Source organism: Bradyrhizobium sp. McL0615, assembly GCF_049993905.1.
Taxonomy (GTDB): Bacteria; Pseudomonadota; Alphaproteobacteria; order Rhizobiales; family Xanthobacteraceae; genus Bradyrhizobium.
In genome coordinates, this window is record NZ_CP188254.1 from 4789746 (window position 1) to 4847416 (window position 57671).

The 57671-nt window shown below is 63.1% G+C and carries 48 protein-coding genes and 1 tRNA gene (2 of these 49 cut by a window edge); 26 read left to right on the forward strand and 23 right to left on the reverse strand.

The window, feature by feature from the left end:
• Together ACPPVP_RS22675 and ACPPVP_RS22680 are read left to right on the forward strand one after the other, a co-directional pair.
• Positions 1-182, forward strand: partial view of a glycosyltransferase family 2 protein gene (locus tag ACPPVP_RS22675; RefSeq protein ID WP_426524584.1) — the final stretch only. The gene continues 562 nt to the left of window position 1, outside the view; only the last 182 of its 744 coding nucleotides appear in the window; its start codon lies beyond the left edge, outside the window; its stop codon occupies positions 180-182.
• Positions 182-520, forward strand: a complete 339-nt coding sequence (locus ACPPVP_RS22680) for a lipid-A-disaccharide synthase N-terminal domain-containing protein (RefSeq protein WP_426524586.1) — start codon at positions 182-184, stop codon at positions 518-520. The genes ACPPVP_RS22675 and ACPPVP_RS22680 overlap by 1 nt, the downstream gene beginning before the upstream one ends.
• Here ACPPVP_RS22680 and ACPPVP_RS22685 read toward each other — a convergent pair whose 3' ends face one another.
• Positions 521-2209, reverse strand: a complete 1689-nt coding sequence (locus tag ACPPVP_RS22685; RefSeq protein WP_426524588.1) for a Na/Pi cotransporter family protein — start codon at positions 2207-2209, stop codon at positions 521-523. It abuts the gene before it with no gap.
• A 281-nt stretch (positions 2210-2490) separates the two neighbouring features.
• Between ACPPVP_RS22685 and ACPPVP_RS22690 the strand changes: the two genes are divergently transcribed.
• Positions 2491-2736, forward strand: a complete 246-nt coding sequence (locus ACPPVP_RS22690; protein ID WP_334387572.1) for a PilZ domain-containing protein — start codon at positions 2491-2493, stop codon at positions 2734-2736.
• A gap of 167 nt (positions 2737-2903) precedes the next feature.
• On the forward strand, positions 2904-3731 hold the full coding sequence (locus ACPPVP_RS22695; protein ID WP_426524590.1) for a tetratricopeptide repeat protein: 828 nt from the start codon (positions 2904-2906) through the stop codon (positions 3729-3731).
• Positions 3732-3878: 147 nt separating this feature from the next.
• On the opposite strand, the gene ACPPVP_RS22700 is transcribed toward ACPPVP_RS22695, so the two are convergent.
• From ACPPVP_RS22700 to cpaB, 4 genes are read right to left on the reverse strand one after another with little or no spacing between them, the layout of a single operon-like run.
• Entirely contained in the window at positions 3879-5162 is a 1284-nt protein-coding gene (locus ACPPVP_RS22700) for an AAA family ATPase (RefSeq protein WP_426524592.1), read from the reverse strand.
• Positions 5159-5893 (reverse strand): CpaD family pilus assembly protein, encoded by a 735-nt coding sequence (locus ACPPVP_RS22705; RefSeq protein WP_426524594.1) that lies wholly within the window; start codon positions 5891-5893, stop codon positions 5159-5161. The genes ACPPVP_RS22700 and ACPPVP_RS22705 overlap by 4 nt, the downstream gene beginning before the upstream one ends.
• 40 nt (positions 5894-5933) lie before the next feature.
• Entirely contained in the window at positions 5934-7403 is a 1470-nt protein-coding gene (locus ACPPVP_RS22710) for a type II and III secretion system protein family protein (RefSeq protein ID WP_426524596.1), read from the reverse strand.
• Positions 7404-7420: 17 nt separating this feature from the next.
• Complete coding sequence (gene cpaB / locus ACPPVP_RS22715; RefSeq protein WP_426524598.1) at positions 7421-8218, reverse strand: Flp pilus assembly protein CpaB; 798 nt, start codon at positions 8216-8218, stop codon at positions 7421-7423.
• A 693-nt stretch (positions 8219-8911) separates the two neighbouring features.
• Between cpaB and ACPPVP_RS22720 the strand changes: the two genes are divergently transcribed.
• Genes ACPPVP_RS22720 through ACPPVP_RS22735 form a run of 4 tightly spaced genes read left to right on the forward strand, consistent with a single transcriptional unit; the run spans position 8912 to position 13429 of the window.
• Positions 8912-9928, forward strand: a complete 1017-nt coding sequence (locus tag ACPPVP_RS22720; protein ID WP_426524600.1) for an amino acid ABC transporter substrate-binding protein — start codon at positions 8912-8914, stop codon at positions 9926-9928.
• A 24-nt stretch (positions 9929-9952) separates the two neighbouring features.
• On the forward strand, positions 9953-11158 hold the full coding sequence (locus tag ACPPVP_RS22725; protein WP_426524602.1) for an amino acid ABC transporter permease: 1206 nt from the start codon (positions 9953-9955) through the stop codon (positions 11156-11158).
• Positions 11155-12675: an amino acid ABC transporter permease gene (locus ACPPVP_RS22730; RefSeq protein ID WP_426524604.1), complete on the forward strand. Its 1521-nt coding sequence runs from the start codon at positions 11155-11157 to the stop codon at positions 12673-12675. Before ACPPVP_RS22725 ends, ACPPVP_RS22730 begins: the two co-directional genes overlap by 4 nt.
• A 10-nt stretch (positions 12676-12685) precedes the next feature.
• Positions 12686-13429 (forward strand): amino acid ABC transporter ATP-binding protein, encoded by a 744-nt coding sequence (locus ACPPVP_RS22735; RefSeq protein ID WP_426524606.1) that lies wholly within the window; start codon positions 12686-12688, stop codon positions 13427-13429.
• Positions 13430-13592: 163 nt separating this feature from the next.
• On the opposite strand, the gene ACPPVP_RS22740 is transcribed toward ACPPVP_RS22735, so the two are convergent.
• From ACPPVP_RS22740 to ACPPVP_RS22755, 4 genes are all read right to left on the reverse strand, one after another.
• On the reverse strand, positions 13593-14633 hold the full coding sequence (locus tag ACPPVP_RS22740) for a cysteine synthase A (RefSeq protein WP_426524608.1): 1041 nt from the start codon (positions 14631-14633) through the stop codon (positions 13593-13595).
• 90 nt (positions 14634-14723) lie between these two features.
• Positions 14724-15953 carry a class I SAM-dependent methyltransferase gene (locus ACPPVP_RS22745; protein WP_426524610.1) on the reverse strand — a complete coding sequence of 410 codons (1230 nt, stop codon included), beginning with the start codon at positions 15951-15953 and terminating at the stop codon, positions 14724-14726.
• Positions 15954-16005: 52 nt separating this feature from the next.
• Positions 16006-16869, reverse strand: a complete 864-nt coding sequence (locus ACPPVP_RS22750; protein ID WP_426524612.1) for a DUF1365 domain-containing protein — start codon at positions 16867-16869, stop codon at positions 16006-16008.
• A 2-nt stretch (positions 16870-16871) separates the two neighbouring features.
• Positions 16872-18197, reverse strand: coding sequence for an NAD(P)/FAD-dependent oxidoreductase (locus ACPPVP_RS22755; protein ID WP_426524614.1), 1326 nt, complete (start codon positions 18195-18197; stop codon positions 16872-16874).
• 439 nt (positions 18198-18636) lie between these two features.
• On the opposite strand from ACPPVP_RS22755, the gene ACPPVP_RS22760 reads away from it, so the two are divergent.
• The 8 genes from ACPPVP_RS22760 (at position 18637) to ACPPVP_RS22795 (ending at position 31360) form a co-directional block, all read left to right on the forward strand.
• Positions 18637-20076: an efflux transporter outer membrane subunit gene (locus tag ACPPVP_RS22760; RefSeq protein WP_426538007.1), complete on the forward strand. Its 1440-nt coding sequence runs from the start codon at positions 18637-18639 to the stop codon at positions 20074-20076.
• The gene (locus ACPPVP_RS22765; RefSeq protein WP_426524616.1) at positions 20066-21481 is read left to right on the forward strand and encodes an efflux RND transporter periplasmic adaptor subunit; all 1416 of its coding nucleotides are present in this window, start codon (positions 20066-20068) and stop codon (positions 21479-21481) included. Before ACPPVP_RS22760 ends, ACPPVP_RS22765 begins: the two co-directional genes overlap by 11 nt.
• A 49-nt stretch (positions 21482-21530) precedes the next feature.
• Entirely contained in the window at positions 21531-24680 is a 3150-nt protein-coding gene (locus ACPPVP_RS22770) for an efflux RND transporter permease subunit (RefSeq protein WP_426524618.1), read from the forward strand.
• The gene (locus ACPPVP_RS22775; RefSeq protein WP_426524620.1) at positions 24681-27785 is read left to right on the forward strand and encodes an efflux RND transporter permease subunit; all 3105 of its coding nucleotides are present in this window, start codon (positions 24681-24683) and stop codon (positions 27783-27785) included.
• Positions 27786-27939: 154 nt separating this feature from the next.
• Positions 27940-28671 carry a tRNA-uridine aminocarboxypropyltransferase gene (locus tag ACPPVP_RS22780; protein WP_426524622.1) on the forward strand — a complete coding sequence of 244 codons (732 nt, stop codon included), beginning with the start codon at positions 27940-27942 and terminating at the stop codon, positions 28669-28671.
• A 206-nt stretch (positions 28672-28877) separates the two neighbouring features.
• Positions 28878-29354 (forward strand): hypothetical protein, encoded by a 477-nt coding sequence (locus ACPPVP_RS22785; protein WP_426524624.1) that lies wholly within the window; start codon positions 28878-28880, stop codon positions 29352-29354.
• Between the two features lie 958 nt (positions 29355-30312).
• A complete protein-coding gene (locus tag ACPPVP_RS22790) occupies positions 30313-31026 on the forward strand; it encodes a YkgJ family cysteine cluster protein (RefSeq protein ID WP_426524626.1) in 714 nt (237 codons plus the stop codon).
• Between the two features lie 260 nt (positions 31027-31286).
• Positions 31287-31360, forward strand: a tRNA-Cys gene (locus ACPPVP_RS22795).
• Positions 31361-31419: 59 nt separating this feature from the next.
• On the opposite strand, the gene ACPPVP_RS22800 is transcribed toward ACPPVP_RS22795, so the two are convergent.
• The 7 genes from ACPPVP_RS22800 to ACPPVP_RS22830 form a co-directional block, all read right to left on the reverse strand.
• A complete protein-coding gene (locus tag ACPPVP_RS22800) occupies positions 31420-31599 on the reverse strand; it encodes a hypothetical protein (protein WP_426524628.1) in 180 nt (59 codons plus the stop codon).
• A gap of 1859 nt (positions 31600-33458) precedes the next feature.
• The gene (locus tag ACPPVP_RS22805) at positions 33459-34490 is read right to left on the reverse strand and encodes a 4-hydroxythreonine-4-phosphate dehydrogenase PdxA (RefSeq protein ID WP_426524630.1); all 1032 of its coding nucleotides are present in this window, start codon (positions 34488-34490) and stop codon (positions 33459-33461) included.
• 46 nt (positions 34491-34536) lie between these two features.
• Complete coding sequence (locus ACPPVP_RS22810; protein WP_426524632.1) at positions 34537-36045, reverse strand: tripartite tricarboxylate transporter permease; 1509 nt, start codon at positions 36043-36045, stop codon at positions 34537-34539.
• Between the two features lie 11 nt (positions 36046-36056).
• Complete coding sequence (locus ACPPVP_RS22815; protein WP_426524634.1) at positions 36057-36524, reverse strand: tripartite tricarboxylate transporter TctB family protein; 468 nt, start codon at positions 36522-36524, stop codon at positions 36057-36059.
• A gap of 10 nt (positions 36525-36534) precedes the next feature.
• A complete protein-coding gene (locus ACPPVP_RS22820; protein WP_426524636.1) occupies positions 36535-37539 on the reverse strand; it encodes a Bug family tripartite tricarboxylate transporter substrate binding protein in 1005 nt (334 codons plus the stop codon).
• Between the two features lie 74 nt (positions 37540-37613).
• Positions 37614-38834 (reverse strand): CaiB/BaiF CoA transferase family protein, encoded by a 1221-nt coding sequence (locus tag ACPPVP_RS22825; RefSeq protein WP_426524638.1) that lies wholly within the window; start codon positions 38832-38834, stop codon positions 37614-37616.
• A gap of 33 nt (positions 38835-38867) precedes the next feature.
• Positions 38868-39659 carry an enoyl-CoA hydratase/isomerase family protein gene (locus tag ACPPVP_RS22830; protein WP_426524640.1) on the reverse strand — a complete coding sequence of 264 codons (792 nt, stop codon included), beginning with the start codon at positions 39657-39659 and terminating at the stop codon, positions 38868-38870.
• A 158-nt stretch (positions 39660-39817) separates the two neighbouring features.
• On the opposite strand from ACPPVP_RS22830, the gene ACPPVP_RS22835 reads away from it, so the two are divergent.
• The 3 genes from ACPPVP_RS22835 (at position 39818) to ACPPVP_RS22845 (ending at position 41945) form a co-directional block, all read left to right on the forward strand.
• Complete coding sequence (locus ACPPVP_RS22835; RefSeq protein ID WP_426524642.1) at positions 39818-40456, forward strand: GntR family transcriptional regulator; 639 nt, start codon at positions 39818-39820, stop codon at positions 40454-40456.
• A 90-nt stretch (positions 40457-40546) separates the two neighbouring features.
• A complete protein-coding gene (locus ACPPVP_RS22840) occupies positions 40547-41008 on the forward strand; it encodes a nitroreductase family deazaflavin-dependent oxidoreductase (RefSeq protein WP_426524644.1) in 462 nt (153 codons plus the stop codon).
• A gap of 79 nt (positions 41009-41087) precedes the next feature.
• Positions 41088-41945: a TIGR03620 family F420-dependent LLM class oxidoreductase gene (locus tag ACPPVP_RS22845; protein ID WP_426524646.1), complete on the forward strand. Its 858-nt coding sequence runs from the start codon at positions 41088-41090 to the stop codon at positions 41943-41945.
• A gap of 13 nt (positions 41946-41958) precedes the next feature.
• Here the strand turns inward: ACPPVP_RS22845 and ACPPVP_RS22850 are convergent, their stop codons facing one another.
• Entirely contained in the window at positions 41959-42849 is an 891-nt protein-coding gene (locus tag ACPPVP_RS22850) for an LLM class F420-dependent oxidoreductase (RefSeq protein ID WP_426524648.1), read from the reverse strand.
• Between the two features lie 107 nt (positions 42850-42956).
• On the opposite strand from ACPPVP_RS22850, the gene fgd reads away from it, so the two are divergent.
• Genes fgd through cofC form a run of 4 tightly spaced genes read left to right on the forward strand, consistent with a single transcriptional unit; the run spans position 42957 to position 46373 of the window.
• Positions 42957-43961 carry a glucose-6-phosphate dehydrogenase (coenzyme-F420) gene (fgd, locus tag ACPPVP_RS22855; protein ID WP_426524650.1) on the forward strand — a complete coding sequence of 335 codons (1005 nt, stop codon included), beginning with the start codon at positions 42957-42959 and terminating at the stop codon, positions 43959-43961.
• Positions 43962-43978: 17 nt separating this feature from the next.
• Positions 43979-44752, forward strand: coding sequence for a coenzyme F420-0:L-glutamate ligase (gene cofE / locus ACPPVP_RS22860; RefSeq protein WP_426524652.1), 774 nt, complete (start codon positions 43979-43981; stop codon positions 44750-44752).
• Entirely contained in the window at positions 44749-45699 is a 951-nt protein-coding gene (gene cofD, locus ACPPVP_RS22865) for a 2-phospho-L-lactate transferase (protein ID WP_426524654.1), read from the forward strand. The genes cofE and cofD overlap by 4 nt, the downstream gene beginning before the upstream one ends.
• A complete protein-coding gene (gene cofC / locus ACPPVP_RS22870) occupies positions 45696-46373 on the forward strand; it encodes a 2-phospho-L-lactate guanylyltransferase (protein ID WP_426524656.1) in 678 nt (225 codons plus the stop codon). The genes cofD and cofC overlap by 4 nt, the downstream gene beginning before the upstream one ends.
• 104 nt (positions 46374-46477) lie before the next feature.
• Here cofC and ACPPVP_RS22875 read toward each other — a convergent pair whose 3' ends face one another.
• Positions 46478-47830 carry an aspartate aminotransferase family protein gene (locus tag ACPPVP_RS22875; protein ID WP_426524658.1) on the reverse strand — a complete coding sequence of 451 codons (1353 nt, stop codon included), beginning with the start codon at positions 47828-47830 and terminating at the stop codon, positions 46478-46480.
• Positions 47831-48031: 201 nt separating this feature from the next.
• A complete protein-coding gene (cofH, locus tag ACPPVP_RS22880; protein ID WP_426524660.1) occupies positions 48032-50398 on the reverse strand; it encodes a 5-amino-6-(D-ribitylamino)uracil--L-tyrosine 4-hydroxyphenyl transferase CofH in 2367 nt (788 codons plus the stop codon).
• 122 nt (positions 50399-50520) lie between these two features.
• On the opposite strand from cofH, the gene ACPPVP_RS22885 reads away from it, so the two are divergent.
• A complete protein-coding gene (locus tag ACPPVP_RS22885; protein WP_426524662.1) occupies positions 50521-51474 on the forward strand; it encodes a TIGR03619 family F420-dependent LLM class oxidoreductase in 954 nt (317 codons plus the stop codon).
• Here ACPPVP_RS22885 and ACPPVP_RS22890 read toward each other — a convergent pair.
• The 4 genes from ACPPVP_RS22890 to ACPPVP_RS22905 all read right to left on the reverse strand — a co-directional run bounded on the left by ACPPVP_RS22890 (position 51471) and on the right by ACPPVP_RS22905 (position 55392).
• Positions 51471-52325: an LLM class F420-dependent oxidoreductase gene (locus ACPPVP_RS22890; protein WP_426524664.1), complete on the reverse strand. Its 855-nt coding sequence runs from the start codon at positions 52323-52325 to the stop codon at positions 51471-51473. The genes ACPPVP_RS22885 and ACPPVP_RS22890 overlap by 4 nt on opposite strands.
• An 18-nt stretch (positions 52326-52343) precedes the next feature.
• A complete protein-coding gene (locus ACPPVP_RS22895; RefSeq protein WP_426524666.1) occupies positions 52344-53198 on the reverse strand; it encodes an LLM class flavin-dependent oxidoreductase in 855 nt (284 codons plus the stop codon).
• Positions 53199-53302: 104 nt separating this feature from the next.
• Positions 53303-54328 carry an LLM class flavin-dependent oxidoreductase gene (locus ACPPVP_RS22900; RefSeq protein ID WP_426524668.1) on the reverse strand — a complete coding sequence of 342 codons (1026 nt, stop codon included), beginning with the start codon at positions 54326-54328 and terminating at the stop codon, positions 53303-53305.
• Positions 54329-54354: 26 nt separating this feature from the next.
• Positions 54355-55392, reverse strand: coding sequence for an LLM class F420-dependent oxidoreductase (locus ACPPVP_RS22905; protein WP_426524670.1), 1038 nt, complete (start codon positions 55390-55392; stop codon positions 54355-54357).
• Between the two features lie 173 nt (positions 55393-55565).
• On the opposite strand from ACPPVP_RS22905, the gene ACPPVP_RS22910 reads away from it, so the two are divergent.
• Together ACPPVP_RS22910 and ACPPVP_RS22915 are read left to right on the forward strand one after the other, a co-directional pair.
• Positions 55566-56522 (forward strand): LLM class F420-dependent oxidoreductase, encoded by a 957-nt coding sequence (locus ACPPVP_RS22910; protein WP_426524672.1) that lies wholly within the window; start codon positions 55566-55568, stop codon positions 56520-56522.
• 23 nt (positions 56523-56545) lie between these two features.
• Positions 56546-57671 carry the 5' portion of a thiolase C-terminal domain-containing protein gene (locus tag ACPPVP_RS22915; protein WP_426524674.1) on the forward strand. The gene runs 134 nt beyond the window's last position, so the window shows 1126 of its 1260 coding nt (coding positions 1-1126); its start codon is at positions 56546-56548; the stop codon falls past the right edge of the window.

The following is a 57671-nucleotide window of genomic DNA, read 5'->3' on the forward strand; positions in this document are numbered from 1 at the left end:
CGCTGGTACGCCGCGAAGGTTTCGATATCGCTTATGTCGACGTGATCGATCGCCCACGCCATTCCGGCGTGTCCAATTATGGCTTCTTTGACCGGCTATGGATCGGGATCATGGATCTTGCCGGCGTGTGGTGGCTGATCCGCCGCAAGAAGCCGACGCCCACTGTGACCGAGGTTCTCTGATGCTGATTCAATACGGCCAGGCGCTGGGCGATTATCTCTACGACGTCTTCGTCGCCAAGTTCGATTTCTGGCTGGCCTTCGGGCTGATCGCGCAATTGTTTTTCACCGCACGCTTCCTGGTGCAGTGGATCTCGAGCGAACGCGCCGGACGAAGCGTGATTCCGATCGCGTTCTGGTTCTTCTCCATGGGGGGCGGGCTGATGACGCTGGTCTACGGTGTCGCCAAGCGCGAGCCGGTGATCATTCTCGGCCAGTCGCTGGCCACGATCATCTATATCAGGAACATCATGCTGATCGTCAGGCATCGCGGCAAGGCGTCGAAGACGCTGGATCGCTGATCAGGGGCGGCTGGCTATCGGCGCCGGCAGCGCCGTCAGATCGCTCTCCGTCGAACGATAGGCGGCCAGTTCGCCCGCGGCATCCAGCACCGGATAGGCGACCGAGCAGATGTGCGAATGGATGCGCCTGAGGTCGCGCAGCACGTCGAGATGAAGCGAGGTGGTCTCGATGGTCTCGGGGCGGCCCTCGCGCAGGCGATCGAGATGCCGTTCGGTCGCGGCCAGTTCGGCATTGCGCAATGCGGACTTCTCGGCCAGCAGCTTTCGCGCCTCGTTGACGTCGCCGGACATGAAGACGCCGAACGCGATCCGCAGCGAATCCATGGTGCGCTTGTGGAACGCGGACAGCTCCTCGGCGCCCTCGGGCGAGAACTGGAAGCGGCGCTTGATCTTCTTGGTGGCGAGTTCGCTCAAATTCTTGTCGATGATGTCGCCGATATGCTCGAGGTTGATGGCAAAGGAGACGATCTCCATCGCCCGCTGGCCCTCGCGCTCGTCGAGGCTGCCGCGAGTGAGCTTTGTGACGTAGAGCTTGATCGCCTCGTCGAGGCTGTCGACGGAATTGTCCATCTGCGAGACCTGGTCGACCAGCGCCCGGTCGTTGGTCATCATCGCTGCCATCACCTTGCGCAGCATGATCTCGACGTGGTCGCCCATATGCAGGGTCTCGCGGGCGGCATCGGCCAGCGCGAGCGAGGGCGTCTCCAGAGCGCTCTCGTCGAGATAGCGCGGCCCTGACGCGTCGGCCTCCTTGACGCGCTCGGGCAGCAACCTCTTCAGCAGCCGCGCCATGCCGTCGAGCAGGCCGATGAAGAGAGCTGCGGTCCCGACGTTGAAGGCGATGTGGAACAGCGCGGTCGCCTTGGCGAGATCCGGCTGCCACGCGATCAGAAGGTCCGCAATCGGCTGCAGGAACGGCGCCACCAGCAGGATTCCGGCCAGCCGGTTGACGAGATTGCCGAGCGGCAGGCGGTAGCTGGCAGGATTGTCGCGGCGCGCGCCCTCGACGAGCGGGTTGATGGCGCTGCCGAGATTGGCGCCGAGCACCAGCGCCAGCGCCGCGTAAGGCGTGATGAAATGCGCATAGGCCAGCGACATGATCAGCAGTACGCTGGCGACGCTGGAATGCACCAGCCAGGTCACGATCGCGGCGAACAGGATGCAGAGCACGGGATCGCCGGTGATGGCGTTCATGAACACGCGCACGCCCGGCGCGTTCTCCGCCGGCGCCAGCGTGTTGAGCAGGATATGGAGCGCCAGCAGCATTAGGCCGAGCCCGATAAAGACACGGCCGATGTCCTTGACGCGCGAGCGCGGCCCGGTGCGGAAGGCAACCAGGCCGATGATGAATAGCACCGGCGCGACGGCGGAAATGTTGAAAGACAGGATCTGCACGATCAGCGTGGTGCCGACATTGGCGCCGAGCATGATGGCGAGCGCGGGGACGAGGCTGACGAGCCCCTCCGAAGTAAACGAACTGGTGATCAGCCCCGTCGCGGTGCTGCTCTGGAGCAGGGCAGTGAGACCAAGGCCGGCGCCGAAGGCGGTGAAGCGGTTGCTCAGCGCCCTGGCCAGCAGCAGGCGCAGATCGGCGCCGAACGCGCGCAGAATCCCGCTGTGGACCATATGCAGGCCCCACAGCAGCAGCGCGACGCCGCCCATCAGGTCGAGAAGAACCAGACTTCCCATGCGTTTTCGTTTCCGCCAAATCGAGTCGAGGGGTCAGGCTATCGCCTAACGAGGGGGGATCAACCCTTTAATCTGCCGAAAATTGCGCCGCGAAGCGCCGCCGCAGCGCAATTGTCGACTGTTCGGGAGCCTCGCCCCTCAGCCAGGCCAGCAGGTTCGGTAAACGGATTTCGAACACAACCGGTACATTGCGAGCCGTTCCGATAGGCCAATTCCAACAATTCTTCGGTAAGACTGATCCATCATCGGATGAATCACATCGAGCAGGGTCAGGGATCGATATGTATGCGAATCGTCGCAGCAGCGAACGTCGGGCGTGCAGAAGCTTTGCAAAAATACAGTTCGCGACCGGGGGGCTGCCGCGCGACTGCATGATTTCCGACATGTCGGATGGCGGCGTGAAGATCATCGCCGAATATCCGGAAATTCCTTCCGAATTTACGGTGATCTTCTCGGAGGGCAGGCCGCGTCAGTGCCGGCTGGCCTGGCGAATCGGCTGCGAGCTCGGCGCGCAATTCCTCGACTAATCTGTGCGGTTGCGCCGTTACGGGACGGCTCGGGCAGATCGTAAGCGCCCGACCGGCGCGTGGCGGGCTTCAAAGGTCACTGATTACCGCAAGAGTGGGGGAACTTAACCCGAACTTAGGGTTAAGCTGTGAAGGTTCTGGACAGTTCCCGCCGTGAGTCCAGCTACATGCGACAGAAGTTGCTCTATTCGTCCCGCGTTACGCGAGTACTTGCGTGTACGTCGACCCTGATTCTGGCGCTGGGGCTCGGTAGTTGCACGAGCTCGGGACTGTCGGACATTACCGGTTCGATCGATGAGAAGGCCGATGTCGGCCGCGCCGGCGATCCGCGCCGCGACGCCGAAGCCTATCAGGAACGCTATCGCGCCAATCCGAAGGATGCCGACGCTGCGCTGAGATACGGCAAGGCGCTGCGCGCCTCGGGACAGCGGGCGCAGGCGGTTGCGGTGCTCGAACAGGGCACCATCGCCCATCCCGGCAACAAGCTGTTGCTGGCCGCCTATGGCCGCGCGCTGGCCGACAACGGCAATTTCCAGCAGGCCTTCGACGTGCTCGGCCGCGCCCATAGCCCCGACGATCCCGATTGGCGCCTGCTTTCGGCGCAGGGAGCGACACTGGACCAGCTCGGCCGCTACGAGGAGGCGCGGCAATATTATGCGAGCGCGCTGAAGATCGTACCCGACCATCCCCTGGTGCTGTCCAATCTCGGATTGTCCTACGTGCTTTCGAAGGAGCTGCCCAGGGCCGAGGAAACGCTGCGCCGCGCCTACGGCCTTGCGCCGGCCGATCCGCGCGTGCGCGCCAATCTGGCACTGGTGGTTGGCTTGCAGGGCCGCTTCGCCGATGCCGAAAAGATCGCGAGGGCCGACCTGCCGCCCGGAGAGGCTGCAGCCAACGTCACGCAGTTGAAACAGCTGCTGTCGCGCAAGGAAAAAGACAGTGCGCGGCCTGAAGTAGAAAAGATGCCGATCGCAGCCGCGGGACGCACCGACTAGTTGTCTGCAGCGACGCAAGCGATCCGGTGGCACCGGATCGCACCAGGCAAACGCGTGTCAGATCAGAAAGCCTAAAACCCGTTCCGAACCAATCGGAACGCGAAGGCGTTGGCGGGAGGACGCCTGGCCGCCACCGTTGGCGTTTGCTCAGGCCCTGCGCGCCTTCGTGCCCTGCAGTTTCTTGATGATCGGTTCCAGGAACGAGACGCGGGACCGCTTGGTCACCGCGTGGCCGGTCAGGCGCTGCGCCATCTGCAGGAACATCTGGGTGGTGCGATGCTTGGCTGAGATCTGCGCGATCATCTGGCCGTTATTGGCGGCGGTGCCGAACATCTTTGAATCGAACGGAATGGCCGCGATCGGCTGGCTCTCGATCGCCTTGGCGAATTCACGCGTCGATATCTCCGGACGCTTGTGCATGCCGACCTGGTTGAGGCAATAGAGCGGCGGGCGGTCGTTCGGCCGCGCCGCCTTCAACACGTTCAGCATGTTCTTGGTGTTGCGCATGTTGGCGAGGTCAGGCTCGGCGACGATCAGAATGTCGTCCGCGCCGACCAGCGTACGCTTGGTCCAGGCCGACCATTGATGGGGGACGTCGAGCACGATGCAGGGGGTCGTCATGCGCATCGTATCGAAAATCGCATCGAACGCATCGGCGCCGAAATCATAGACCTGGTCCAATGTTGCCGGCGCCGCCAGCAGATCGAGGCGGTCGGTGCATTTCGACAGCAGGCGCTCCATGAAGGCGGAGTCCGGCCGTTCCGGCTGGAACACCGCATTGGCGATGCCTTGAACCGGATCCTGGTTGTAATCGAGGCTGGCGGTGCCGAAGGCGAGATCGAGATCGATCACGACGGAATCGAGCGCGAGATCGCGCGCGATCGCCCAGGCCACGTTGTGGGCGACGGTAGAGGCGCCGACGCCGCCCTTGGCGCCGACCACGGCGACGATGCGGCCGACGGCGGCGGCCTCGGAGGCCGCGTAGAGACCGCATATTGCGCGCACGACGTCGATCGGCTGGACCGGTCCGGTTACGTAGTCGCTGACGCCGCGCCGCACCAGTTCACGATAGGGCGTGCCGTCGTTGGCGTTGCCGATCACGACGACGCGGGTACCGGCGTCGCAGACGGTTGCGAGTTCATCGAGCCCTTCGAGGATGTCGCTGCCGGGTTCGGTCTCCAGCAAAATGACGTTCGGTGTCGGCGCCGTGTGGTAGGTCTCGATGGCGGCGGCCAGGCCGCCCATGTGAACCGTGAGGTGGGCCTTGCCGAGGCGACGGTCTTCGCTTGCCGCGCGCACCGCGGTTGCGTTCGCGACGCTGGTGCAATAGGCCTGTACCGATACACGCGGCGCCGGCGAGATGTATTCCTCGGGCTGCGCCGGCGTGTCGTCGAGTTGACTGTCTGAGTTTTGAAAAACGCGGCTGATCATTTGCCTGTATCGCTGAGTTTGGCCTTGTCGGATTCGGGATAGATGGTCGCTGTCGAAGTGCCCTTGCGGTATTTCTCAAAGGCGACATCGCGCCGTGGCGTATAGGCGGGGCTCTCGGGGCGCGGCTGTTCGAGATCGGCCGGATTGTCGATCATCGCAGCAAGGTTGCGCTGGGTGGCGCAGCCGAAATTGTGGTACGGGCGATTTTCATTGTAGGCGACATTGTCGATATTCGGTCCGAGGTCTTGCGGCCACAGCCCGCAAGGACCCGCCACGGCTGTAATCTTCGGATAGCTGAGCCGGATTGTCGGCAGCGTCCGTGGATCGTCCGGCCGGTAGTGGCGCAGCGTGATGGCCCGCGACGGCACGCCGCCCGCCATCAGCACCGACTGGATTTCCCGGAACGACGACGCCGCCGCGCGCGCGTTCGGCGTATCGGTCGGGACATCGGCGACCACAGCGCCGGTGCCTTCACGCACCCAGCCCTGCGCCAGTCCCATGACGTCGGTGCGTTGCGATCCGGAGAGGCCGCCGCGGGCCTGACCGACGAACACCACGATCGAGCGGTTCGCTTCGGTCACCGCGATCGGATGACGGTCGCGGTAATCGATGCTGGCGGTCGTGATTTCCGGAGTGTGCGGGATGCAGGCGCCGAGTGCCGTCGAAACGCCGAGCAGGGCGCCAAGCGTGCGCAATGCCCTGACGCGATGGAGCGAAATTCTGGTTGTCATCGTTCTGTCCTCGTCCCCACTCGGTGAACAGTTCTGCATCTCAATCAATGATGAAGCCGAAATTGCCCTGCATTCCGCCGACCGGGTCGACGCGGGCGGCGACCCCGTAGATCCGGTTGATGCGCCCGAGCAAAGCGGACTGCGAATCGGATGCTGGCGCAAAACCGTCATCCGGCCGCGACATTTCCTTTTGCGCGACCGCGCGGACGACATAGGGCGTCACGATGACCATCAGTTCGGTCTGATGGTTGATGAAGTCCTGGCTCCTGAACAGCTGCCCAAAAATCGGTATCTGGTCCACGCCGGGCATTCCGTTGACGGCCTGCTTGGTTTGCTCCTGGATCAGTCCCGCCATCGCGATAGAGCCGCCGGACGGAATTTCCAGCGTGGTTTCCGCGCGACGCGTCTTGATCGAGGGAATCGTCGTTCCGCCGGTACCGCCCGTCAAAGCGTTTTCGGTCGAGACTTCGGACACTTCGGTCATCACCCTCAGGCTGATCCGTCCCTCGGTCAGCACGACCGGCGTGAAGTTGAGCGAGATGCCGAATTTCTTGAAACTGACCGTCTGAACGCATTGTCCGATCGCGCCCGCGGTCGTCGTTTGGCAGGTTACGCCGGTCGGAATGGGAAATTCGCCGCCCGAAATAAATGTCGCGGACTCGCCTGAGATCGCCGTCAGATTTGGCTCCGCCAGCGTGCGCACCACGCCCGCGCTCTCCATCGCGCGCAGGGTGGCGGTGACAGATGGCAGACCAGCCTTGTTCAAGGCCGCCCCAGTCAAGCCGTTACCGGAAACGAGCGGAGCATTGCTCGCGGTGAACGGAGTGCTGTTGTTGAAAACGACCGCCGCGGTGCCGTAATTCATGCTGGCGCTGAGGTCGACGCCCAATTGCTTGACGATGTCCCGCCGCACTTCCGCGACGGTGACCTTGAGCATCACCTGGTCGCGGCCACGGACGACGATCGAGTTGACGACCTTCTCGGCGCCGCCAACCAGCCGCCCCGCGATCTCGCCAGCTTGCTGGGCCTCGACCGGAGAGGATACCGAGCCGGTCAGGACGACGCTGTCGCCGACGCCCTCGATCTGAATGCCGGGCAGGGTCTGCTTCAGCGCGGCGCGCACGCCGTTGAGATCACGCTTGACCGCGATGTCGTAGGAAGCGATCTGCTGCCCATCGCCGTCGAAAAACACCACGTTGGTCTGGCCTACCGCGCCGCCGATGACGTAGGCCCGTTGCGGGGAGCGAATGACGGCATTGGCGATCTTCGGATCGGCGACCAGCACATCCTTCACGTCGCGCGGCAGGTCGACGACCACGGACTTGCCGATGCCGAGCGACAGGAAGCGCATCTTGACCGAGCCGATGGAGGAGGTCGTCACCGGATCCTTCTCGGGCTCGGCTGCGACGACGGGCAGCAACGGAGCGAGCGTCAGCGCGGCCGCGGCCGACAATAACAGGGTGCGCGCCGCCACGGTTCGCATCGCTGACTGATTTTCCCCAAACTTCATCTTAGGCGTCCTTTCGGTCACTTCTGTGCCGTCGTTTGATTGGCGACCCCGTAGCGAACCACGTTGACGCTCTCGCTTCGCTTTTTGACTTGTTCCTCGGACTGGCCTTCAGCCGTCGCGTTGCCATCGGTGATGCTGCGCAGTGCGAGCGCGAGCGTGCCGCTCTGGCGCGAACGCGCCAGCGTCTCGGCCTGCTCGGGCTTCAGTTCGAGCGTGACGGTGCGACCGACGAGGGTGTTGATGCCCTCTTTTTCCTTCGGCGCCTGATCGATCGCCAGCACACGGATGTTGGAGAGAATGATTTCCGACTGGGGGACATCGGCTCCCTTGCCGTCTGGATTCTTTTCGCGCTTGGTGAGGATGACGTCGACGCGGTCGTTGGGCAGGATGAAGCCGCCGGCGCCGGTTTCCGGCGAAATCTCGGTCGAGATCGCCCGCATGCCGGTCGGCAGGATGGCGGCCATGAAGCCGGAGCCGTTGGCCTTGACCAGCTTCTGCTCACGGATTGGTTCGCCCGCGATGAAGGGCGAGCGCGCGATCGAACCGGAGATTTCCTTGATGGCTTCGGCCCTGCTGGCGCGGTTGACCAGATTGTTGCCGGCCGAAGCCGGCCAGGCCTGCCATTGCAGGTCCTCGGGCTTGACCGCTTGGCCGAGCCCGATGTCGGACTTCGCGACCAGAATTTCCACCGTCGGCAACTGCGCGACCGGTTCGGCAACGGTGCGCGATTTTTCTTCCGTGCCACGGGCGAGATAGGCGGCGACACCGCCGGCACTCAAGGCGATGATCAGAACGACGACACGTGCGATATTCATACGCTTTTACTACTCTTACGCAGGGACGCCCCAACTACACAGCAACCACGGCCATCCCCGGAGGTATGACTAGGCATCAAAGGTATAAGGGAACTTGAGGCGTGAAATTTTTGGTTGATCGGACGGCGGGATTCACCGTCATGGTGAATGGGTGGTTATTGTTTGGGATAAACCACGCAAAAACCCGCAACGACGCCGCGTGTACTGGTTCCGCCCTACAACGTCTGATAGGGCCGAGCAAGGGTGCCCGGGATGCCTTCGGCATCGGAGTGGGTTCAGATCGTCGGTCGGTTCAGGTCTAGGTTTCGGGCTTCGGTGGGTTGGACGGTCCGCCGTTGGAAAAACTCATGCGTTTGCATTAGCCAAGACGTTATGCCGCAGCCACAACTTGATCGCGAAGCCCGCGAAACCCGTCACGCGAGGGGGCAGGATCGGGAAGTTCAAAACAGAACACAGAAGACGGCAGTCAACCCCTTGACCCGGCACGCCAGTCGTTCTGAGATGCGCGCCAACTAACAGTCGCTGCAAGTTGAGGGGCCTGCCGCGATATCGGATCCATTGCCCGACCGGACTGCACGTCAAGCTGCATCGCCGGAGGCACGCTTTTCAGCGAGGGATCAGCGGGTTGGCCCCATAACGTCAGGCGTTGCCTAAAAAACGAACTCCGCACGATCCCCTTGAAAGGCCCAGCCCATGAAACGCGTATCTCTGGTTGTTACCCTTGCTCTGGCCGCCGGTCTCACGACCCAGGCTGCCTCGGCGCAAACCCTCAAGACGGTCAAGGACCGAGGCCAACTGTCCTGCGGCGTGAGCCAGGGCCTGCCGGGCTTCTCCACTCCGGACGACAAGGGTAACTGGACCGGGCTCGACGTCGATATCTGCCGGGCAATCGCGGCAGCCATCTTCAATGACGCGACCAAGATCAAGTTCGTGCCGCTATCGGCCAAGGACCGCTTCACCGCACTGCAGTCCGGCGAGATCGACGTGCTCTCCCGCAACACCACCTGGACGCTGTCGCGCGATACCTCGCTCGGCGCCAACTTCACCGGCGTTACCTATTATGACGGCCAGGGTTTTCTGGTGAAGAAGTCACTGAAGGTTAATTCGGCGCTGGAACTGAACAGCGCGTCGGTCTGCGTGCAGACCGGCACCACGACCGAGCAGAATCTCGCCGACTACTTCAAGGGCAACAACATGAAGTATGAGGTGATCGCGTTCGCTTCCGCCGACGAAACCGTCAAGGCGTATGAATCCGGCCGCTGCGACGTCTTTACCTCGGACGTCTCGCAGCTCTACGCCGAACGGCTCAAGCTCGCCAACCCGGCCGATCATGTCGTGCTGCCCGAAGTCATCTCGAAGGAACCGCTGGGCCCGATGGTGCGCCATGGCGACGATCAGTGGTTCGACATCGTGAAGTGGACGCTGTTTGCGATGGTCGGCGCCGAAGAACTCGGCATGACCCAGAAGAACGTGGACGAGGTGGCCAAGTCCGACAAGCCCGAGGTCAAGCGCGCCGTCGGCACCGACGGCAATCTGGGCGAGCAACTCGGCCTGACCAAGGACTGGCTGGTGCGGATCGTGAAGGCGGTCGGCAATTACGGCGAGTCCTTTGAGCGCAACGTCGGCTCCGGCTCCAAGCTCGGCATCGCCCGTGGCCTCAACAACCTCTGGAGCAAGGGCGGTATCCAGTACGCGCCGCCGATCCGCTAAGCGCCAGCAAGAGGGGCTGCGGCGATGGCCATCGAACCCCGAAAACCACCGTCGCAGTTTATTCCCAAACTGCAGCGGACGCTGGGCGGCCGGGCAGGCTGGAGCGGCTTCGTGCTCCAGCTCCTGTTCGTCGCCGCGCTCGCCTGGATCTCGTACGAGATCGTCGCCAATGCCCGCGCCAATTTGCAGGCGCAGCGGATCACCGCGGGCTTCGGCTTCCTGGCCAACAATGCGGGCTTTGACGTCAGCCAGAGCCTGATTCCGTATTCGGGATCCGATCCCTACACGCGCGTGTTCCTCGTCGGTCTGCTCAACACGCTGCTGGTCTCGGTGATCGGCATCTTCTTCGCCACCCTGATCGGATTCATCGTCGCACTCGGCCGGCTCTCGCCGAACTGGCTGCTGTCGCGGATCTCGGGCGGCTATGTCGAACTGATCCGCAACCTGCCGGTATTGTTCCAGATCCTGTTCTGGTATCTCGCGGTGCTCGCCGCACTGCCTAATCCCAGGCAGAGCATTTCGATCTTCGACAGTTTCTTTCTCAGCAATCGCGGATTGATCATACCCAAGCCGATCGGCGAGCCCGGTTTTGAGCCGTTCGTGTTGGCGTTGCTGATCGCGATCGTCATCGCGATCGCGCTGTGGCGCTATTCCCGACGGCTATTGTTCGATAGTGGCAAGGTGATCAAGGTCTGGCCTTATGCACTGGGCCTGGTGATTGGTCTTCCGCTGCTCGTGACGCTTGTCTTCGGCGCGCCCGTAAAGTTTGAAATTCCGGTACTGAAGGGCTTCAACTTCGCTGGCGGCTCGCGCGTCATTCCGGAGTTCGTGGCGCTGACGCTGGCGCTGTCGACCTATACCGCATCCTTCATCGCCGAGATCGTGCGGGCCGGCATTCTTTCCGTGCACAAGGGCCAGATGGAAGCCGGCTCCTCGCTTGGACTTCAGCGCGGTTCGGTGCTGCGGCTGATCGTGATTCCGCAGGCGATGCGCGTGATCCTGCCGCCGCTCACCAACCAGTATCTCAACCTGACCAAGAACTCCTCGCTGGCGGTCGCCATCGGCTATCCCGACCTGGTCTCGGTGTTTGCCGGAACCACGCTGAGCCAGACCGGGCAGGCGATTGAAATCATCGGCATCACGATGGGCGTCTATCTCCTGATCTCGCTCGTCACCAGCGCGATCATGAGCTTCTATGGATGGCGGATCAGCCGGAGCATGGGCGGATGAGCGACACGACTTCATCTTTCGTCCGCCAGGACCTCGTGCCCGAGCGGCCCGCGCCGGTGAAGACCACCGGCTTCATCGGCTTCCTGCGCACGCGTCTGTTCAATTCACCCACCAACATGTTGATCACCATCGTCAGCGCGCTGCTGCTGTGGTTCATCCTGGTGCCCGCACTGAAATTCTTGCTCGTCGACGCGGTCTGGACCGGCACGGACCGAACCGCCTGTTTGGCGAAAAGTCCCGGGGACGTGGTCGGCGCGTGCTGGCCTTTCATCCAGGCCAAGCTTCCGCAGTTCATCTACGGTTTTTATCCGGAGCCGGAGCGCTGGCGGGTCAATCTGGTCTTCGCTCTTGCCGCGATCCTATTGGTCCCACTGCTGATTCCGCGGCTGCCGGGCAAGGGGCCCAACGCCCTGCTGTTCTTCCTGGCACTCCCCATCGTTGCCTTCTTCCTGCTGCGCGGCGGCGGGATCGGCGGCTTCGGCGTGAGCTGGACGGCCGGGCTTCTTGCGGGCTTCAACGACAGTATCGGCGACGGCGGCAGGAAACTTGTAGCCTCCAGCGAGACGACGGCCGTCATCGGACCGCTGCTGTGGCTCATTGGCAAGCTGATCGTGCTGCTGAGCACGGCGGTTGGTTGGGTGCTGCTGCCGCTGACCTGGCTGCGCGACCAGATCCGAGCCTCCGGCAGTCCGGTCTGGGCCGACCTCCTCGCAACGGCCGTGATCGTGTCTGGCTTGCTGTTCTGGCTGGGCGGCGGCACGCGCGCCGGCTGGCGTCCGCTGGTCACGTGTCTGGCAATCTTTGCCAGCATCGGCATCGTGATCGCGGTGATGGGGCTCGACCGCGGCGGGCTTCCGGAGGTCGACACGCGGCTGTGGGGCGGCCTGCTGGTGACGCTGGTAGTGGCGGTCACCGGCATCGTCGCCTCGATGCCGGTCGGCATTGCGCTCGCGCTCGGCCGGCGGTCGTCAATTCCGCTGATCCGGATTTTCTCCATTGCCTTCATCGAGTTTTGGCGCGGGGTTCCGCTGATCACGGTGCTGTTCTTCGCAACCTATATGTTGCCGCTGTTCGTTCCGACCGGCTTCACCATCGACGGATTGGTGCGTGCCCTGATCGGGATCGCGCTGTTCACCGGCGCCTACCAGGCTGAAAACATTCGCGGCGGCCTGCAGGCGATTCCGCGCGGCCAAGGCGAGGCGGCGAGCGCGCTCGGCCTGTCCTGGGGCAAGACCACGGCGCTGATCGTGATGCCGCAGGCGTTGCGCTACGTCATCCCGAACCTAGTCAACAGCTTCATCAGCCTGTTCAAGGATACCTCGCTGGTTTCGATCGTGGCGCTGTTCGATTTGCTCGGCCAGTTGCGCGCCTCGTTCTCCGATCCGGTCTGGTCGACGCCGACGACGCTGTTCACCGGCTTTGCCTTCACCGGAATGATCTATTTCGTGTTCTGCTTCGGGATGTCGCGTTACTCGCTGTTTGTCGAGAACCGGCTGAACGCCCATCGTCGCAACTGAGTACAGGACCATGACCGCAAACTCGATCGTCGGCATCAACGCGCTCAACAAGTGGTACGGCGACTTTCACGTGCTGCGCGACATCAACCTCGACGTCGCCAAGGGTGAGCGCATCGTGATTTGCGGCCCTTCAGGCTCGGGCAAGTCGACGCTGATCCGCTGCATCAACGCGCTGGAGGAATTCCAGGAAGGTCAGATCGTCGTCGAGGGCATCGAATTGGGTCCGAACCTGCGACGGGTGGACGAAGTCCGCCGCGAGGTCGGCATGGTGTTCCAGAGTTTCAACCTGTTTCCGCATCTGACCGTGCTGGAGAACTGCACGCTGGCGCCGATCTGGGTGCGCAACATCCCGAAAAAGGACGCCGAAGCGAGCGCGATGAAATTCCTGGAGCGGGTCAAGATCCCGCATCAGGCCAACAAATACCCGGGCCAGATGTCGGGCGGCCAGCAGCAGCGCGTGGCGATTGCCCGCGCGCTGACCATGAACCCGAAGGTCATGCTGTTCGACGAGCCGACCTCGGCGCTTGATCCCGAAATGGTCAAGGAAGTGCTCGACACCATGGTCGATCTCGCCAGGGAAGGCATGACCATGCTGGTCGTCACCCATGAAATGGGATTTGCCCGCGAAGTCGCCAACCGCGTCGTGTTCATGGATGCGGGCCAGGTGATCGAGTCCAACACGCCGCAGGAATTCTTCGCCAACCCGCAGCACGCGCGGACCAAGCTGTTCCTTAGCCAGATATTAAGGCACTAACAGTCGCGTAGGGTGGGCAAAGCGCAGCGTGCCCACCAACAGTATCGCAGTTGATGGATGGTGGGCACGGCGCAAGCGCGCCTTTGCCCAGCCTACGAAGCCGCGGCATTGATCAGGTAATGTCGTAGCCCGGATGGAGCGCAGCGCAATCCGGGAATCCCGGTCACACCCTCTCGAATGGCACCTCGATCTGGGTGCGCTTCTCCAGCCATTCCGGCACCGGCAGGTTCTTCGAGCGCATGAACTCCGGATTGAACAGCTTTGACTGATAGCGGTTGCCGGAATCGGCGAGGATGGTGACGATGGTCTTGCCGGGCCCGAGCTGTTTCGCGAGCTGGATCGCGCCGGCAACGTTGACGCCAGTCGAGCCGCCAAGGCACAGGCCCTCGTGCTCGAGCAGATCGTAGATCACCTTCACGGCTTCCTCGTCCGAAACCAGGAAAGCGTCGTCGACCTTGGCGGTCTCGATGACCGGCGTGACCCGGCCGAGCCCGATGCCTTCGGTGATCGAGTCGCCCGGCGTCGATTTGGCGGTGCCATTCTTGAATAGCTCGTACATCGCAAAGCCGTGCGGATCGGCGCAGGCGTTGACGATGCCCGGGTGCTTTTCCTTCAGATAGCGGCTGGTGCCGGCCAGTGTGCCGCCGGTGCCGACCGAGCAGATAAAACCGTCGATCTTGCCGCCGGTCTGCTCCCAGATCTCCGGTCCGGTGGACTCGTAGTGTGCCTTGGCGTTGTCGAGATTGTTCCACTGGTCGGCGAACAGCACGCCGTTCGGCTCGGTCTTGCGAAGCTGGGCGGCCAGCCGCCGTCCGACATGCTGGTAGTTGTTCGGATTGGCGAAGGGCAGCTGCGGTACCTCGACGAGTTCGGCACCGCACAGCCGCAACATGTCCTTCTTTTCCTTGCTCTGCGTTTCCGGAATCAGAATCAAGGTTCGGTAACCGCGAGCGCTGGCGACCACCGCCAGGCCGATGCCGGTATTGCCCGCGGTCGATTCCACCACCAGGCCGCCGGGCTTGAGTTCGCCGCGCTTCTCGGCCTCGAGGATCATCCATTTGCCCGCGCGGTCCTTGACCGACTGGCCGGGATTCATGAATTCGGCCTTGCCGAGAATGGTGCAGCCGGTCAGCTCGGAAGCGCGCTTCAGCTTGATCAGTGGCGTATTGCCGATCGCTTCGATAACGTCTTTGTTGAAGGCCATGTTTTGAAATTGCCGGTTTGTTTGCCCAATCGTTGGGCGACCCTAAAGGACCGCCGCTAGCCATACAAGCCAGCGAATCAGCAAGGGCGCTCAGCCCGACTTCGCAAACACCACCTGACGTACGTCGATATTTCCGGACAGGAACCCGGCCTCGCAATAGGCGAGATAATATTCCCACAGCCGCCGGAAGCGGTCGTCGAAGCCTGATGGCGTCAGGTTGGGCCAGGCCGCGCGGAAATTGCTTCGCCAGATTGCAAGCGTCCTGGCATAATCTTGCCCGAAAATGCGCTCGCCGATGACGGGAACGCCGAAGCGCTCGCCGAGCGTTTTCAGTATCTGCGGCGAGGGCAGCATTCCGCCCGGAAACACGTAGCGCTGGATGAAGTCGACTTCGCGGCGATAGGTCTGAAACAGGCTGTCCTTAATGGTGATGGCCTGGATGCCGGCGAGCCCGCCGGGCAGCAGGCGGTCGCGCAACTGTGAAAAATAATTCGGCCAGAATTGCTCGCCGACCGCCTCGATCATCTCGATCGAGGCGATCCGGTCATAGCGATCGCGCTCGTCGCGATAGTCCTGCAGCCTGATTTCGACCTTGTCACTGAGACCGGCATTGTGAATCCGCGTCTGGGCAAAATCGCGCTGTTCCTTACTTATAGTCAGGCCGACGACTTTGGCGCCGAACGTCTTGGCGGCGTATTCGGCAAAGCCGCCCCATCCGCAGCCGATCTCCAGCAGCTTCTGGCCGGGCCGCAAATCGATAGCCTCGGCAAGCCGGCGGTACTTGTTGTGCTGGGCCGCGGTCAGGTCTGCGGTGCCGTCCTCGAACAGCGCGGACGAATAGGTCATGCTGGGATCGAGCCAGGCCGAGTAGAACGCGTTGCCGATGTCGTAATGCGCATAGATGTTACGGCGGGCCTGCCGCCTGGTATTGCGATTGAGCCAGTGCCTGACGGCCTGGAAGGTGCGTGTCAGCGGATTGCCGACCAGCATGGTCTGCATCCAGTCCTGGTTGACGCAGAACAGATAGAGGAATTGCGTGAGGTCGGGCGTGTCCCATTCGCCGCGCAGATAGGCTTCGGCGATGCCGATGTCGCCGCCGCGCACAAGGCGCGAAGCAAAGCCGTAATCATAGATTGTCATGGCGGCGGCGGGGCCGGGCCCGTTGCCGCCGAGGCGGACGGTGCGGCCGTCCGCCAGTGTCACGTCGAGCGTGCCGTGCTGCAGCTGTGAACCGAAACCCAGCGCCAGCCGAACCAGGCGGGGCAATTCCGGAAACGTCGCGTCAACGGTTTCCGATGTGACCGAAATCAATTCGGGCATGTGCGATCCATCGAACGTCGCCCGGACTTTCGCATGGCCGATCGGCCCTGCTTCAATCTTTGGCATGGGCGGACAACGCTGCTGAAGTATAATCGTTGCCGTCCCCGTTCGCCAAGCCGGTATTGCGGGCTTCGTCGCTCCGCGGTACCAGCCGGGCTCCCTTCAGCCAGAGCCGCAGCGCCTCCCAGTGGATCGCCGCCATGATCTTGATGGTGACCAGCGGGAGCGCGAAAAACGTGCGCAGCAACCCCTTGGTGTCGAGCGCGCGATGACTGCCATTGAAAGTTGCGGCGAGCAGGGGGCCTTCGCGGTCGCTTTCCAGAATTCGCAGTTGCACCCGCGCGCCCGGCGGTCGCACGCGAAAATGGTAGCGCATCGCCATTTCGATGAAGGGCGAGACGTAGAACAGTTTGTCCTGTTGCTGCCGCACGCCGGCGTCGCTGATGTCGCCGGGTGTTACCGGCAGGACGTAAGGATGGATGTCGCCAAAAGTATTGCGCACTTGATAAATCAACAGTGCCAGCTCACCGTCAGCGCGATAGCAGAAATAGACGGACAGCGGGTTGAAGGTGTAGCCGAGCAGGCGGGGATAGCAGAGCAGCAGCACCCGTCCGCCCGTAAGATCGATGCCGCGCTCGGCCGCGCAAGATTGTGCGTAAGCCCGCAAGGATGATCCGTCCCGCTTGCCATGGTCGACCTCGTGGAAACTGTAGAGCGCCGCGCGGTTGATGCCGAACAGCGGCGATAGCCGGTCCGCGTCCGCCAACCGGTCGAGATCGATCAAGAGGCTCATCACGCGATAACTGAAGCGATGACCGATCGGCTTCAGCCGGGCATGCATGACATCGCCGACGTAAAGCGCGGCGGCACCGGCCGGTGCCGCAGGTCGATCTGGTCTTGCCGGCGCTGAGCGCATGGTCACTCCGCGGCTTCCGCCAGTTCGGCCGGCGGTTGGCGCCACGGCGCGACCGCGCCGAGCGCTTCGGCGACCGCAAGGCCCGAGCGCAATCCGTCCTCGTGGAAGCCGTATCCGGTCCACGCGCCGCAGAACCAGGTATGTCGCTTGCCCTGAATTTCGGGCAGGCGCTTCTGGGCGGCAAAGGCGGCGGCGTTATATTGCGGGTGCTCGCACAAGTACTTGCCGAAGGTCAGCGCGGGATCGGGCGCGACCGGCGGGTTGAGGCTGACAAACAGCGGCTTGTCGTGATCGATGCCCTGCAACTCGTTCATCCAGTAGGTCACGGAGACGTCGTTATCGACGCTTTGATCGAGGCCCCCTTTGCGCGGCCAGCGCAGGAAATTCCACGAAGCCCAGGCGCGCCGGCGCTTCGGCATCAGCGTGGGATCGCGGTGCAGATAGATCGTGTTGGGGGAATAGCCGATCGCGCCCAGGATGGTGCGCTCGCGGTCGTCGGCATCCGACAGCATCGCCAGTGCCTGGTCGCTGTGGGAAGCAATCACGACATGATCGTAACTGTCGGTATTGCCGTGGCTGTCGTGGACGACGACTCTGTGCGGAGTGCGCTCGATGGCCGTGACGGCGCAGCCAAGCTTGATCCGGTCGCGGAACGACGCGGTGAGCTTTTCAACATAGCACTGGCTGCCACCCTTCACCGTGCGCCAGACCGGGCGGTCATATTGCAGCAGGCGATGGTTGGCGAAAAAGGCGACGAAATTTTCGGCCGGGAAGTCCAGTATCTCGCTCGACGGCGCCGACCAGATCGCAGCGCCCATCGGCGCCAGATAATCGGTCAACAGCCGCGGCGCAAAGTGGCGGGTGCGGAAATATTCGCCGAGCGTAAGCCCGGCCAGTTTGCCGGCCGCGTAATCCTCGATGCTCTGCTGGTTGAAGGTGATGATGTCGCGCAGCATCCAGAGATAGGAGGGCGACAACAGGTTGCTGGCTTGCGCGAACAGGCCGCGTGCGGTCTCGAACCAGTTGTTGCCGCCGCCTTTCCACTCGAAGCGGCCGGTGTCCGCCGTCACCGCAAAACTCATGCAGCTTTCGACGGTCTCGACACCGAAATGGGCGAACAGCGCCGTCAGGTCCGGATAATTCAGTTCATTGTAGACGATGAATCCGATATCGACCGCAAGCCGCGTGCCGTCATAGTCGATACTGACGGTGTGGCTGTGACCGCCGGGCCTGAGTTCGCGGTCGTAGACGGTGACCGGATAATGATTCGACAAGGCCCAGGCCGCGGCATTGCCGCTGATTCCCGTCCCGACCACCGCGACCCGCATTCTTGGCCTCCACAGCACATTGCGAGATACGAAGGGCTGTTCCCGGGGTTTCAAACCGGCGACAGGCGCGGCATAGCTGAGCGACAGGCTGATTCGGGGCCTCAGAACAGGGGAAAAGCCCCATGAAATCTTCGTAAGATTTCGGTGGTCCAGCCGCGTCCCTGCAGCGTTCCAGAGGCTATAAAACAAGGGAAATCGAGCACTTTGCCGCCTGTTTTCTCGACCCGAATGGACGATCGCCAAGGGCTTCGCGGGGCTGTCCGCCTCCCGGTCGCAAGGCTAGTATCCGGTTCGGTTCCAACGGAAGCATCACCCGCGTGAACGTGTCGCAAGCCAACAGGAAGAGCGTTCGTCGCGCGCCGGGCCGGGATTTGCCCGGTGGAGAACGGGTGTGACCCATCGGATTGCAATTGCGGCGTTCGGAGGTTGGCCTGCGCTCATTCCCGGTGCCAGGCGGCTGGCGCGGTCGCTCGCCGTGCTTGGCCTCGTCGCCAGCTCCGGGGGCTGCATCCTGACCAAGGATCTTCCCGACCCGGCGCTCGACATTCCCCAAGGCTACAAGCAGGCGCGTTCCCCGAAGGCCGCCGACGCACCGCCGACGCTCGATTGGTGGCGTGGTTTCCGTTCGCGGGAGCTGACGGGCCTGATGGAGGAGGCGCAGACCGTCAATCTGGACATCGCAGCGGCCACCGCGCGGTTCCAGCAGGCCGATGCGCAGGCGCGGATCGCGGGCGCGGCGCTGTTGCCCAGCCTCAACGGTAGCGGTCAGGAAACCTATTCCCGCACATCAGGCTCCAGCGCCAGCGGCCTGACCAATGGCGGCCGCGAGGTCGTCAACTACTCGGCCTCGCTCAGCGCCAGTTACGAGCTGGACTTCTGGGGCAAGAATCGCGATGCCGCGCAAGCCGCCGAAGAGACCGCGATCGCCAACCGTTTCGACCGCGACGTCGTCGCGTTGACCACGCTGACGACGGTGGCCAACGCATATTTCCAGGTGCTGACCGCGCAGGACCGGCTTCGGACCGCGCAGCAGAACATCGCCAGCGCCGAGCGCATCCTCAACGCCATCCGCGACCGCTTCAAAGCCGGGACCGGCACCGACCTCGACGTCGCACAGCAGGAGAGCGTGGTCGCCAACCAGCGCGCGCAGGTGCCACCGCTGAAACAGACGCTCGACCAGAACATCAACGCGCTGGCAACCCTGGTGTCGCGGCCGCCGGAATCTGTTCGCGTCAAGGGCGGGTCACTCAACCAGATCGGTTCGCCGCGGGTCACGCCCGGCCTGCCGTCGGAGGTGCTGACGCAGCGCCCTGACATCCGCCGACAGGAAGCACAGCTTGCCTCGGCGACCGCCAATGTCGGCAATGCCCGCGCGCAGTTCTTTCCAAGCATCCAATTGACCGGGCAGGGCGGCTATCAAAGCTCGGCGCTGTCCTCGCTGTTTCAGCCGCACGCCGCCTTCTTCAGCATGGTCGGCAGCCTGACCCAGCCGATCTTCGACGGCGGCAGGATCCTCGGCAATTTCGAGTTTACCAAGGCGCGGCAGGACGAGTTGCTGCAGATCTATCGCAAGACCGTGGTGCAGGCCTTTGCCGATGTCGATAATGCCCTGTACTCGATCCGCCAGACCACGGAGAGGCTGCGGCTGCAGCGCGAAGTGGTGGCGGCATCGCGGCGGGCCTTCCAGCTTGCCGAGCAGCAGTTGCGGGCTGGAACCGCCGATATCGTAACTGTGCTAAATACGCAGACGACGTTATTCCAGGCGGAGGATCTGCTGTGGCAGGCCCAACTGGCCCGGCTGCAGGCGATCGTCAGCCTCTATCAGGCGCTGGGGGGCGGCTGGGAGCCCAGGATGGAAAGGCCGGTCGATGCTCTTTAAGCCGGAACTGAAGGACGATGCCAAAACGGCGGGCAAGCGCGTCGCACGCGGCATTGGCCGGCGGATGGTGTCGCTGACGGTTACGCTGCTGATCCTGGGCGGCCTCGGCTATCTTGGCTGGAACGCGTTTCATCAGAAACAGAGCAGCCGTGGCGGGCCCGGCGCGCGGCCGGATCTTCCCGTACCGGTGCTGGCGGCGACACCGCGGACGCAGGACGTCCCGGTCTATCTCGACGCGGTCGGCTCGGTCCGCGCGCTGAACACGGTGACCGTACGCGCCCAGGTCGACGGCAAGCTGATCAAGGTGAATTTCGTCGAGGGCCAGGACGTCAAGCAGAGCGACGTGCTCGGCGAGATCGACCCCGTGATCTATCAGGCCCAGTACGACCAGGCGGTGGCCAAAAAGGCGCAGGATGAGGCGCTGCTTGCCAACCAGAAGCTCGATCTGGCGCGCTATCAGCAGCTTGCCGCATCGAACGCCGGCTCCAAGCAGCAGGCCGATACACAGCGCGCGGTGGTGGCCCAGCAGGAGGCGCTGGTCAATGCCGACCAGGCCGCGATCGACAACGCCAAGGCGACGCTTGGCTATACCAAGATCATCGCACCGCTGTCGGGGCGCGCCGGCCTGCGCCAGGTCGACCAGGGCAACATCATCCGCGCGGCTGACGTAACGGGTCTTGTGATCATCACCCAGTTGCAGCCGATCGCCGTGCAGTTCAGCCTGCCGCAGCAACAGATCGTGCGGGTCAACGCCGCCGCCGGCAAGGGCGTGCTGGCCGTGGACGTGTTCGGCAATGACGGCGTCACCGTCGTCGATACCGGTACGCTCAAGGGCATCGACAACCAGGTCGATCCAACCACCGGCACGCTGAAGCTGAAGGCCGAATTTCCCAACGCAAAATTCCAGCTTTGGCCGGGGCAGTTCGTCAATGTGCGGCTGAAGGTCGAAACGCTGGAGAAGGCGGTCGTGGTGCCGACTTCGGCGGTGCAGCGCGGCCCGGCCGGCACGTTCAGCTACGTGATCGGTCCCGACAATGTCGCCACTGCGAAACCTGTCGTGGTGACGCAGCAGAACGAAAACGACGCCGTGATCGCGAGCGGTCTCTCCACTTCCGATCGCGTCGTGACCACCGGCTTTGCGAACCTGTCCGACGGCGCCAAGGTTTTGATCGGCACCGATGACCGTGCGCCGACCGCCGACCTCGCGCCGCGCAAGCGGAGCCGCAGCCCCGACGCCAAGGGAGATGCCAAGGGCGGTCAGGGCAAGGACGGACAAGCGAAGGAAGGTCAAGCCCGGGAAGGTCAGGGCAAGGATGGCGAGCACCGCGGCAAGGGCGATCAGAAGGGACAAATCGGCCCGGCATCGGCCGAGCCATCGGGCGGCGCTGCGAAGTCGCAGCCGTGATCGACGCGGCCCGCACGCCTGAAATGAACTCGCAAGTGAGCACGCAGCCATGAGCGTCTCCGAACCGTTCATCCGCCGGCCGATCGCGACCTCGCTGTTGGGGATCGCGCTGATGATCGGCGGCGCGCTCGGCTATTGGGCGTTACCCGTTTCGGCGCTGCCGCAGGTCGATTTTCCGACCGTGCAGGTGACGACGCAGCTGCCGGGCGCCAGCCCAGACGTGATCGCGTCGCTGATCACGGCGCCGCTGGAGCGCCAGCTCGGACAGATTCCGTCGCTGTCGTCGATGCAGTCGACCTCTTCGTTCGGTGTCAGCCAGATCTCGCTGCAGTTCGACCTCAACCGCGACATCGACGGCGCCACCCAGGACGTGCAGGCCGCGATCAACGCCGCCGCCGGTATCCTGCCGAAAAACCTGCCGTATCCGCCAACCTACGCCAAGGTCAATCCGGCGGACGCGCCGGTCCTGACGCTGGCGCTGACGTCGGAGACGATTTCGCTGCGCGCCATGAGCGACATCGCCGACACGATCCTGGGCCAGCGGCTCAGCCAGATTTCCGGCGTCGGGCGCGTGGCCATCCTCGGCGGGCTGAAGCCCGCGGTGCGGGTGCAGGCCGATCTGGCCCGGCTCGCCGCCTACGGCATCTCGATGGAGGACCTGCGCAACGCCATCGCCGGCGCCAATGTGTCGGGGCCGAAGGGATCGCTCGACGGCGCGCAGCAGGCCTACACCATCGCCGCCAACGACCAGATCGCAGTCGCCGACGCCTACAAGCCGATCATCATCGCCTATCGCAACGGTTCGCCGGTCACGATCGGCGACGTCGCCATCATCATCGACGGGCTGGAGAACGATCGCACCGGCGGCTGGTATCAGGGCACGCCGGCCGTGATCATCGACATCCAGCGGCAACCCGGCGCCAACGTGATCGAGGTGGTCCGCCAGATCCGCGCGGAAATCCCCAAGGTGCAACGCGCGATCCCGGCCGGCGTCAATCTCACCATCGTCTCCGACCGCACCGTCACCATTCGCGCCTCGGTCCGCGACGTCCAGTTCACGCTGATCCTGTCCGTGGTGCTGGTGACGCTGGTGGTGCTGCTGTTCCTGCGGTCGCTGCGCGCGACATTGATCGCGGGCGTGGCGCTGCCGCTGTCGCTGATCACGAGCTTCGGCATCATGTATTTTTCGGGCTTCAGCCTCGACAATCTGTCGCTGATGGCGCTGACGATCGGCACTGGATTCGTGGTCGACGACGCCATCGTGATGATCGAGAACATCGTCCGCCACATGGAGAGCGGCGAGTCCGTGATGGAGGCGTCGCTGAAGGGCGCCAGCGAGATCGGCTTCACCGTGATCTCGCTGACGGTGTCGCTGATCGCCGTCTTCATCCCGTTGCTGTTCATGTCCGGACTGGTCGGGCGCATGTTCCGCGAATTCGCGCTGACGCTGACGATCGCGGTCGTGACCTCGGCGATCGTATCGCTGACGCTGACGCCGATGATGTGTTCGCGGCTGTTGAAGCATGTCGGCGAGGAGATGACGGTCCCGGGGCTTGCCGCCGTCAGCCGCTTCATCGACCGCACGGTCGACCTCTACCATCGCACGCTGCTGTGGGTGCTGCAGCGCCAGCGCGCCACTTTGGTTGTGACGTTCGCCACCATTGCTGCGACGCTCGTGATGTATGTAATCGCGCCGAAGGGCTTTTTGCCGCTGCAGGACACCGCGTCGATCACTGCGGTGACCGAGGCCGGCCCCGACGTTTCCTTTGCCGAGATGCAAAGCCGGCAGGCGACGGCGGCGGCCGAGATCCAGGCCGATTCTGACGTGGTCGGCGTGGTCTCCGTGATCGGGGCGGGCTCCGTCAATCCGACCACCAATGTCGGGCGCCTGGTGATGACGCTGCGGCCGCGCGGCGAACGGCACGATGATATTTCCGTCGTGGTCGACCGGCTGAAGCGACGAACCGCACAGATCCCCGGCATGACCATCTATTTTCAGCCGGTGCAGGACGTGCAGATCTCGACCCAGTCGAGCCGATCGCAATACCAGTATACGCTGACCGGCACCGACGCCGCGCAGGTGGCGCTGTGGTCGCAAAAGCTGGTCGCCGAAATGCGCCGCGATCCGCTGTTCCGCGACGTCTCGTCGGAAGCGCAGGAAGGCGGCTTGCGCGCCGCGCTCGACATCAACCGGCAGCGCGCCGGCCAGCTCGGCGTCAGCCTCCAGGCGGTCAACGACACCCTCAACGACGCCTTTGCGCAGCGGCAGATTTCGACGATCTACGGCCAGGCTAACCAGTATCGCGTGGTGCTGGAGGCGATGCCGATGTACCAGCGCGATCCGTCGATCCTGTCAAAGCTCTATCTCCCGGGCGCCGCGAGTGCCACCGCAGGCGTCCCCGGCGCTCAGGTGCCGCTGTCGGCGGTGGCGACGCTGACCCGCACCACCGCGCCGCTGGCGATTTCGCATCTCGCGCAATTTCCAGCCGTCTCGCTCAGTTTCAACCTCGCGCCCGGCGAGGCGCTGGGCGATGCCGTCGACGCCGTCAAGAAGATCGAGACCAGTATCGGCATGCCCGGCAGCATCGCCGGCGTCTATGCGGGCGATGCGGCCGAGTTCTCGAAATCGCTTGCCGGCCAGCCATGGCTCATTCTGGCGGCGATCGTCACCATCTACATCGTGCTCGGCGTGCTCTATGAAAGCTACATCCACCCTATCACGATTCTCTCGACGCTGCCGTCTGCAGGCGTCGGCGCCATTCTGGCGCTGATGCTGTTCGGGCAGGACCTGTCGGTGATCGGCTTGATCGGCATCATTCTCTTGATGGGCATCGTCAAGAAGAACGCGATCATGATGATCGATTTCGCGCTGGAGGCGGAGCGGCATCAGGGCATGTCGCCTGAGGAAGCCATCGTGCAAGCCTGCCTGCTGCGCTTCCGCCCGATCATGATGACGACGCTGGCCGCGCTGTTCGGCGCGCTGCCGCTGGCGATCGAAAGCGGCACCGGCGCCGAGTTACGCTTTCCGCTCGGCATCTCCATCATCGGCGGATTGCTGGTGAGCCAGTTGCTCACGCTCTATACGACGCCGGTGATCTATCTGGCGCTCGACCGGCTCAATCGCAAAATCGAAAAGGCCGTGCCGGACCCCGGGCCTCCCGGGCCGACAGTTGCCGGCGCGACCGAGGGGATGCAGTAGATGGCATCGATCTCGGAGCCCTTCATTCGGCGGCCGGTGGGCACCACGCTGCTGGCGATCGGGCTCTTTCTGGTCGGCATCGTTGCCTATGTCTTCCTGCCGGTCTCCTCGGTACCCAACGTCGATTTTCCGATGATCCGGGTCTCGGCGACGCGTCCGGGCGCGGACCCGTCCGTGATGGCGTCGACGGTCGCAGCCCCCCTGGAGCGTCGGCTCGGCCAGATCGCCGGGATCGACCAGATCACCTCGACCAGTTCGCTTGGCTCGACCAGCATCCAGCTGCAATTCTCGATCGGCCGCGACATCGACCGCGCCGGGCGCGACGTGCAGGCCGCGATCAACGCCTCGCTGGCGGACCTGCCGAGCGACCTGCCGTCGCTGCCGCGCTTCCGCAAAGCCAATCCCGCAGCCGCACCTGTGTTTGTGCTGGCGCTGACCTCGAAGACGCTGACGACCAGCGCGATGTACGACGTCGCCGATACCGTGATCGCGCAGCGTATCTCGCAGGTGCCGGGCGTCGGCGAAGTCACGGTCTCCGGCGCCGACCAGCCGGCGGTGCGGATTGCGCTTAACCCGGTGGCGCTGTCGAACGCGGGGATTGCGACCGACGACGTGCGGCTCGCGATCATCAACGCCAATCCGCTGGGGCCGGTCGGCATCTTCAACGGTGGCCGCCAGAGCGAGACGATCTCCACCAACAAACAGATGCGCACCGCAGCCGAATTCCGCGACATCATCGTCAAGAGCTCGGCCGGCAATTACGTCCGCCTGGCTGATGTCGCCGACGTCGAGGATTCCGTCCGCAACAGCCGCTCAATCGCCTGGTTCAACAAGCAGCCCGCGGTCCTGATCCAGATCACCAAGCAGGGCGACGCCAACGTGATCGACACCGTCGACCGGGTGAGGGCGCTGATCCCGGAACTGAAGCAATGGCTGCCCGGCGGGGTGGAGATTTCGACACTCGTCGATCGCACCGGCACCATCCGCGCCAGCGTGCTCGACATGCAGTACACGCTGCTGGCGACCGCGTTCCTGGTGATGGTGGTAGTGTTTACATTCCTGCGGCGGCTGACGCCGACCATTGCAGCCGGCGTCTCGGTGCCGCTGGCGCTGGCCGGCACCTGCGCCGGCATGTGGCTCGCCGGCTTCTCGATCGACAATCTGTCGCTGATGGCGCTGGCGATATCGGTCGGCTTCGTGGTCGACGACGCCATCGTCATGATCGAGAACATGTACCGCAACCTCGAGCACGGCATGGCGCCTTACCCGGCGGCGCTTGAGGGCGCCAGGCAGATCGGCTTTACCGTGCTGTCCATCAGCCTGTCCTTGATCGCGGCCTTCACGCCGCTGATTTTCATGGACGGCATCGTCGGCCGGCTGTTGCGGGAATTCTCGCTGACGCTGACCTTTGCCATCGTGGTGTCGACCGTGGTCTCGCTCACGATCACGCCGATGATCTGCGCGCATTACATCAAGGAGGCGACGTCCGATCGCGCGACCTGGTTCGACCGGCTGGTCGAGGGTACGCTGTCGCGCATCGTTTCTTTCTACACATGGACGCTGCGGGCGGTATTGGGCTTCCCGTTCCTGACCCTGCTCGTGTTCTTTGCCACCATCGCGCTGACAGTGGTGCTCTACATCAAGACGCCGAAGGGCTATTTCCCGACCGACGACAGCGGGTTCGTGATCGGCGCGACACGCGCATCCCCCGACACCTCGTTCCAGGCGATGCTGGGGCTGCAGCAACAACTGGCCGACATCGTGATGGCCGATCCGGCCGTGGCCGGCGTCGGATCCTCGCTCGGCGGCACCGCTGGCCCGGGCGGCGGCGGTTCCAACCGCGGCACCATGTTCATCAGCTTAAAGCCGCCGGAGGAGCGGGCGGGCCTGTCGACCGAGCAGGTGATCGATCGGCTGCGGCGGAATCTCTACCGGGTGGCCGGCATCCGCCTGTTCATGTTCGCAGCGCAGGACCTCCGCACCGGCGGCCGGCAGAGCGATTCCGACTATCAGTATACGCTGTCGAGCACGGACCTCGATCTGTTGCAGAAATGGGCGCCGTTGGTCGCCAAGCGCATGGAGACGGTGGAGGGCATAACCGACATTTCCAGCGACCGCGACCCCGGCGGGCTGCAATTGTCGCTGGTGATCGACCGCAAGACCGCCTCGAGCCTCGGCGTTCGCGTCCAGGATATCGACAACGCCCTGAACAACGCGTTTGCGCAGCGCCAGATCTCGATCATCTATACCCAGCGTAACCAGTACATGGTGGTGCTCGAAATCGACCCGAAATTCCAGGCTGATCCGTCCAACCTGGAGCGCATCTTCGTCGCCGGCGCCAACGATGCCCAGGTGCCGCTATCGGCGGTGGTGCGCTACCAGCGCGGCCTGTCGCCGCTCGCGGTGTATCACTCGCAATCGTTTCCCTCGACAACGGTCTCGTTCAATCTGATGCCCGATGTGCCGCTGGAAGTCGCGACCACAAACATCCAGCGCGCGGTCGAGGAACTGCACATGCCGGAAGGCATCCGCGGCAGTTTCGACGGCAATGCCGGCGATTTCAACAAGACCAGCGGACGGCAGCCACTGCTGATCCTGGGCGCGCTGGTGGCGATGTATATCGTGCTCGGTGTGCTCTATGAGAGCCTTGCGCACCCGATCACGATCATCTCGACATTGCCCTCCGCAGGGCTGGGGGCGCTGCTGGCGCTGCAGGTGACGAATACGCCTCTGACGGTGATCGCCTTTGTCGGCATCATCCTGCTGATCGGCATCGTCAAGAAGAACGGCATCATGATGGTCGACTTCGCGCTCGATGCCGAACGTAACCGCGGCCTGTCGTCGGCGGACGCGATCTTCGAGGCGTGCAGCGCCCGCTTCCGGCCGATCCTGATGACGACGATGGCGGCCTTGTTTGCAGGCATTCCGCTGGTCATTGCCACCGGCCCCGGCACCGAGCTGCGCCGGCCGCTCGGCATCACCATCATCGGCGGCTTGTTCGTTTCGCAGATCCTGACGCTCTACACCACGCCGGTGATCTACCTCCTGATCGACCGGCTGCGGCAGCGATCGCGGCCGGCTCCGCTTCCGGCGCCCGCGGAATAGAGCGTTTTCGAGCGAAGCCTGCCCGGACTTGATCCGGGGTGGACTTCGGTTCGCGGGAAGAAAACGTTTGAAAACAAAAGAATAGAGGCCCGTTCTGATTCAATCGCAACGGGGCTCTAGTTGAATTACTGGCCACGAAGCGTATAGCGAGCGGATGTCAGAACAAGCCAATCCCAAATCCGGCGCCACTGAGGAGGTGGTCCCGGACTGTCCGCATTGCGGCAAGCCGTTGCCGCTCTGCATCTGCGACAGCGTCACACCGATCAAAAGCAGGACCGAGCTCCTGATCCTGCAGCATCCGCAGGAGCAGGACAGGGCGCTCGGCACTGCGCGGCTGACGGCGATGCATTTCAAGGATGCGGTCCTCAAGATAGGTCTGTCCTGGCCAAGCCTGTCCAAGGCGCTGGGACGGAAGGTGGACGATCCCTCGCGCTGGGCGGTGCTGTATCTCGGCTCGGCCAAGGTCGCCGATCTCGATACCGATGCCGAGATCGTCGCGATCAACCGCAAGGGCGAGGTCGAGCCGCACCAGCGCGCCATCCTGTCCGACATCGAAGGCATCGTGCTGCTCGACGGAACCTGGAGCCAGGCCAAGGCGCTGTGGTGGCGCAACGCATGGATGCTGAAGTGTCAGCGGGTCATTCTGGGCCCGAAGCGGCCTTCACGCTACGGCAAGCTCCGCAAGGAGCCGCGTGGCGATGGTCTCTCCACCATCGAGGCCGCCGGCCTGCTGCTGGCCGGACTCGAAAAACGGCCGGATATCACCGAAACGCTCAATGCCAGCTTTGACCGGATGCTGGCGCGGTATCGCGAAGTGCAGGCAGAAATGCCGGAGCTCGCGCCGAAGCCGAAGAAGCGGGACTATCGGCGACGCAAGCGGGGCTGAATCCGGCTTTCGACTAAACGGGGCGTCGACGAGGCTCGCGCGCCTCATCGAATGACCGGTGTTGCTCTGTTGCTCGCCATGAATCCGCCATCATTGAGCCGGTTCCAGTGTCGGAATTCGGGCACAGCGAGCTGTGGACAATGATGACATCCCCCTTGACGGTGCTAAATTCCTTATTCTCCGCGTAACAATTTGGAGCAAAGTCGATGACTTTAAGCAATGAAATCCTTACGCGCTCTCCGTTGCTCGACGCTGATGAACTCGAAGGCGAAATCGGCGATATCATTCTCAGTAGCCGGCGGGGGTCCGTCATCCGCGCAGCGCCACTCGATAACGATCATTCGTTGCCGGGACCGTTGCCCGATTACGTCGAGCACAAGGAAGGCGTCAATCAGGTCGGCAAACTCTCGGCGGAAGCAGTGATCCGCGAGTACGACGCAGCCGTGAAAGAGATCGAGGCACTCGGTGCCGAACTGGCCGAGGCCGCCAAGAAATGTGAGGCGATGGTCGCCGGCGTTCACGCCATGGTCAACGAGATCAAGGAGTTGGCGGCGAACTATCGCGAGGAAGGCAAGCGCTACTTCTTGCAGATCGAGGATTGTTCCCTGATGACATCCGAAGTCCGCACGGTTTGCGAGACGCTCAAAAAGCGAATTGCCGCAAGCAGTAGTCTCGCCGCGTGATGTTCCGGCTGTGGCCGGTCCTGGTGCTGACCGCGCCGTTCGTCATCGCGGCCATCAGCAGGGTATTCTAGGCCACACCGGGAAAGGCCGCGGTCCGGATAGGGCGGGCACGATGTTGCCACCGTTGTTTCGCGCGCACCATGACGTGCGTCGGAAGCCAGCGGAGCGACGGGTTGTAACTGGTTGCGCATTGGCGCCTGTCGAAACAGGCTTTGATCGATCTCGTTTTCAACTGCGGCGTTCCGATCGGGCTGGCGATGCTGTCGGCCGTTCTCGGACCATATGCGGCCGTCTATGTCCTCTCGCTCGCTATCGCGCCTGGTGGCTGACCGCTTCTTCACCCAATGGGCCGGCAAGCGGCCGGGCGAAGCCTGCTGCTCTGGCTAATTGCGGCCATCGGCGCACCGCCTCCGGCCCACTCGTGTTGCTGTATGCGTATGCCGTCAATTTGGTCGCGGGAGACATCTGGCTCTGGACGCCTCGCTGGCGGCGACGTTCAGTGCGGCACATATCAAATCCGCCGCCTTGTCCGAAGGGCAGGCAATCGTTCTCTGGATCACCGTCGTTGTCATTTTCCATGACACACTGGGTTGGTCGAGGTTTGCGCCGCCAACCAGGGAAGCGGGCCGCGAAGACCGCTTTCAACTGAGCGGCGCTGAGTGGATGGCGGAAGGCGAGGTCATGCTCGATCTTGCTGTGGACGAATTTGGTGCACTTCCTCCCTCAGGGGAGGGATCGCAGGACGCGATCAGGGGCAAAGCGCAATCCCCTAGTGGACGGTCCAGAACAGCCAGACTTGCTTCGTGCCTTTCCAGATATGCGATGCGCTGACGATGGCACAAAATTAGGAAAGCGATCGAGGTAAGCTGGCCATTGCCGGAAAGATTCGGGCCTCTACTGCAGAATCTTACCAGCGTCGTAAAGACGTCGGCCAAGGCAAATGAAATGGAGATTTCGCATGGATTCGCAGCACGCCATTGATCGCGTCTCGGCCGAAATATCTGAGGTCGGCGCGCTGATCCGGTCGCTCGCCGGTCGCTATGAGGGAGTATTTGCGCTGCTCGGATCGGAGTTGGGTGTGACTCTCGGTCGATCCGAGACCATGGCTGACGCCGCCCGGCATGCGATTGCCTTTGCGGATGCGGCCGCCGCGACCTTCCGGGAGAGCCATCCCAACCAGCCCGTCTACGACTGCAAGAGCGGCTGCAGTGCGTGCTGTCACCTTTATGTAGCCGTTCCGCCAGGCGTGGCTACAGTTATCGCGGAACATATAGAGAAGACGTTCACACCCATTGAGCGCAAAAAGCTAGGCGCCAGGCTCGTGGAAGCAGCCGCGGCAGCGAATGCCGCGGAGAATCCGACCCGACTGCGGCTGAGATGCCCGCTCCTCGACGAGGGCGATCGGTGTTCTGTCTATGATGTGCGCCCCTTGTCCTGCCGAGCCTTTACCTCGACCTCCGTCTCTCGCTGCCGCCAAATTGTCTCCGATAAGGAATCGCAGGCCGGCGGCGTCGATCAAAATCCGGCGCACTTTCGCATCCACATGGTAGCTACGCTCGCCCTTGAACAGGCAGCCCGATCCCGTGGATTGCCTGCCCAGCAGAAAGGCCTGGCGCAAGCGCTACTGGATGAGCTCACGGTAATACCCTCATCGGCAACCGGATCAGTCTAACAGGCCGCCAGGTGAGCAACCATGCGTTGCGATCGCCAGGTTGCTGAACGAGGGCTGTTTATGCGCAGTCCCGATGCATGCAAGAAACCAGAGCAACTTCAGTATTTTATATGGAGTTTTGGGGCAAGACTTGGCAATCATCGCGCGTTCGGAACGAACCGTGCACGCTGGTTTCAGAAATCCTAGGGAAAATGAGTTTCAGAAGTTTTCGAGGCAGGTTGCCTAAGTGATTGATCGCCTGTATTCATCCGCCGCAATGGGGCCACGTGGCGGAGTGGTTACGCAACGGTCTGCAAAACCGTGTACACCAGTTCAATTCTGGTCGTGGCCTCCATCCATACAATCAATGGCTTAGGCCGATTATCGGACAGGCCGCAGGAGGCCCTGCCGCGATCAGCAGGCGGCGTACCAGCCCTCGGGAAACGGCACTAGCGGCCAAGGGGTCTGGTTATCGTTGGCGGCACGCGGCGACGGATAATAGCGCTGGGTCTGGACCACGGTATTGTCCTCCGAGGCTGGCGCAATGGCCGTTTGAACGGCATCCAGCAGCAGATCGTATTCGACTTCGCTCATCGCGCTCTCCGGGGTTCCAGAGGCGATGGTCGCAAAAGTATTTTGTTTCCAGATTGAGCGGATCGCTCGAATTTTAACGATACGGCGGTCGCGGCAAAGCTGGTTACTAAAGTGTTGAACTCCCCGCCGAAGCACTAACCCCGCGCAGGCGGGGCGCAGTGTGAGAAAAATCACATTTTGCAAAATTTAGTTCGATCAACATTGTCCGGGTCCAGACCGGTGCTCCCACAATTCGCGAGGATCCCGGGGCTGCGGAACCGGCTTTCTGCTTTGTATCAGATGGCGTGCTGAGCCTTTGCGACGAGCAGGGGAAGCCGCTCGGCAAAAGGGTAGCGGGACCAGGAGACGACCCGCGCCGCGTGCCGTGCGGCTCAAACTGGAGGCATGGCGAAGCAGCGGAGTGGCAGTTCCAATCGTCCGCTTAACTATCAGCCGTTGGGCGTTGCATGAGAGATCAACGAGGGGGCCGCCGACCTCAGTGTGGGGTGGGGGGAGGTCGGCGGCCGTGTCCTGCAGGGGGCAGAGCGGTCCGCGGGAGACCGCAACTGAAGGACCTCCAGAGCCTTATCTGGCGCAACGAAGGTGAGCAATTCGGAAGCAGTTTTAACCTAAGTGCTCAACGTTAATGGAGATAAGAAAAAAAGTTGGTCTGCAATGGAGCTTGGATCAGTGCCCGAAAATCAGATCAGCATGGGCGAACAGCGACCACAACAAGAGCGCCGCCGCTGCGAACAATGCAATATTGGAAATTACGCGATGTACTGGCATCGGACGAAAATATCGCCGTCGCGTAAGTCGGCAACTGAGTTCGATCATTAACCTAAGTAATCAACACTAAAGGATATGGAGATGCTTTTTAGTCCTCAGATCCTTTCAAGAAGTCAGCCTACAGAACAGGAAATGTCGGGTATTTTGTGTAAGTAGCCTCTGTGAAGATTGAATTCAGTTGCTTCTTGCATCAGCCGGACATTGCCTTCGATCCGATGGTGACTAACAGTGGCCGGCCAGCAAGTTCCGTCAAGGCCGGTGGCCGCCGCAGGCGTGGGCCGAATGCTCGGTTGGCTTTCACCATTCCGAGCACCGACAGCCCCGGCTAACAGAACGTGACGATCAAGATCATTCTGCCGGCCGAGGTCTTGGTGAAGCTGGGCTAACTCGCGCTCCGTGCTCCAAGCCGCAGCCGGCATCGGAGTGCTTCGCCTTGCACCCCGCATACACGATCGCAAATTGAGGAGACCCTGCGGGCGGATACGCTTCGGTCAATCGCGGAGGGCATCGCTGCCCGAGAGTAATTGAGTAGAGCCGTCGCTGTCTCAACCCAGCAGCGGCACTTTCGTGCTCACCCGGCAGGCGGAAATCGCATGTTGTTCCGTCGTTCTGAAGCGACGCCGGCCTGCTGCAACGCCCGAAATTCCTTCCAACCGCCCCTTGAAGTCTCGAAATCGCTGAGGCGTTTCTGCATCTGTGACGGAAGACTGGCCATGAACGCCAATCGCTGGCGCCGATCGTTGCGGACGTACGCCATCACCCCAATAGCAACGCAAGACGCAACCCCGGTGAAAAAACCCACCAACATTTAATGGTGCCCCACTGCGACTGCCCAGCGATATCCATTTCGGACCGCCATCAACGCCGTTCGTTGTCACTTGTTCCCGAAGCGGTCTGAAACGCCTGAACCGTGGGGACTTAGAAGGACTACGCATTAAGCCCGCCGATCCACGCTGGCGGGTGGTTGCAAAAAGATACGCCACCGGGCTCGAATGCGTTGTCCCGGCGGCGCCCTGTTTCAAACTGGACCTGCATTCCAGTTGCTGATTATTGGCAATGCCTGTGCCACCGTACCGCAATCAACCAACGCATCACTGCCGTGTCGGAACCTTGGAGAAATAAGTCGAAGTCGATCTCTTCTGCGCCATTTCGGCGGCAAGCAGCATCGCCGCTCGCGCAGCGCCGATTCCCGCGACGCCCTTTCCAGCGATGTCGTAGGCAGTTCCGTGTGCCGGCGTGCATATCGGAAAGGGAAAGCCGCCCAGCAGTGTCACGCCGCGATCGAAGCCTATCAGCTTCATCGCGATCTGGCCTTGGTCATGATACATCGTCAGCACCGCATCGAACGCGCCGCTCTTGGCGCGCAGGAACACGGTGTCCGCGGGAAACGGGCCTTCGGTCGCGATCCCGTCGGCGCGCGCTTGCTCGATTGCGGGTGCGATTGCGTCGATTTCTTCCCGCCCGAAATTGCCGCCATCCCCGGCATGGGGGTTGAGGCCTGCGACCGCGATGCGCGGACGTTCGAACCCGGCGGTTCTCATCGAGGCATCCGTCAGCCGCAGTGCGCGCAGAACGCGTTCCTTGGTGATGTGGGACGCCACCTCCGCCAGCGAAATATGTGAGGTGACGCGTGCGTTCCACAGCCCGTCCAGTACGTTGAATTCGCTCGCCGGGCCGTCAAGCCCGACCACGTCGGCCGAAAAGCTGATCTCGTCGTCATAGACCGGGTGCGCAAGGCGCATGGCCTTCTTGTTGAAGGGCGTGAAGCAGACCGCGTCGGCCCGGCCGTCGCGTCCCATCATCAACGCATGACGGTAATTGGTGAGCGCAAACCGACCGCCCTCGGCGGTCGCGGTGCTTCGCGTAACCGAGGCCGGATCAAGATGACCGAGATCGATGAAGGCCGGGACCCGCTCATCCTTTGAAAAATCGGCGTCAGGTGATGCCGACACCAAATCGAGCTTCACCGCGGCAATGCGCGCGCCGTCGTCAAGGACGCGGCGGTCGCCGATGACGACGATCCGGGCCTTGTCAACGACTTCATCGAGGGCGAGGAGTTTGGCCGTCAATTCCGGACTGATGCCGGCAGGATCACCCATCGCAAGCGCTATAACCGGTCTCATCAATATCTCCTGCGCTCTTCTGCGGCCAATTGGTTCGGTGCGATCATCATGGCTTCACCTGTGACCGCGGCATCATCCGGCCGATCGTGCGCCAGATCACCGGCATCAGCAGCAGCGCCGCGCCAAGCAGGATCAGCGTTGTCACCAGCGGTTTGGCAAAGAATATTCCAAGCGAGCCCCGCGACATCAGCATGGACTGGCGAAAAGCATCTTCCGCCTTGTCGCCGATCACGATCGCGAGCACCAGCGGCGCCAGCGGGTAGTGAAGTTTCTTGAACAGGTATCCCAAGACGCCGAATCCCATCATCAGCACGACGTCGAGATAGGAGTTGGAAACCGAGTAGGCGCCCACCGTGCAGATGATGACGATCACAGGCGCAATGATGAAGAACGGCACGCGCATCAGCGCGGCGAAGATCGGTACCGTCAACAGCACCAGAACCACGGCGACGACGTTGCCGAGATACATCGAAGCGATCAGTCCCCAGACGAAGTCTTTTTGCTCGACGAACAGCATCGGTCCGGGATTGAGGCCCCAGATCATCAGGCCGCCCATCATCACGGCGGCGGTTGCCGATCCCGGGATGCCCAGCGACAGCATCGGGAGCAGGGCGCTGGTGCCGGCGGCATGATCGGCAGCTTCCGGAGCGACGATGCCTTCCGGCTCGCCCTTGCCGAAGTTGGCGTGCCGGGGCGAAAGACGCTTGGCGATGCCGTAGCTCATGAACGATGCGGCGGTCGGGCCTCCTGGGGTAATGCCCATCCAGCAGCCGATCGCCGCGCTGCGCAACAGCGCCCAGCCATAACGCGGAAGACTCGCGAGCGTGCGAAAGACTTCGCGCCACTCCACTTTCGAAGAGATCGCCTTGACGTGAAATTCCTCTTCCACGGCAATCAGCAACTCGCCGATGCCGAACAGGCCCATCACGGCGACCACGAAGCTGACGCCCTTCACCATCTCGTCGATGCCCATGGTGAGCCGCACGCTGCCGGAGACCGTGTCGATCCCGACGGCGGCCAGCGCAAATCCGATCGCCAGAGATACCAGCGTCTTGATCGGCGGCGTGCCGCCCATGCCCACGAAGCTCGCAAACGCCAGAAAATAGACCGCGAAATATTCGGGTGGTCCAAAGGCCAGCGCGACTTGCGCGACCCATGAAGCGCAGAGCGTAATGAGAACGACGCCGGCCAGCGCGCCGAAGGCGGCCGAGCCGAAAGCCGTCGCCAGCGCCGTGGTCGGCCTGCCGTCGCGCGCCATCGGATAGCCGTCGAACGTGGTCGCGACCGAGGAAGGCTCGCCGGGAATATTGAACAGGATGGACGTGACCGAGCCGCCGAACAACGCGCCCCAATACATCGAAGAGAGCAGGATGATCGCCGATACCGGCTGCATGCCGAAGGTGAGCGGCAGCAGCAGCGATACGCCGTTAGGCGCCCCGAGGCCGGGCAAGACGCCGACGAGAATGCCGAGCAGCACGCCGATCACCATCAGGAAAATATGATTGCCCGACAGCGCGATGCCAAAGCCATGCATGAGAGCTTCGAGATTTTCCAACCAAGCGCTCCCTAAAAGCCAAACAAGGTGCCGAGCGCGCCGCGCGGCAGCGAAATCTGGAATGTCAGCTCGAATATCGAGTAAAGCGCCAGCACCGCGCCGATTGCGGCGACGGCCGCAAGCAGCAGCGATCCGCGCTTGTGCCAGGCCAGCGCGCCGAACACGTAGAAGGCGGAGGCCGGATAGATTCCGATCAGCGGAATTACCCCGACAAAGACCGCGGCCGGGACGAACAACATTCCCACCCGCTTGAGTTCGCTGGGCCCGAGCACGACGGCCCGGGCGTGCAGCCATCCCTGAACGAGATTGAACACGCTGCCGGCCAGGATGACGAGGCCAACGATGAACGGAAAGGTGCCGGACTCGACGCCGGCGGCGGACAAGCCAATGCCGTTGTCGAGGCTGGAGACCATGACGGCGGCGCCGAACGCCCCGGTGACGAGCGCCGTCGCCGCTTCCAGGCTGCGTCCAGAGACCATGATCCGAGCTCTAGTTGGAGATCAGCCAACCCTCATCGACGGCGACCTTGCGGGTGCGTTCGATGTCTTCCTTGATGAATTTGCTGAAGGCATCGCCGGTCAGGAAAGTGTCGGTTTGCGATGTCCGTTCGATATATTCCTTCCATTCCGGCGTGGCCTGCACCTTCTTCATCAGGTCGACATAGAAGGCGGCCTGGTCGGGGGTGATCTTTCCCGGCAGCCAGACGGTCCTGGGCTGCTGGAACTGCGGAATGGCAAGGCCGGATTCAACGCAGGTCGGGATGTCGTGCCAGTTCTGCGTCGCTGTGACCTTGGGTCCGTCCGGTAGACGCTGCGGGCTGAACGCGCATAGCGGGCGCTGGGTACTGCCCTTCCACTGTCCGATGCTTTCGCTGGGATTGTTGACGTGGGCGTCGATGTGGCCGCCGGCCAGTTGGACCGCGGCCTCGGCGCCGCTCTTGAAGGGAATGTAGACGAATTTCACCTTCGCCGCCTTGTCGATCATGCGGGTCAGGGTTTCATCGGTGTCCTTCGACTGCGCGCCGCCCATCTTGAAATCGCCCGCCGGCTTCGCGGCAACGGCCTTCATGAAATCCTGAACGTTCTGGTAAGGCGCATCCTGCTTGACCCAGAGCAGGAATTCGTCCTGCACCATCGCGGCAATCGGCGTCAGGTCGGTGTAGTTATAGGCGACCTTGGAGACCATCGGCTGGTTCCAGGCATTCGATGTGCCGAACACGACCTTGTAGGGATCGCCCGCCATGGCTTTGGCATAGGTATAGCCTTCGGCACCGCTGCCGCCAGCCTTGTTGACGACGACGATCGGCTGCTCGACCAGTTTGTATTTGGTGATGATGTTCTGGACCGCACGGGCAAAATTATCGGTGCCGCCGCCAGGGCCTGCCGTTGCAATGAATTCGATCGGTTTGGCCGGTTGCCACGCGGCACTTGCCGCTCCCGTGAGCCCGATTGCGAGACCGAAGGCGATCGCTACGAATGTTGTCTTCCGAGACATCTGATCCTCCCGCTTATCCTGCCGTACGTCTTTTGATTTTGTTTTTGGTCTTGGCGGCTTCTTAGGCTCTTGCGTCAGCCGACTTCATCCTTTGCAAACTCGGCCGCGGCAATCGCACCTTCCTTGTGCAGCGCCGCGATCTCGTCGGCGTCAAAACCGTAGGCGCCCAAGATGGCACTGGTGTGCTCGCCGTAGAGCGGCGCGCCCGATCGCACCTTGCCGGGCGTCTGCGAGAACTTGATCGGCAATCCAATCGTCTTGACGCTGCCGAGCGTGGAATGCTCGACCTCGACCACCATTTCGCGCGCGATGGTTTGCGGGTCGGCGAGGGCCTGCAGCATGTCGTTGACGGGGCCGCAGGGCACGCCGGCTTCTTCAAGCGCAGCCAGCCAGTGCTCAGCGGGCCTGGTTTTGAAGTGCGTCGTAAGCAGGGCCTCCAACTCTTTCAAATGTCCCATTCGATCGGCGCCGGTCGCAAACCGCGGATCGCGCGCCAGTTCGGTTGCGCCGAGTACTTCGAGCGTGCGACCCCAGTGCTTTTGATTGGCGCCGCCGACCACGATCCATTTGTCGGCGGTCTCGAATGCCTGATAGGGCGCATTGAGCGGATGGGCCGAGCCCATCGCCTTTGGCGCGACGCCGGTGGCCATCGCGATCGCGGCCTGCCAGTAGGTCTGGACCAGCGCGGCCTCGAACAGAGAGGTTTCGACCCATTGACCCTCGCCGGTTTTGAGACGGTGGGCATAGGCAGCGAGAATGCCCATGGCCGCGATAATTCCAGCCGTGATGTCGGACAGCGGCGCGCCGCATTTGACCGGTGGCCCGTCGGGCCGCTCTCCGGTGAAGCCCATGATGCCGCTCATCGCCTGCGCCACCAGATCGAAGCCGCGGCGATGCTTGTAGGGGCCGGTGCGGCCAAAGCCAGACAGCGAGCAGTAGATCAAAGCGGGGTGTTTCTTGCGGATGTCGGCGTAGCCGAAACCGAGCCGGTCCATCACGCCGGGGCCGAAGTTTTCAACCAGCACGTCCGCGGATTCGATCAGGCGATGCAGCACCTTCGCGCCGCCCGGCGTCTTCAGGTCCAGGGCGATGCCCTTCTTGTTGCGGTTCATCATCAGGAATGAGGCCGCCACATCGCCGATTTTGGGAGGAACCATGTAGCGGGTGTCGTCGCCGGCCGGAATTTTCTCGATCTTGATGACTTCGGCGCCCATATCGGCAAGCATCAGCGTGCAGGTCGGTCCTGCCATGACGTGCGTCAGGTCGACAACCTTCAATCCACTCAGAGGGCCCATTGTTTCTCCCAGCAATCTTGTTGTTCTTGTTGCTTATTCGCCAGTCCATTGCGGTTGGCGCTTGTTCAGGAAGGCGTCCATGCCTTCGCGGAAATCCTGACTTTGATAACACATCAGGATCAGGTCCTCGTCTTCGGCCGGCTTCGGCTGCGCGCGCAGCAGCGCCTGTTTGGTGGCGCGCAGCGTCAGGGGTGCATGGCCCGCGATAAGCAGCGCCAGTTCATCCGCCCGTCGTTCGAGGGCAGGGAGATCCTCCACGACTTCGTGCAGCAAGGCGATGCCGGCGGCTTCCTCGGCTTCGATCAGCCGCGCGGTGAAGATGATCTCCTTGAGCCGCGTTGCCCCGATCAGCGCCGAGAGCCGGCCGATATTGGCCGCCGACAGGCAGTTGCCCAGCGTGCGTGCGATCGGAAACCCGAACTTCGCGGTCCTGGTGCCGATGCGCAGGTCGCAACACGCGGCGATGCCGGCGCCGCCGCCGGTGCAAGCGCCGTTGATCGCCGCAATGGTCGGCACCCGGCATTGTTCGAGCGTGGTCAGCACGCGATCAATCCTGACCTCATAGCCGATGGCGTCCTGCGGGGTGTTAAAGGCGCGAAACTGGTTGATATCGGTGCCGGCGGCGAAGGCCTTGTCGCCCGCGCCGCTGAGGATCAGCACCTTCAGGCTGCGATCGTCAGCGGCGGCTTCGCATATCGCCGCCAGCCGCTCATACATGCCGAACGTCAGCGAATTTCTCGCCTGCGGCCGGTTGAAAATGATGCGGCCGATGCCGTCGCGGACCTCGTAAAGCAGATCTGCGTCAGGGGTGACGTTTTCATTCATTTTATTGACAGACCCCTCAGGATGCTCGGATTGGCCATAGGCAAACATTTTTGAATGCAAAAACTGCCGTGCGCAATAGGAATCTATCGAATTTGCTTTATTCGGATCATTTTTGCATTCAAAATGGTTCCGCTAAAAGCCCCGAGGAGCTCGCGATAATGATGCATGACGAGGTGGTGTCCCGCCTCCGGCAGGTCCTGACCGAGGGCGAAATCCCGCCGGGCGCGCGCATTCCCGAACGCGAATTGTGCGCGTCCTTTGCGATATCGCGGACACCGTTGCGCGAGGCGCTTAAGGTGCTCGCAGCCGAAGGGCTTGTCGTGTTGCTGCCTAATCGCGGCTCGCGCGCCGCGAAGCTCACGCAGAAGGACGTCAAGGAACTGTTTGAAGTCTGTGAGGCGCTGGAGGCGGCGGCGGGCGAATTGGCGTGTCCGCGGATTTCCGACGCGCAACTGCGCGAGATCGCCGACCTGCAGGCAAACATGGTCGAACATTATCGCGCGCAGGATCTGATCTCGTACTATCGCTGCAACCGCTCGATTCACGAGGCTATCGTACGCGCGGCCGATAATGCCGTACTGGCCGGTTTCTATGAATCGGTTGCAGCGCGGATACGGCGGGCACGGTTCATCACTCCGATGACGCCTGAACACTGGGCGCTTGCCATCCAGGAGCACGAAGGAATCCTGAACGCGCTGCAGCGGCGCGATGCCGGCGGGCTTGCCCATATCCTGCGAAACCACCTACGGCGCAAGCGCGAGGAAGTCGTCCGGGCCGGCTTCGCGGAGGGCGAGTGACGCAAAGCGCCAAATTACGTTGCTCTTGAATTCGGATTTGGCCGATCCGGCACCCGGTGGTATATTTCCTACAGTTGAAGGAGAGGCACGATGGCTGAAGCGAAACTCGCTCCGAACCTGCCGGACTGGATGCTCCAGCACGCGAACCGCTACCTTTCGAGCGGCGGAACCGACGGGCACATGTACAAGGTGACGGTGCCGCAGCACGGTGAGCTTACCGTGCCGTCGCTGCTGCTGACCACCACCGGCCGCAAATCTGGCGACAAGTTCATATTTCCGCTGTTTTACGGCACCGACGGCGGCAATTACTTCGTCGTCGCCTCAAAGGGAGGCGCGTCCGAACACCCGGGTTGGTATCGCAACATGCTTGCAAACCCCGACGTTGAAGTGCAAGTCGGGACCAAGAAGATGAAGGCGCGGGCCAGGACAACGGAGGGCGAGGAACGCCTCCGGCTTTGGAAACAGGCGCTCGAATTCTGGCCGCCCTATGCCGACTATCAGCTCAAGACTGAGCGCGAGATACCGGTGGTCGTGCTGGATCCAGTCCATTAGGGTGCGTGGCAGTCGGCGCCGCAGCGACGGAACCTCGCAATTCGGGGCTCGCGCGCACCTCCAACCGTAGGCAATCGACATGAAACTCGGACGCCTCGGCGTGTGGTACAGCACCGACAAACTCGACGGATCACAGTTGCGCGATTTCGTGCGCACGGTTGAAAACAACGGCTATTCGAACCTGTGGTACCCGGAATCGCGTGGCTATGAGTCGATGTCGCTGGCGGCCTGGCTGCTGTCGTGCAGCGAGAAGCTGACGATCGGCAGTTCGATCGCCAACATCTATGCACGCGATTCCTTTACCGCACAGCGCGCCCTGATCTCGCTGAACGCACTTTACGGCGACCGGTTCGTTCTCGGCCTGGGCGTCAGCCACATTCCAATGGTCGAGGGGCTGCGCGGCCATCGCTACGACAAGCCGTTGGCGGCGATGAGCGCCTATCTCGACGGCATCAACAAGTCAGCGGCCGCCGGCGAATTGCCAGTCGTGGTTGCCGCACTCGGACCGAAGATGCTGGCGCTGAGCGCTGCCAAGTCGCGCGGCGCTGTTCCCTATAACGTGACACCAAAGCATACGGCTGAGGCCGCCGCGATCCTTGGGCCATCGAAGTGGCTTGCAGTGGAGCAGAAAATAACGATTGAGACCGATCCGGCGAAAGCGCGGGCGCTCGGACGCAAGGAACTGTCGCGCTACATGGCGCTGCCGAACTACCGCAATAGTTGGCTGCGACAGGGCTTCACCGAGGATGAGCTGGCCGACGGCGGCAACGACCGGTTCATCGATGCGATGGTTCTCTGGGGCGATGCCGACACGATCAAGCGCGGCCTGCGAGAGCACTTCACGGCGGGCGCCACGCATGTCTGCCTGCAGCCCGTCCACGCCGACGGCGATTTCGCCGCCCGCGACCGTATGCTGACCGCGCTCGCCGATACCTGAGGCTACGCAGCCCTTAGAGCAAATCGACGACGGCGTTGCGGTAGCGGCGCATCGCGGTGACATGGTCGGTCATGCTCCGGCCGGCCATGCGCTTGTGGTGGTAGCCGCCGAAGGTGTTGTGCAGCGTGACATGCGTGACGCCTGCGCGCTTCCAGAAGCTGATCTCCTCGCGCCAGTCCTTTTCGGTACCAGTGCCGGTCGAGGTCCAGACTTCCAAGCCAACCGACGCCGGATCGCGTCCTTCGGCTTCCACCAAGCGGCGCAGCTTGTCGAATTCGGCGACGGCCTTGGGTCCCGGCGGTTCCGACAGCATCATCCAGCCGTCGCCCCATTTTGCGATCCGATGCAGCGTCGCGTCCATATGACCGCCGAACCACAGCGGAATTTTGCGCTGTGGCGGCCGCGGATTGATGCCGGCGTCCGGAAGGCGATGCCATCTGCCCTCAAACGTGACGTAGGGATCGGCCCACAGCGCTTGCATGACCTGGACCTGTTCCTCGGAACGCTTACCCCTGTTGTGGAAATTCTCGTTGAGGCCGACGAACTCCATCTCGTTCCAGCCCACACCAATGCCGAACCGGAAGCGGCCGCCGCTGAGCACGTCGAGACTGGCGGCTTGTTTGGCAACCAGTACTGTCTGACGCTGCGCGAGGATCAGCACCTGGGTGGAGAGTTCGACCTTCTTCGTGCAGGCAGCGATGAAGCCGAACGCCACGAATGGATCGTGGAACAGGCCGAGCCCGCCCGCACGGCCGCTGGCGGGGTTCGCCGGGTTGCCGCCGAGCACGTGGTCCGCCAGCGTCAGGCCGTCATAACCTTCGGCCTCGGCGAGCTCGGCGTATTCGCGCACGATAGGGCCATCACCGCCGATGTCGCCGAAGGGTAGGGCTATTCCGAGATGCATGGTCGCTTCCCCCTTTTTGGCTGGTCGCTGCTTTCCCGCTAATCTATAGATTTCCACCATGTGTACCATGGTCTCGGCATCGGCCGGCGCCAACCAGGAGATTTGTGGTGATCAGGCTCGGATATAAGGCATCGGCGGAGCAATTCGCGCCAAGCGCGTTGCTGGGCTTTTCATGTCTTGCCGAAGAAGTCGGGTTCGATTCCGTCTTCATCAGCGATCACTTTCAGCCATGGAAGCATGTCGACGGCCATGCACCCTTTTCGCTGACCTGGCTGGGCGCGCTCGGCGCGAAAACGTCGCGCGTCGTTATCGGCACCAGCGTGCTGACGCCGACCTTTCGCTACCATCCTTCCATCGTTGCCCAGGCATTCGGCACGATGGGTGCGATGTTCCCGGGACGCGTCGTGCTCGGCATCGGCACCGGCGAAGGACTCAACGAGGTGCCTTCGACTGGCCAGCCTTGGCCGGAATTCAAGGAGCGCTTCGCTCGCCTGCGTGAATCCGTCATGCTGATCAGGGCGCTCTGGACCCAGGAGCGGGTCAGCTTCGAGGGCCAGTACTACAAGACCGAGAAGGCGACGATCTACGACCGCCCGGATACGCCAGTGCCGATCTATGTGGCTGCCGCAGGCGCTCTCGTCGCGCGTTATGCTGGCCGCTCTGGCGAGGGGTTCATTTGCACGAGCGGCAAAAAGCCGGAGCTTTATACCGAAACCCTGTTGCCGAAGGTCGCCGAAGGCATCGCGGCGTCGGAGGATCCGTCGAAGTCCTACGATCGCATGATCGAGGTCAAGGTATCGTTCGACACCGACAAGGCGCGTGCGCTCGAGGATACGCGCTACTGGGCGGCGCTGGCGCTGACGCCGGATGAAAAGATGACGGTCGAGGATCCCATCGAGATGCAGCGCCTTGCTGACGCGCTGCCGCTGGAGCGCGCCGCCAGTCGTTGGATTGTGTCCAGCGACGCCGACGAGCATGTCGAGCGGATCAGTTACTATGTCGGTCTTGGCTTCCGGCATCTGGTGTTCCACGCGCCGGGACCGGATCAGGCGCGTTTCCTGAAACTCTACGGTGAGCATGTGCTGCCGCGCCTTCGCAAGCGTTTCGGTTGAGCGCGCGGGACCGGCCGATGCAACGCAGCAGCGCTATCGAGCTCCTTGCCGTCCCCGGCATTCCGCAGATAGCCAAGGGTGACGATCTCGTCGCCTTGATCGGTGCGGGGCTGGCGCGTGGGGGCATCGTGCCACGTGGCGGCGACGTCGTTGTGTTGACGCAGAAGATCGTATCCAAGGCCGAAGGGCGCATGGTCGATCTTGCGACCGTCAAGCCCTCGACGGAGGCGATCGAACTCGCCGGCAAGGTCCAGAAAGATCCGCGGCTCGTTGAACTGATCCTGGCGGAATCGGTGCGCGTCGTGCGGACGAGGCCGGGTGTCCTGATCGTCGAGCACCGGCTCGGCCTGGTGATGGCCAACGCAGGCATCGACCAGTCCAATGTAGGCTCGCCCGATGATCCCCAGCGGGCGCTGTTGTTGCCGGTCGATCCCGACGGCAGCGCGGCTATATTGAGGAAGCGCCTGTCGCAAAGGTTCGGCGTGCCGGTCGCCGTGATCATCAGCGACAGCTTTGGCCGAGCCTGGCGGCGCGGCACCTGCGGCGTTGCGATTGGTGCCGCCGGCCTGCCGTCGCTGATGGATCTGCGAGGCTCGCCCGATCTGTACGGCCGCGAGCTTCAGGTCAGCGTCACCGGGCATGCGGACGAGATCGCCGCGGCAGCGTCGCTGGTGATGGGGCAGGGGGCCGAAGGCCAACCCGTCGTGATCGTGCGCGGCCTGACATGGCGCGGTCCGGACAATGCTGCGTCCGAGCTGGTGCGGCCCGCCGCCGAGGACTTGTTCCGATGAGCAAACGACTGGTCGTGGCGCTATCCGGCGGGATCGGCGGCGCCAAACTGGCGCTCGGTCTGAGCCGCGTCCTGCCGGCCGACGAGCTACTCGTGGTTGCCAACACCGGCGATGATTTCGAGCACCTTGGGCTGAGCATCTCGCCCGATATCGACACGCTGATCTACACGCTCGCCGGCATCAATAATCCCGTGACCGGCTGGGGACGGCGTGACGAGACATGGTCGTTCATGGAGAGCATCGGCGCGCTCGGCGGCGAGGATTGGTTTCGGCTCGGCGATCGCGACCTCGCGCTGCATGTCGAGCGCACCCGCCGCCTGCGCCTGGGCCAGACGCTGTCCGAAGTCACATCAGATATTTGCCGTCGCCTCGGTATCGCCGCCCGCGTGGTGCCGATGAGCGATGACCGGGTGCGTACCCGGGTGCGCAGTGAGGAGGGCTGGATCGACTTCCAGGATTATTTCGTGCGCCAGCAGTGCCGGCCGGTCGTCCATGAGCTGGCATTCGAGGGCGTGACGCTCGCCCGGCCGCACGCCGACATCATGGCGGCGCTACGCTCGGGCGACGTGCGGGCGGTGGTCCTCTGTCCGTCCAATCCTTTCATCAGCGTCGAGCCGATTCTCGCGATCCCAGGCATGCGCGAGGCGATCAAGTCGAGTGGTGCACCGGTTGTCGCGGTATCGCCGATCATCGGCGGGCAGGCGGTCAAGGGCCCGACCGCGAAGATGATGCGTGAACTCGGCCTCGAGGCCAGCGCCGCCGGCGTCGCCGCACGCTATAGCGACCTTCTGGACGGTTATATCGTTGACCACGCTGACGCCGATGGGATCGGCAATATCAGCGCGCGGGTCACTATCACGAAAACGCTGATGACGAGCCTGCAGGACCGGGAGACGCTGGCGCGCGTAACGCTTGACGCGGCGGACGCATTAGCGTCGCCACGATGAGCGATATCTGGGCGATCATTCCGGTCAAGGAGTTCGATGGCGCCAAGCATCGGCTGTCGGGCCTGCTGTCGCCGCCCCAACGCTGGCTGCTCGCCGACACGATGCTCACTGACATGCTCGACGCGGTTGCAGGCTCCCGGCTTCTGGCCGGTGTGGTGATCGTTACGCTCGATCCGGACGCGACGGCCCTTGGCAAGAAGATCGGTGCGCGGATCGTGACCGAGGGCGCGCGGGATGGACATACCGGCAGCGTGGACGCCGGCCGCCGTCTGCTCGCGGGCGAAGGACGCCTCGGCATGATCACTATGCCCGGAGACATTCCGGCCACTCGCGCCGGTGAGATAGACGCAGTGCTGTCGGCGCATCTCGCGGCGCCCTCCTTTACGATCTCGCCCGCGCATGACGATCTCGGATCCAATGCCGTCGTCTGTTCGCCGCCGGAATCGGTACCGCTTCGCTTCGGCGATAATAGTTACTTCCCGCACCTCGACGCTGCGCGTCTGCAGGGCATCGAGCCCACGGTGATCCGCCAGCCCGGAATTGCGATGGATATCGATCATCCGGTCGATCTGGCGCTCTTCCTGCGCCTGCCGCAATCCGCCGGCACGCGCACCCGTGCGCTGCTCGAAGAACTCGGCGTGCCCGAGTTGCTGGCCAAACGTGGGATCGCCTAGCGCGCGATGGAGTTAAGTTTAGTTGCATCGCGCGATGCGACCTCTCCCGAACGGGAGAGGTGCGGTGAGGTGGATACTTCAACGACCAAGTTCAAGCTCTCCGCTTAAACGCTCCTCTTGGCCACCTTGTCCAGCGCCTGCTTCACAGACTCGAACATATCGTTGATCTGCACCGCTGTAATGATCAGCGGTGGACAGAAGCACACCGCTTCGCCGATGTTGCGTGTAATCACCCCAGCCTCGAGGGCGGCGTCGGCAACGGCGAGCGCCGCATCGCCTGGCTTGGCATCCGTCCACGGCTTGATCTCCAATGCGCCGATCAGGCCGATGCCGCGCGATGAATGCGCGACGGGGTGTTTGGCAAGCTCCGCCAGTCCCGACAGAAACGTATCTTGCAGGTCCGCGACATGGCCGACCAGATCGCGCTCCTGAATGATCTTCAGATTTTCCAGACCGACCGCCGTCGCGACTGGATGACCAGACGCGGTGTAACCGTGGCCGAATGAGCCGATGCGGTCGGATTCGTCGGCTATCGGCTGATAGAAGCGGTCGTTCATGAGGATCGCCGACAGCGGCATGTAAGATGAGGTGATCTGTTTCGACACAACCAGCACATCCGGCCTGATGTTGAACGTCTCGCAGGCGAACATCTTGCCGGTGCGGCCAAATCCGCAAATCACCTCGTCGGCCACCAACAGGATGTCATATTTGTTGAGGATGGCTTGAACCCCCTCCCAATAGCCGGCGGGTGGCATCAGCACGCCGCCGGCCCCCATCACCGGCTCGCCCCAGAACGCCGCGATGGCCTCCGGACCTTCCTTCAGGATCAGGCTTTCGAGATCCTGCAGCATCCGCGCAGTGAACTCGGCTTCGCTTTCGCCCGCCTTGGCGAAGTGCACATAGGATGGACATGAGGTGTGAATCATTCGATCGAGCGGCAGATCGAAGCTCTCGTGGTTGCGTGGCAGGCCGGTGATCGACGCGGCGGCGATGGTCACGCCGTGATAGCCCTTGAGGCGGCCGATGATCTTCTTCTTGTCCCGTTTGCCGAGCGCGTTGGAGCGGTACCATACCATCTTGGCGGCGAGGTCGTTGGCCTCCGAACCGGACGAGGTGAAGTGCACCTTCGACATCGGCACCGGCGCGATTTTGATCAGCATCTCGGCGAGATCGATCGACGGCCCATGACTCCTGAAGCCGAAGGTGTGGTAATAAGGCAGCTTTTCCATCTGCGCCTTGGCGACAGCCGCCAGCCGCTTCTCGCCAAAACCCAGCGCCACCGACCATAGACCAGCCATGGCCTCGATATAGCGCTTGCCGTTATTGTCGGTGACGTAAATCCCGTCACCGCTTTCGATCACGAGGCCGCCGGTCTTTTCGTAGGCGCGAAGGTTGACGTTCGGGTGCATCTGATAGGCGATGTCCCGTCCCTCCACTGAATTCGGCATGATCGTCACGAAACTTCTCCGTTGTTTTGGGGCGGGCGTGCTCGACCGCATGGGATGGAGACCGGCAAGGCGCTGTTTAAGCTGTATCACTCCACGCCGCCTTCCCCAACTGCTTCAACAGCGTGGCACCCGTGCGAATTTACGGCCTGCGGAATGAGCGACGTCGCCGGGCCGCTGCCCGCCAACGGTCAAAACCTCTGTGCAGAGATGCTAACCGACCGCCGCCTTCTTGCGTGCCGGCGTTTGCACGATCGGCGCCAGGTCGGCTGCGATCATGGATGCGGCGCGACGCTCTTCCGGCACCGGCCGATAGAGCGTGTCGCGCTGCATCGGTTCGCGGCCGATCGAGCGGATCAGTGCTTCCATGTCGTACGGGGGAAATTCCTGGCCGTGCTGGGTGCCGGCGGCGCGCGAGATGCTCTCGTTCATCAGCGTGCCGCCGAGATCGTTCGCGCCGGACTTCAAGCAGATCGCGGCACCCGCCGGCCCCATCTTCACCCAGGACGTCTGGATGTTCGGGATCAGCGGGTGCAGGGCCAGCCGCGCGACGGAATGCATGAGCACGGCTTCGCGGAATGTCGGGCCGGAGCGCGCCATGCCGTGACGATACATCGGCGCTTCCATGTGGACAAAGGGAAGCGGCACGAACTCGGTGAAGCCGCCGGTTTCCGCCTGCAAGTCGCGTAGCGCGAGCAGATGTTTCGCCCACGAAGTCGAGGTCTCGACGTGCCCGTACATGATGGTCGATGTGGTGCGCAATCCTGCCTGGTGAGCGGCGCGCTGCACGTCGAGCCATTGGCCGGTGTTGATCTTGTCGGGACAGATGATGGCGCGCACGTCATCGTCGAGGATTTCCGCCGCCGTGCCGGGCAGGGTGCCGAGACCGGCTCCCTTTAGCCTGGCGAGAAATTCATCGACCGACAGACCGAGCGTTGCCGCACCTTGCGTCACCTCCAGCGCCGAGAAAGCGTGAATATGCATCTTAGGGACTACAGCCTTGATCGCCCGGCAGATCGTCTCGTACGTGGCGCCGGTATAGTCGGGATGGATGCCGCCTTGCAGACACACTTCCGTCGCCCCGCGATCCCACGCCTCGATCGAGCGGCGGGTGACTTCCTCGATGGCGAGATCATAAGGCGAGCCGCGCAGATCCTCGTGCGTGCGGCCTTTCGAGAACGCGCAGAACTTGCACCGGTAATGGCAGATGTTGGTGTAGTTGATGTTGCGGTTCACGACGTAACGCACGACGTCGCCACTGACTGCGCGGCGCAGCGCGTCGGCGGCCTGCATGATGTGCCGGTAGTCGGCGTCGCGTGCCGCGAACAGGTGCACGATGTCATCGGAGGCGAGTCGTTCACCCGATGTGGCACGCTCAACAATTCCTGCGATGCCGGCATCGACGCTGCGGACGAGCACCAGCGGCGCCGGTGGCGGCCTCGTGTTGCCCGGCGCCCAGTCGTCGTCGCGCGCGAAGCCTTCCGCGTCGCTCATGCGGCGCACGCGGGTGGCGATGTCGGGAGCCAGCCAGTTATCGGCGGCGCGCACATAGGCGGGGTAGATTGGCAAACGGTTCACCAATAGCTTGCCGGCCTCCGCACTCTTGCGGGCGAGTTCGGCAATGGCAGGCCACGGCGCTTCGGGGTTCACGTGGTCGGGCGTGACCGGCGAGATGCCGCCCCAATCGTTGAGCCCCGCGTCAATCAGCTTTTGATAGACTCCGGGCGACAGATTCGGCGGCGCCTGGATGTTCATGTCGGGCCCGAGAATGAGGCGCGCCGTTGCGATGGTCCACAACAGGTCGTCGAGATCGGGCTCTTCGGAGTCGGCGAGCTTGGTCTCGGGCTTGGCCCGGAAGTTCTGGATGATGACTTCCTGGATATGACCATGGGCGGTGTGCAGATCTCGTATTGCCTCCAGCGCGTCGATCCGCTCGTCGCGTGTCTCGCCGATGCCGATCAGGATGCCGGTCGTGAACGGAACCTTCAATTCGCCGGCCAGCCGTAGGGTGTCCAGCCTGACCGCGGGATGTTTGTCCGGAGAGCCGTAGTGAACGCCGCCCTGCCTGCACAGACGCTCGCTGGTGGACTCCAGCATGATGCCCTGGCTCGCCGTCACCTCGCGCAGGCCGGCGATCTCGTCGCGTGTCATCACGCCGGGATTGGCATGCGGCAGCAATCCGGTCTCGCGTAGAACGAGCGCGCACATCGCGGTGAGATAGGAGATCGTCGTGTCGTGGCCGAGTGTCTTCAATGCGTCGCGCGCGGCCTGGTATCTCAGCTCGGGCTTATCGCCCAGCGTGAACAGCGCCTCGGTGCAACCTGCGGCCGCTCCAGCGCGCGCAATGGCGAGCACCTCCTCGGGTGAGAGGTAGACGGGCCTGCCCGTGCGCGGCACCTGCGCGAACGTGCAGTAGTGACAGACGTCGCGGCAGAGTTTGGTGAGAGGAATGAAGACCTTGCGCGAATAGGAAATCAGCCTTCCATGCGCGGAATCGCGCAAGGCCGCAGCCTCTACAATCAATTCTGCCAGCGGCGCTTCGAACCTTTGCCGCGTCGCCTGTCTACCGGCCGCCGTCACAATCCATCATCTCCGCCCGTAGAGGGGTCGCATTTCCCGCGGGAGGCGCTTGCCGCCTCCCGCTGGCGGCCGCATGGTGTCGCATCGACGCCAGCAATGCAATGCAGGTAAGGACGCAACAAATGCTGATCGGATTCAACGCCCCGACCGCCGGCCCCCTGTCGGCCGCAGATCACCTTGCGAAAATAGTGATCGACGCCGAGGCGATGGGCTTCGACTATGCAACATTCAGTGACCATATCGTGATTCCGACCGCGATCGCGGCCGAATATCCCTACAGCGCCTCCGGGGAATTCCCCAGCGGCACCCGCGGCGAGCGGCACGAACAGCTGACGGAGATCGCCTGGATCGCCGCGAAAACGACGCGGCTGCGTCTCGTGACGTCAGTCATGGTGGTGCCGCATCGGCCGGCCGTGCTGACCGCCAAGATTCTCTCGACTATCGACGTCCTCTCGGGCGGCCGGCTGACGCTCGGTATCGGTGCGGGCTGGATGCGCGAGGAGTTCGAGGCCATCGACGCGCCGGATTTCGATGCGCGTGGAACCGTGACCGACGAATATGTGCGCGCCTTCGTCGAACTCTGGACCAAGGACGCGCCAAAATTCGATGGCAAGCATGTCCGGTTCGCCAATATCGGTTTCGACCCGAAGCCCGCGCAGAAGCCGCATCCGCCGATCTGGGTCGGCGGCGAGAGCGGCCCGGCGCTGCGGCGGGCTGCGCGCATCGGCGATGCCTGGTATCCGATCGGCACCAACCCACAGAACCCGCTCGACAGCCTGTCGCGCTTCAAGGCTCAGGCGGCGCGCCTGAGCAAGATGACCGCGGAGGCGGGCCGCGATCTCAAGGCGGTCGGCATCAGCCTGCGCGTCACGATATTCGGTGAGACCGCGCCGCCACAGGCCAGCGACGGCGAACATCGCCTGTTCGCCGGCCCGCCGGCGCTGGTTGCCGCCGATATAAGGGCGATGCGCGACATGGGCGTCGGCAGCCTCGATTTTGGTTTCGGCGGTTCGACAGCCGACGAAGTGCTTTCAGGCATGCAGAAATTCCGGGCCGACGTCTTGCCGCTCGTCTAGCTACCGAGCTGGCGGATCAAGGTCGCCCAGCGGTCGAGTTCAGGCAGGATCGTATCGGCCTTGGCGGAATCGAGGCTGACGACCAGGCGCGAGACGCCGTCGTCGCGGTCGCGCTTGAGCAGGTCGAGATTCTCCTTGGCGCCCCAGATCGTGATCGGCACCGACGCGAGATCGCGACCTGCTTCGGCTGCCATCTCGCGGAATTTCGGCAGCAGCGCCTGCACGTCTGCGTACGAGCTGCGCGTACGGTGGGGCATCCAGCCGTCGCCGTAGCGCAAGGCGCGCCGCGCGCCGAACGGTAAGGCGCCGCCGACGATGATCGGCGGATGCGGTTTCTGCACGGGCTTCGGCCAGGTCATCATCGGGTCGAAGTTCACGAACTCGCCATGGTACTCCGCCTTTGACTTGGTCCAGATTTCCTTCATGGCCTCGACACGCTCGCGCGCCAGCTTGTGGCGAGTCTCGAAAACGGTGCCGTGGTTGGCCATCTCGTCTTCGTTCCAGCCGTTGCCGATGCCGAACAGGAAACGACCGCCCGAGATCTGGTCGATCGAAGCGACCTGCTTGGCGGTCTGGATCGGGTCGCGCTGGGCGATCAGGCAGATGCCGGTGCCGAGCAGCAGCGTTTTGGTGACTGCCGCGGCTGCACCCAACATCACGAACGGGTCCATCACGTCATAGTATTTTTTCGGCACATCTCCGCCGCTGGGGAAGGGCGACTTGCGCGATAGCGGAATGTGGGAGTGTTCGGGCACCCACAGGGAATCGAAGCCGCGCTCCTCCAGCGCCCGCGCCAGTTCGGTCGGTGACATCGAATAGTCGGTGAAAAACATGGCCCCGCCGATGCGCATCGTGATCTCCCTTATGCCTTATTTATCGCTTGCTTTTGGACGTTTCGGCCAGCGCGCTTCCGCGCGTGGCAGCACTTGCTCGATCAACTGCCGGGTCTGGGCCAGAAGCGTGTCATCGCCACCGAGGGGCCGCAAAATGAACTTTGACACGCCCGCGTCGACATATTCGGCGATGCGCGCGAGTATCGTGTCGGCGTCGCCGATCGCGAATGCGTGGCCGGCGTCGCGCCCGGTGCGCTTGGCGTAGGCATCCATCGCCCTGGTGACAGCGGGCGCATCCCGGCCGCCGAAGTGGAACGCGAAGCCAGCACCATAATGATCTTCGTCGATGGATCGGCCTGCTTCGCGGGTGGCGGCCTTGATCGCAGCGACGACGCGACCGGCCTCAGCCGGCGCTTCGCCGCCGGCCTGCCAGCCGGTTCCGATGCGCGCCGTGCGCCGGATTGCGGCATCCGTCGAGCCGCCGATCCACATCGGCAGATCGGGCTGTACGGGCTTCGGCGTGATGGTAACGCCCTTCAGCTGGTAGAAGGCGCCGCTGAAGTCGACTGAATCCTCTCGCCACAGGCGGCGGATGATATCGAGGCACTCGTCGGTCTTGCGACCGCGCGTCTTGGTGTCCATGCCGAGCGCCTGCCATTCGGGCGCCAGCGGGCTGCCAATGCCGAAAGCGGGCAGCAAGCGGCCGTCGGACAGCATGTCGATGGTGGCGCACTGCTTGGCCAACAGCACGGGGTCGCGGAATGTCAGCGACACGACATTCATGCCGAACCGCATGCGCCGCGTGCGCCCCGCCAATGCCGCCATTGTGGTCATCGTTTCAAGGAACGGCTGACGGCCGACGATCCGGTCGGTCTGCCAGATCGAATCCACGCCTCCGGCCTCGCACATGTCGACCCAGCGCCAGTAGGCCGCCGCTCCGGAAAACGGAAACTCAGCATAGCCCAGTCCGATCGCGACCCATGCGCCATCTTCCCTCAGGCCGACGCCCCTGCGGCTTTGACGCGGGGCGCCACGTCGCGCACGAAGCGTTCGAGACTGCCGTTCATTTGTTCCGGCCGCATGCCCGGCGGCACCGCCCAGGTGACGAGGTCGGTGATGCCGTATTCGCGCACGAAGACTGTCAGCTCCTTCACGCAGTGCTCGACGTTGCCGACCACCCATGTCTGGGGGATGCTGGCTTCCCGCGTGTTGCCCGCAACGCCACCGGCCGCGCTCTCATCCTTGTTGAAGCTGCGATAGACCTCGCCACGATAGCGTTCGGCGGCGCGCACGGCAGGCCAGTCGCGCTCCTTGTCGTCGGTCACGAGGCAGGAGCGGATGATGCCGACACGGTAATTATCGGGATCGCGGCCGGATGCCTTCAGCGTCGCGCGCCATGGATCGAGCACCGTTGATCGCGCGCCCTGCGGCAGAAAATTGCTGTCGTTGCGTGCCGCACGCTGGGCGCCGGCCTCCGACATCGCGGCAATCCACAGCGGCGGGCCACCCGGTTGCACGTAGCGCGGCCTGATCACCACATCGTCGAAATCGTAGCGTTTGCCATGAAAACTGAATTTCTCGCCGGTGAAACAATGGCGCAGCACCTCGATGCCTTCGTCCGTCAGCGACACGCGGCGCGCAACGGGCAGGCCGAAGCCGCGAAATTCGTGCGGCGCATAGCCCATGCCGACGCCGACCTCGATCCGGCCATTGCTGATATTGTCGAGTACTGCCAGATCCTCGGCCAGCCGCACCGGATGGTTGAACGGCAGCAGGCAGACGTCACTCGATAGACGCACGCGCTTGGTACGCGCAGCGATTGCGCCCGCCATCGGCACCCACGACGGCAGGTAGCCGTCATCGAGGAAGTGATGCTCAGTGAACCACACGAGATCCAGTCCGAGCCCGTCGAGCATGACCACCTGGTCCATGATCGCAGCGTACAGGCTCGGCATGTCCATGCCCGATTCCGGCGTGTTGCGGAAATCGTAGACGGTGCCGACGCGAAGGGGTGGACGCATGGCGCTCGTTCTCCGCGGGTGAGGACCTAGTTCAGCCGGGCGGCCTGGGCCATCACCTCGATGGCCTCGGGCTGGCGCGATCGCACGCTGAGGGAGTCCGCGCCGCTGTCTTCCCAGGCGCGGTAGCGTTCGCGGATCCGCGCCGGCGGGCCGACCAGCGATTTCAGATCGACCCACTCGTCGGGCACGCTGGCGATGGCTTCGTCCTTATGGCCCGCGAGGTAGAGTTCCTGGATGCGGCTGGCGGCGTCGCCGAAGCCGCGGCGGACCATGATGTCGTTGTGAAAGTTCTTGGTGCGATGACCCATGCCGCCCACGTAGAGCGCCACCTCCGGCTTGAGGCGCGCCAGCGCTCCCTTGACGTCGTTGTCGACCTCGACATGAACAGAGGCCTGGATGGTGAAATCCTTGAGGCTCTTGCGGTTGCCGGCGCGCCGGAAGCCTTCCTCCAGCCACGGGCGGTACTCCACCATGGCGCCCGGCACGAAGCCCATCGGCAGCCAGCCATCGGCGATCTCGGCCGTCAGCTTGACCATCGTCTCGCCGCCAGTGGCGAGATAGATCGGGATGTCGGGGTTCATGTGCAGGATGGACTTCAGCGGCTTGGCGAGGCCAGCGGAGCCTTCGCCCTTGTAGGGCAGGCTGATCTCGCGGCCTTCGTGCGTCACGGGTTCTTCGCGCTTGAAGATCTTGCGCATGATCGCGACGTAGTCCTTGACCCGGTAGTAGGGCTTGCCCCACGGCTGGCCATACCAGCCCTCGACGATTTGCGGTCCCGAGACACCCAGGCCAGCGATGAAACGGCCGCCACCGGACATCGCATCAATGCTGGCGGCCGACATGGCTGCGTTGGCTGGCGTTCGCGCGGCCAGCTGCATGATGCCGGTGCCGAGCTTGATGCGGTTGGTCTTGGCGGCGAGGAACGCGAGTGGCGTGATCGCGTCCGAGCCATAGGCTTCGGCCGACCAGACCGAGTCATACCCCAACTCTTCCGCGCGCTGCACAAGTGCGACCGGCACCTCCAGATGTGCGCCCGAATAGCCGATTGACAGGCCAAGCTTCATCGTCCGGTCCTCCCTCGCCGGAGGATACGAAGCAGCGGGGCGCTTGAACAGTGTCGGTGGGCGCATGGACGCCGCCATGAACTGTGGCTGCCGGATGTACTTGCCCTGTGCCATGGTGGCGTTTGGAAAGCGCCGATAGAGCGCGCCGCTCGATCCGGGAAGGAACCGCCGCCGTGAAATTCGCGCTGCACTTCGGTAACTTTGCATTCCCCGACCCCGAAAGCGCCCGCCGTCTGGTGCGCCTGGCCGAGGCGGCCGGCTTCGACTCGGTGTTTGCTGTCGAACACGTCGTGGTTCCCGACAATTACACGAGCGTCTATCCCTATGGGCCCGACGGACGATTGCCGGGCGGTTCATCGGTAAGCTTTCCCGATCCGCTGATCTGGCTGACGTGGGTCGCCGCGGCGACGACACGGCTGCGCCTCATGACCGCCGTGATGATCCTGCCGCAACGCAACCCGCTGGTGCTGGCCAAGGAGGTCGCCACGCTCGATTATCTCAGCGGCGGGCGGATCGAAATCGGCATCGGGGTAGGTTGGCTCAAGGAGGAGTTCGACGCGCTTGGCATTCCCTTCGAGCGTCGCGGCAAGCGCGCCGATGAGTACGTCGCGGCGATGCGCGCATTGTGGGCCAGCGACGGTGCCAGTTTCGCGGGCGAGTTTGTGAATTTCGACAAGGTCAACTGCAATCCGAAGCCGGTTGCGAAATCAGTGCCGATCATCATCGGCGGCCACTCGGAGGCGGCCGCCCGGCGCGCCGGCCGTCTGGGCGACGGTTTCTTCCCCTCGATCGGTGCCCAGGTCGACACCATGCCGCTACTCGACGTCGTGCGCCGTTCGGCCGAGCAGGCTGGCCGCGATCCGGGAAAAGTGGAATTGATCCTCGGCTGTCCCGGCGCCTTGCCGAATTCGGGCTCCGACCCGCGCGCGGCTGTCGAGGAACGTATCGCGCGTGGCGTGGGCCGCCTTGCGCTGCCGGTGGCGGCGTTCATGCCGGATATCGAAACGACGCTGCCGCGCTTTGGCGAGGAAATCATCAAGCCTTACGCGAATGCGTGCGGGGGTCGGGAGATGGACAAAGAGAAAGCCATGCAGCATTCTCATTCAGGCGCGAGAAGACAAGAAACATAAAAACGGATCGGGAGCCCTGGGACATGCCTCTGCCGAGAGAAGATGTCGAATCCACCACGCCAAAATTCCTGCGCGACAAATACGCTATCGTCGGGGTCGGCGAGACCTCCTATACGCGAGGCTCGGACAAGTCGACGCGGGCACTCGCGTCGATCGCGGTACGCAACGCGATGGCCGATGCGGGCCTCAATCCTTCCGAGATCGACGGCATGCTGTCGTATCAATTCAACGACTCGGTGTTCTCGCCATTCGTCGCAGGCGATCTCGGTATCCGTCTCAATTTTTACATGGACGTGTTCGGTGGCGGATCGTCGACCGAGGCGCTGATCGGCATCGCGATCGGTGTCATCGAGGCCGGCATGTGCAAGACCGTCGTGATCTTCCGTTCAATGAACGGGTTCTCGCAGGTGCGGATCGGCGGCACCGGTGTGCGCTCCGCAATACCCGTCTCGGGCGACATGATGCACAGCCGCGCCTATGGCTGGCAGAGCGCAGGACAAATGTTCGCGCCGACCTTCATGCGCCACATGCACGATTTTGGCACCACCGCCGAGCAGGTCGCCCATGTTCGCGTCGCCCACAGCCATCATGCCTCGAACAATCCCAAGGCTTTTTACCAGAAACGGATCACCGTGGAGGACGTCGTCACCAGCCGCATGATCTGCAAGCCGCTGCATCTGCTCGACTGCTGCGTGGAGACAGACAACGCCAATGCCATCATCGTGACATCAGCCGAGCGGGCAAAGGACCTGAAGCGTCCGCTGGTGCGGATCCGCGGCGTGGTCGGCCGCTGCTCGAAGCCGCGGGTCGACATGCACTACCAGGTCGGGCCGATTTCAACCGTTGCCGGTCACTACGCCAAGGACATCCTCTGGCCGAATTCCGGCGTAAGCCCGGAGGATGTCGATCTTACAGGCTCCTATGACGCCTTCACCTTCACCACCATGCTGCAACTGGAGGATTACGGCTTCTGCAAGAAGGGCGAAGGCGGCCACTACGTCTCCGACGGCACCATCATGCTCGGCGGGAAAAGGCCGAACAACACGTCCGGTGGCCATCTCTGCGAAGGCTATACCCACGGTATCGCCATGGTGATCGAGAACGTGCGTCAGCTCCGCCACGATGCGGATGATAGTTGCCCGACCGGGC

Coding starts and splice junctions, on each gene's coding strand:
- ACPPVP_RS22890 (WP_426524664.1), bottom strand. CDS start 52,325: ATGCGCATCGGCGGGGCCATGTTTTTCACCGACTATTCGATGTCACCG.
- ACPPVP_RS22685 (WP_426524588.1), bottom strand. CDS start 2,209: ATGGGAAGTCTGGTTCTTCTCGACCTGATGGGCGGCGTCGCGCTGCTG.
- cofD (WP_426524654.1), top strand. CDS start 44,749: ATGAGCAAACGACTGGTCGTGGCGCTATCCGGCGGGATCGGCGGCGCC.
- ACPPVP_RS22750 (WP_426524612.1), bottom strand. CDS start 16,869: ATGCGCTCAGCGCCGGCAAGACCAGATCGACCTGCGGCACCGGCCGGT.
- ACPPVP_RS22785 (WP_426524624.1), top strand. CDS start 28,878: ATGACTTTAAGCAATGAAATCCTTACGCGCTCTCCGTTGCTCGACGCT.
- cofE (WP_426524652.1), top strand. CDS start 43,979: ATGCAACGCAGCAGCGCTATCGAGCTCCTTGCCGTCCCCGGCATTCCG.
- ACPPVP_RS22755 (WP_426524614.1), bottom strand. CDS start 18,197: ATGCGGGTCGCGGTGGTCGGGACGGGAATCAGCGGCAATGCCGCGGCC.
- cofC (WP_426524656.1), top strand. CDS start 45,696: ATGAGCGATATCTGGGCGATCATTCCGGTCAAGGAGTTCGATGGCGCC.
- ACPPVP_RS22825 (WP_426524638.1), bottom strand. CDS start 38,834: ATGGGCCCTCTGAGTGGATTGAAGGTTGTCGACCTGACGCACGTCATG.
- ACPPVP_RS22885 (WP_426524662.1), top strand. CDS start 50,521: ATGCTGATCGGATTCAACGCCCCGACCGCCGGCCCCCTGTCGGCCGCA.
- ACPPVP_RS22815 (WP_426524634.1), bottom strand. CDS start 36,524: ATGGTCTCTGGACGCAGCCTGGAAGCGGCGACGGCGCTCGTCACCGGG.
- ACPPVP_RS22745 (WP_426524610.1), bottom strand. CDS start 15,953: ATGCCCGAATTGATTTCGGTCACATCGGAAACCGTTGACGCGACGTTT.
- ACPPVP_RS22840 (WP_426524644.1), top strand. CDS start 40,547: ATGGCTGAAGCGAAACTCGCTCCGAACCTGCCGGACTGGATGCTCCAG.
- ACPPVP_RS22790 (WP_426524626.1), top strand. CDS start 30,313: ATGGATTCGCAGCACGCCATTGATCGCGTCTCGGCCGAAATATCTGAG.
- ACPPVP_RS22805 (WP_426524630.1), bottom strand. CDS start 34,490: ATGAGACCGGTTATAGCGCTTGCGATGGGTGATCCTGCCGGCATCAGT.
- ACPPVP_RS22900 (WP_426524668.1), bottom strand. CDS start 54,328: ATGCGTCCACCCCTTCGCGTCGGCACCGTCTACGATTTCCGCAACACG.
- ACPPVP_RS22830 (WP_426524640.1), bottom strand. CDS start 39,659: ATGAATGAAAACGTCACCCCTGACGCAGATCTGCTTTACGAGGTCCGC.
- ACPPVP_RS22850 (WP_426524648.1), bottom strand. CDS start 42,849: ATGCATCTCGGAATAGCCCTACCCTTCGGCGACATCGGCGGTGATGGC.
- ACPPVP_RS22695 (WP_426524590.1), top strand. CDS start 2,904: ATGCGACAGAAGTTGCTCTATTCGTCCCGCGTTACGCGAGTACTTGCG.
- ACPPVP_RS22765 (WP_426524616.1), top strand. CDS start 20,066: ATGCTCTTTAAGCCGGAACTGAAGGACGATGCCAAAACGGCGGGCAAG.
- ACPPVP_RS22730 (WP_426524604.1), top strand. CDS start 11,155: ATGAGCGACACGACTTCATCTTTCGTCCGCCAGGACCTCGTGCCCGAG.
- ACPPVP_RS22720 (WP_426524600.1), top strand. CDS start 8,912: ATGAAACGCGTATCTCTGGTTGTTACCCTTGCTCTGGCCGCCGGTCTC.
- ACPPVP_RS22775 (WP_426524620.1), top strand. CDS start 24,681: ATGGCATCGATCTCGGAGCCCTTCATTCGGCGGCCGGTGGGCACCACG.
- ACPPVP_RS22680 (WP_426524586.1), top strand. CDS start 182: ATGCTGATTCAATACGGCCAGGCGCTGGGCGATTATCTCTACGACGTC.
- ACPPVP_RS22690 (WP_334387572.1), top strand. CDS start 2,491: ATGTATGCGAATCGTCGCAGCAGCGAACGTCGGGCGTGCAGAAGCTTT.
- ACPPVP_RS22710 (WP_426524596.1), bottom strand. CDS start 7,403: ATGAAGTTTGGGGAAAATCAGTCAGCGATGCGAACCGTGGCGGCGCGC.
- ACPPVP_RS22740 (WP_426524608.1), bottom strand. CDS start 14,633: ATGGCCTTCAACAAAGACGTTATCGAAGCGATCGGCAATACGCCACTG.
- ACPPVP_RS22770 (WP_426524618.1), top strand. CDS start 21,531: ATGAGCGTCTCCGAACCGTTCATCCGCCGGCCGATCGCGACCTCGCTG.
- ACPPVP_RS22905 (WP_426524670.1), bottom strand. CDS start 55,392: ATGAAGCTTGGCCTGTCAATCGGCTATTCGGGCGCACATCTGGAGGTG.
- ACPPVP_RS22845 (WP_426524646.1), top strand. CDS start 41,088: ATGAAACTCGGACGCCTCGGCGTGTGGTACAGCACCGACAAACTCGAC.
- ACPPVP_RS22800 (WP_426524628.1), bottom strand. CDS start 31,599: ATGAGCGAAGTCGAATACGATCTGCTGCTGGATGCCGTTCAAACGGCC.
- ACPPVP_RS22835 (WP_426524642.1), top strand. CDS start 39,818: ATGATGCATGACGAGGTGGTGTCCCGCCTCCGGCAGGTCCTGACCGAG.
- ACPPVP_RS22820 (WP_426524636.1), bottom strand. CDS start 37,539: ATGTCTCGGAAGACAACATTCGTAGCGATCGCCTTCGGTCTCGCAATC.
- ACPPVP_RS22780 (WP_426524622.1), top strand. CDS start 27,940: ATGTCAGAACAAGCCAATCCCAAATCCGGCGCCACTGAGGAGGTGGTC.
- ACPPVP_RS22725 (WP_426524602.1), top strand. CDS start 9,953: ATGGCCATCGAACCCCGAAAACCACCGTCGCAGTTTATTCCCAAACTG.
- ACPPVP_RS22700 (WP_426524592.1), bottom strand. CDS start 5,162: ATGATCAGCCGCGTTTTTCAAAACTCAGACAGTCAACTCGACGACACG.
- ACPPVP_RS22735 (WP_426524606.1), top strand. CDS start 12,686: ATGACCGCAAACTCGATCGTCGGCATCAACGCGCTCAACAAGTGGTAC.
- cpaB (WP_426524598.1), bottom strand. CDS start 8,218: ATGAATATCGCACGTGTCGTCGTTCTGATCATCGCCTTGAGTGCCGGC.
- ACPPVP_RS22705 (WP_426524594.1), bottom strand. CDS start 5,893: ATGACAACCAGAATTTCGCTCCATCGCGTCAGGGCATTGCGCACGCTT.